The following is a 56,636-nucleotide window of genomic DNA, read 5'->3' as shown; positions in this document are numbered from 1 at the left end:
AGTTGGTGATTCGTTTCCTATACTCCCCAACATGTCTTTGGGAGTTGATGGCCCGGACCGCCAGCCGGGCGCCGACGACACGCCGGACCCGAAAGCGCGGTTGCGGGCGCTGGCCCATCCCCTCCGGATGCGGATCCTGTCGCTGCTGACCGCGACCGCGATGACCGCCGCCGAGATCGCCCGCGAACTCGACCTCACCCACGCCAACGCCAGCTACCACCTGCGGCACCTACTCGCTGCCGGCCTGATCGACGTGGCCGGTGAGGAGCGCATCCGGGGCGGGGTCGCCAAGCGTTACCGGCACGACCCGACGCGCGAGGCCGGTTCGCGCCCGCCGGCCGCGGAGGGCACCGGACCCACCCCCGAACACCGGCTGCTCTACGCCGCGCTCGCCGCCGAACTGCGCCGCCGGTCCGCCGAGCTACGGCCCGGCCCCGGCAACTTCCTCACCGACGCCGAATTCTGGGTCGACCCCGAAATGTGGGCCGAGATCCGGGGCGCGGTCGCCGAGGCGTCGGCCCGGCTGCACCAGGCCGCCCGCCCACCGCGCACCCCCGGCACCCAGCGGGTGAGCGTGACCGTCGCCCTGTTCCAGATGGAGGACTGACCATGGGATCCCGCGACGCAGTCCTCGCGCCGCTGCGGCACCAGCCCTTCCGTTATCTGGCGCTCGGCCGGGCCGCCACCATGCTCGGTAACTCGGTCGCACCGATCGCGCTCGCGTTCGCCGTACTCGATCTCACCGGCTCGGTGCGCGACCTCGGCCTGGTGGTCGGCGCACGGTCGCTGACCAACGTGCTGTTCCTGCTCTTCGGCGGCGTGCTGGCCGACCGGCTGCCCCGGCACGCCGTGATGGTGGTGTCCTGCACGCTCGCGGCGGCCACCCAGGGCGCGGTCGCGGCGCTCGTGCTCACCGGCACCGCGACGATCCCGGCGCTGATCGCGCTCAGCGCCGTCAACGGGGTGGTGACCGCCTTCGCCTGGCCAGCCGCCGCCGCGCTGGTGCCGCAGACCGTACCGGCCGAGCTGCTGCAATCGGCGAACGCGCTCAACCGGCTCGGCGTCAACGCGGCCATGATCGGCGGTGCCTCGCTCGGCGGCGTCCTGGTCGCCGGCGTGGGACCGGGCTGGGGCCTGCTCGTGGACGCCGCCACCTTCGCGCTGGCCGCGCTGGCCTTCGCCCGGGTACGGGTGACCCCGGTCGCCAACCGCGACACCAGCCGGCCCAACCCGTTCCGGGAACTGCGCGAGGGCTGGACCGAGTTCGTCGCCCGCTCCTGGGTCTGGGTGGTGGTCCTCGGCTTCCTCCTGATCAATTTCGCGTACGCCAGCTCGATCAACGTCCTCGGCCCGGCCGTCGCGGACGAGACGATCGGACGCCGGGCCTGGGGCCTGGTGCTCGCCGCCCAGACCGCCGGAATGGTGGCCGGGGCGTTGTTCGCGCTGCGCGTCCGGGTACGCCGGCTGCTCCTGCTCGGCGTGCTCTGCATGCTCGCCGACGTGCTGCTGCTGGTCGGGCTGGCCTGGACTCCCGGATTCGCCCTCCTGCTGGTCACCGGGTTCATCGCCGGTGCGGCGGTGGAGCAGTTCTCGATCGCCTGGGAAACGTCGATGCAGCAGAACATCCCGGCCGACAAGCTCGCCCGGGTCTACTCGTACGACGCGCTCGGTTCGTTCCTGGCGATCCCGCTCGGCCAGATCGCGATCGGGCCGGTGGCGTTGGCCCTCGGAACCGGACCGACCCTGTTGGTCGCCGCCGGGATAGTGCTGCTCGCGGTGCTCGGCATGCTGCTCGACCCCGGGGTACGCCGATTGTCGGCCCACCTGCCGACGCCCGACGCCGCTCCGACTCCGGATCTCCCGGCGGCCAGCGGGCTGACGGCGGCGGGTGCCGCCGGATCCACCGAACCGGCCGGCCCGGCCGGGAAGCTCTGAACTGGTCAGGTGTGGAGGCGTCCAACTTCCGGCGCTTCCCGACCCGGCACCTGCGTAGGCGCGGGAGGCAATCGTCGTACGGCCTGGCTAACCTGCGGCACATGGATGAGCTTGACTTCTACCGGCGTCACAGTCGACTGACCGACCCGGGCGCCAACGCGCACCTGCTCAGCGGTCTGTCGGCCGACGCCGCCGCGATGGCCAGGGTGATCGGCGGTGTGCTGATCCATCGTGACTGGACCTGGCGATTCGGCTTCACCCTTCCGGAGCAGCGTCGCGAGGAGGCGAACACCCGGTACGTCGAGGCGATCCTCGGCCACCTCGGCACGCTGGACGAGCGCCGGCCCGAGGATCGCTTCGCCGGCACCTGCCGGGATTTCACCGTCCTGCTCTGCGCGATGCTGCGCCAGGCCGGCGTACCGGCCCGAGCGCGAGCCGGGTTCGCCGGTTACTTCACCGACGGCTTCTTCGACGACCACTGGGTGGTGGAGGCCTGGGACGACGACCACGGTTGGCGTCTGGTCGACGCACAGGTCGCCAGCGCACCCGGGGGCACCTACACCGACGCCGATGTCGACCCGCTGGACGTGCCCCGTGACGGGTTCCTCGTCGGTGGCCAGGCGTGGCGGGAATGCCGGTCCGGTCGCCGGGACTCCGATCGGATCGGCGTCGCCGTCGCCGGCCTGACCGGCATGTGGGAGATCCAGGGCAACGTGGTGCGGGACCTGGCCAGCCTCAACCGCGTCGAGACACTCCCCTGGGACAACTGGGGCCTCATCCCCGTCCACTACGACGAATTGGAACCTACGGACCTCGACCTGCTCGACCGGGTCGCCGCGGTCAGCGCGGCCGGCGGCCCCCTTCGGCAGGCAACCGACGCCTACCGCGGCGACCCGCGCCTCCCCGTACCGGCCTCCCTCACCGGCGGCGGCCACCCCGAGCAGTAGCCCTCGACCCCGTTACCGGCCCCCCAGAGGCCGCCGATGCCCGAACCGGACCCGACGGAATCGGAACCACGGAAAAGGCCGATGTGGAGCGGCCTTAGGTACGGTCACTGTGGCCATTGAGTCGAGCGGCGGGACACACGCGATGAGTTTTCCAGGGCAACCGCCAGGGACCGGGACGATTCCACCCGTAGGGCACCATCCCGCACGACCCGCCGGGTCCGGCTCGGGGGGACGGGTGCTGCTCGGGCTCGCGCTGCTGCTGCCGGCGCTGATCGCGCTGATCTGGTCGTACGTCGTGCCGACCCTGTCCACGATGCTGATGAGTTTTCAGCACGACAGCCTCCTGAGCGGAGAGTCGGAGCCGGCCGGCGGCGAGAACTATCAGACGATCTTCGAGAATGGGCTGGTCGGACAGCTCGGCTTCACACTCCTGCTCGGCCTGTTGCCGCTGGCGTTCGCGCTGCTGGCCGCGCCGCTGCTCGCGTTCGTCGCCAACCAGGCGGGCCGGGTGCCCCGGCTGGTGACCCGGGGTGTGCTGGCCCTGCCGGTCGCCGGGTACGCCCCGGTCGCCGTGTTCCTCGGCTGGCGGGTACGGCTGGCCGAGTCGGACAAGCTGGCGGACGGCGCGCGGCTCGAGCTGGTCTGGGTGCTCGCGGCGACGTCGTTCGGGCTGGTCGTCGCGATCGCCGCGACGGCGTTCCTGAGCGCGCTGCGGCAGCGGGAACCGGGTCGCCGGCCCACGCCCGCCCTGCTGACCGTCGGCGGGTTCGTCGGCTTGGCCGTGCTCGCCCTGACGCTCCAGATCTTCACCGCGCCGGCGCTGCTCACCGGGGGCGGGCCGGAACGATCCACCATGACCGCGGTACTCGGCGTGACGCAGGTTAGCTTCTCCACCATGCGGCTGGGGGTGGGCGCCGCCGGCTCCGTGCTGCTGCTGCTCCTGCTCGGTCTGTTCGGGCTCGCCGCGACCGGGTTGCTGCTGGCCAGCCGTACCCGGATCGAGTTCGACGGCTGGCGCGACCGGCCCTCGGGGCCGCCGGGCACCACCGCGCCCGCCGCCGCTGTTCCCGCCGCTCCCGCCGCCGCTGTTCCCGCCGCGCCCGCTGCTCCCGACAGCCCGGCAGTGGCTGCCGGACCGGGGCGCGGCGTCTACCTCGGGGTGGTCATCGCCGCGCTGGTCGTCCTCCTCGGCATCTTCGGCTGGGCGTCCTCGCCCTGGCTCCAGCACGCCTTCGGCGGTACCGAACTTCCCCGCGAGATCAGCACCTCGGACGTACTCGTCAACACCTGGCTGCCGCCGTTCATCTCGGCGCTGGTCTCGGTCGGGCTGGCGGCGGTCGCCGGCTTCGGCATCGGCGCGCTGCGACCGCTCGGCCGGTGGAGCGAACTGCTCCTGGTCCCCTTCGCACCCTGGCTCTTCGTCGGCGTCGGCCCGCTGGCGGTCGTCGGCTTCAAGCGAGCGGCCGAGGGCGATCAGGTAAACACCTTCCTCGGCCTGATCCCGCCGATCTGGCTCTCCGTACCGGCGCTGTTCGTCTTCACCCTGCTGTTCCGGGGGCAGCATCCGAAGTGGCGGAGTGGCAGCGACATCGGCCGTGCCCTGCTGCTGCCCGCACTGCCGATGCTGGCCGCCGCGTTCCTGCTGACCTGGCTGTTCAATGCCCAGCAGCCGTTCTGGTCGCGGTTGATCGCGTCGGACGTCGACAACATGCCGGCGCCGGTCATCGCCGAGATGTCGATGGCCCAGCGATTCGACGTGGACGGCGGCATCCTGAGCCTGGTCCTGCCGTTGCCGCTGCTCATTGTCTTCCTGCTGGCGTTCGCCGCGCTCCAGATCGGTTACCTGGACCGCCTGGCCATCCGGGTCGGCGGCGGGGCGGTGGAGCCGGCCTCACAACCGTCCCCGCCGAACACCGGTTTCGGTGTCGCGGTACCCCCGCAGCCGTACGGCCCGCCACCCCAGGCGTACGGGCCGTCACCCTATGGTGCTCCGCCACACGCGTACGGCGCCCAACAGCCCTACGGTGCCCAGCCGTACGGTGCTCCGCCGCCGCAGGGATGGGTCGGCGCCGGCCCGGTGCCGCCGCAGCCTGGCCCGCACGGTGCATCTTCTGCACCAGCGGCACCAGCGGCACCACCACCGCCACCGACCGAGGTGCCGCCGTCACCGGCCGAACCGTCGCCGATCGAGAAGGCCGAGTAACCCTGGGGTTGGCTCGACAACTTCCTACGCCGGTCAGCAGTCGGAGGTCTGCCAATCGCCCGTGGCAAGATCTGCCAGGTGCAGATCGGGATACTTGGACCATTCGAGGCTCGCACGGACGACGGCGTCCTGGCCGACGTGCCGGGCGCCCGGTTGCGCGCGCTGTTGATCGCCCTCGCGCTCGAACCGGGTCGCGTGGTCCCGAAGGCGACGCTCGTCGACTGGATCTGGGGTGAGCGCCCGCCCTCCGATGCGACGAATGCCCTGCAACGCCTGGTTTCCCGGCTACGGAAGGCGCTGCCGGAAGGGTTGGTCGAGGGGCAGACGGACGGCTACCGGTTGACGGTGGAACCCGACGCTGTCGACGCCGTGCGGTTCGAACGCCTCATCACGGCGGGCCAGGTCCGGCATGACGATGATCCACGGCGGGTACGGCTGCTGCGCGAGGCCCTCGCGCTGTGGCGCGGTGCGGCCATGCAGGACGTGGGTTTGTCCGACAGTGCGGCGTTTGACGCGGCGATAACCCGGCTGGATGGATTGCGCCTGACTGCTCTGGAGGACCGGTTCGATGCGGAGGTCAGCCTCGGCCACGGTGTGGAGCTGGTCACGGAGCTGACCGATCTGGTGGCCGCCTATCCGGTGCGGGAACGGCTTGTCGCTGCGCTGATGCGTGCCCTCGTCGTGGCCGGTCGCGGCAGCGAGGCGCTGCTGGTGTACCAGCGCACGAGAGAAGCCCTGGCGGACGCGCTGGGCGTCGACCCCTCACCGGAGCTGTCCGGGCTGCACGTCGCGCTGCTGCGGGGCGAGTTGGGACGGGGGGAGGAAGACCGGAAGACCAACCTGCGTGCCGAGCTGACCAGCTTCGTCGGCAAGGACGCTGATGTCGCCGCGGTCGGCGAACTCGTCGCCGAACATCGGCTCGCCACTCTGATCGGGCCGGGCGGCTCGGGGAAGACCAGGCTGGCCACGGAGACCGCGCGTACGCTGCTCGGCGACCTGCCGGACGGGGCCTGGCTGGTGCAACTCGCGGACATCGGCGCGGACGGTGACGTGGCGCAGGCGACGCTCGCCGGGCTCGGCCTGCGGGATGCTCTGCTCGGCGAGGCACCGAACGCGGAGCCCACGGACCGGCTGATCGCCGCGATCCGCGACCGGGAAGCGCTGCTGATTCTGGACAACTGTGAGCACGTGATCGAGTCGGCGGCGGCGTTCGCCCATCGCGTGCTCGGGGAGTGCCGGCGGCTGCGGATCCTGGCGACGAGCAGGGAACCGCTCGGCATCACCGGTGAGGCGCTGTGGCTGGTCGAGCCGCTGGCGTTGCCGGAGGGAGACGCCGGCCCCGGGGAGATCGAGTCCTCGCCGGCCGTCCGGTTGCTGCGGGACCGGGCGGGCGCGGTGCGCAAGGATCTCGGGGTCGACGCCCGTACGTTGTCGACGATGGTGCGCATCTGCCGGGCGTTGGACGGGATGCCGCTGGCGATCGAACTGGCCGCGGCCAGGTTGCGCACCATGTCCCTCGATCAGCTCGCCCACCGGCTCGACGACCGGTTCCGTCTGCTGACCGGCGGTAGCCGTACCGCGTTGCCGCGACACAGGACACTGCGCGCGGTGGTCGACTGGAGCTGGGAGCTACTGACCGACGCCGAACGGATGGTCCTGCGCAGGCTCTCGGTGTTCTCGGGCGGGGCGAGTCTGGAAGCGGCCGAGCGGGTCTGCGTCGGCGACGCGGTCGAGCAGGAGCAGGTGCTCGAGTTGCTCACCGCGCTGGCCGAGAAATCGCTGCTTGTCGCCGAGGGCGACATCGCACCGCGCTACCGGATGCTCGGCACGATCAAGGAGTACGCCGGGCAGCGACTCGCGGAGGCGGGGGAGTCGGACCTGGCACGGCACGCGCATCTCGCCTACTTCACCGAACTCACCGAGACCGCGGAGCCGCGCCTTCGCCGCGCCGAGCAGTTGGAATGGCTCGCCACGCTCGGGGTCGAGCACGAGAACATCAGTTCTGCGATGCGTGGTGCGCTCGCTGCCGGTGAGGCGTACGCGGCGATGCGACTCGCGGCCGGCGCCGGCTGGTACTGGTGGCTCGCCGGGCACAAGGCCGAAGGCTTCGAGCTGATCACCGCGGCCACCGAGACGCCCGGTGAGGTGACCGACGAGATCCGGGCCACGGTGTACGGGCTTGTCGTGCAGTTCGTGAGTTCCGGGCGGAGCGACGAACACCAGGCGGCAGAGTGGATCCACAAGGCGCACCGGTTCGGCCGGCGCAGTCACAGCCGACACCCGGTGATCAGCTTCGCCGCCGCGCTGGAACGCATGCTCCAGGAGCCGGGCGCGTTCCTGCCCGCGTTCGAACAACTGTTGGACCACGAGGACCCCTGGGTACGCGCACTGGCCCGGCTACATCTCGGCAAGATGCGGATCATCCTCGGTCACCAGGGGCGGGATGCGGAGGCGTATCTCGAGATGGCGCTCGCCGAGTTCCGGGCACTCGGCGAACGGTTCGGGATCTGGTTCGCCCTCAGCGAGCTGGCGGACCGGATCGCCGTACGGGGTGAGTTCGCCAGTGCGTGCGAGTACTACGAACAGGCGGTCGTGGTCGTCACCGAACTCGGTGCCGTCGAGGATGTCATCCGGATGCGGTCCCGACAGGCGCGGCTTTACTGGCTGCTGGGGGATGAGGAGTCCAGTGCGGCGGCGATCGCCGAGGCCGGGCGGTGCGCGGAACGGGTCACCTGGCCGGATGCGCTGGCCGAGCTGGCGCTCTCGAAGGCGGAACTCGCTCGTTGGCGCGGCAACGCCGAGGAGGCGTACCAGCAGCTCCGCATCGCGACGACCGTGCTGGGCGACGAGGCGGAGGAGCTGAACATCCGCGCGGCAACACACGACCTGCTCGGCTACCTTGCCGACGATCTCGGCGAGGCCCGTACGCACCATGCGGCGGCCTTCCAGGCGGCCTCCGAGGCGGGGCACGCGCCCCTGATCGCGCAGGTACTCGTCGGCACCGCGGACCTGGCACTACGCGGCGACCAGTACGAGCAGGCCGCGCGGCTGCTCGCGGCGAGCGCCGGCGTGCGCGGCCTGCCGGATCGTTCCCACCCGGACGTGGCCCGGATCGAGCAGGCCGCGCGGCGCGGCCTCGGCGACACACGGTTCGCCGAGGCGGCTCGGGAAGGCACGCAGACGAACTGGCGTGAACTGGTCGCGGTCACACTCGCCGCCTGAACGTGTCAGCGTCCTGCGCGGTGGATGGTGATGTCGCCGTGCCGCGTGCGGGCGTGGACCGTGACCCTGCTGTCGGACGTGTCGGAGTTTTCCTGGGACGGTACGGAGTTGCGCACCGACCCCCGCTTGCTGTCGGCGTCCACCCTGGCGGCGGCGCCCTCGGCGATGCCGACCTCGATGTTTCCTGAGTTGTTCGACAGCTCCGCCTGGCCGCGTGTCAGCCGGCCGATCCGAATGGCGCCGTCGCCCGTTCTGGCGATGACGCCGCCGTCGGCGCGGTCGATGTCGAAACCGCCGCTGCCACTGCTGAGGTCGAGGTCGGCCGATGCGTGGCCGATCCAGATCTGTCCGCCCGAGCTCGACAGCTTGACGGTGTCCTTGACCTCGCTGATCCGCATTGCGAAGGCCGCACCGTCGATGTCGGCGCACTCGGCGATGTGGTCGATGGTGACCTCACCGGCCGCGATGTTCGCCTGTAGCGCGTTGATGCGATCGAGCTGGACGCGACCCGATGCCATGTGCAGCTCGCACTCGCCGAACGAGCCGTCAGCCTGGACATCCGAGTGCGCCAGGTACGAAACCAGGCTGGAGTCGGCGGGCAGGTCGATCGTGATGGCGACCGAACCGCTCTTGTCCCCGGGGGCGGTCGTCTTGACCGACAGATGACCACCGGCGAAGTCGACCTTGGTTTCGTTGGCCACCTTGACGTCCGACCGGCTCGCCTTGTCGATGGGTTCGACCAGCACCACGCTGTCGGCCCGGTCGCTCGCGGTGACCCGCACCCGAGCGCCGGCGACGACAACGGTGGCGACGATGGGCCCTGGCGTGGCGAATGTAGGCATGACAACTCTCCTCTTGTCTCATGCTTGATTCGTTGGTGGGGGGCTCGGCCGACCCAGCCTGTGCGGCATCTGTCCGCACGCCTGCGGCGCGCGCTCGTCGCTGGCTGGCGCGCGCCGCATCAACTCTTCGCTCGCGGCTTCGGGGTCGGCCCGATCACGGCTCTCGGAAGGCCGTCGTCCGGGAGGTCACGCCCGCTTCTTGAATGTGGACGATGCCCAGAGGTATCCGACGAGGGCGATGCCGAGGCACCAGGCGGTGGCGGTGATCGCGGTGCCGGTGTCGGGTGCGCCGTTGAGGAGTCCGCGTAGGGTTTCGATGATCGGGGTGAAGGGCTGGTACTCGGCGAACTGCCGCAGGCCCGGTCCCATCTTCTCCGCCGGTACGATCGCGCTGCTGAAGAACGGCAGCATGACCAGTGGTACGGCGGCCAGGCCGGCCGTTTCCGGTGATTTGGCCGCGAGTCCCAGGGCGACGGTGAGCCAGCCGGCCGCGACGCTGAGCAGGACGACGATGCCGGCCGCGCCGAGCCAGTCGACGGGGCTCGCCGAGGGGTTGAATCCCAGCAGGAACGCCACGCCGATGAGGGCTCCGATGGCGATGAGGTTGGTCAGGACGCTGGCGATGACGTGTCCGGTCAACACGGCGGCGCGGGAGACGTCCATGACCTTGAACCGGTTGATGATGCCCTTGGTCATGTCGGAGTTCACCGATGTTGCGGTGGCTCCGAGTCCGTAGCAGACGGCCAGCAGGATCAGTCCCGGTGTCGCGTAGTCGATGTAGTCGACACCGACGTTGAAGGCGTCTCCGAACATGTACACGAACATCAACATGATCACGATCGGCATCAGGACCGCGTTGAACACCGAGGTCGGGTTCCGGGTGATGTGTTTGATGTTGCGGCGCAGCATGACGGTCGAGTGGGATCTGGTGCTCATTTCGCGTCCACCTTCGTGGTGTGGCCGGTCAGGGCGAGGAAAACGTCGTCGAGGTCGGGCGTGTGGACGGAGAACTCCTCGGCGCTGAGTGAGTGGGTGTCGAGCCTGTCCAGCAGGGCGCGCAGCGATGTCGTGCCGCCGTCGCTGGGGACCCGGAGGGTGAGTGCCTCGTCGTCGCGGGTGGAGTCGGTGAACAGACCCGCGGCGGTGTCGAGTTCGGGGCCGGTGGTGAACCGGAGCCGGACGTGGGTGCCGGGGATCTGGCGTTTGAGGTCGTCGGGGGTGCCCTGGGCGACCAGGCGGCCCTGGTCGAGTACCGCGATCCGGTCGGCGAGCTGGTCGGCTTCCTCGAGGTACTGGGTGGTGAGGAAGATGGTCACGCCGTCGGCCACCAGCTCGCGGACGATTCCCCACATCGTGCGGCGGCTGCGGGGGTCCAGTCCCGTCGTCGGCTCGTCCAGGAAGATGATTCGTGGGCTGCCGACGAGCGTCATCGCGAGGTCGAGCTTGCGGCGCATCCCGCCGGAGTAGGTCGACACCAGCTTCTGCGCCGACTCCGCCAGCTCGAACCGTTCCAGCAGCTCCGTGACGATCCGCCTGCCCTCGCCGGAGCGCATCCGGTGGAGGTCCACCATCAGTTGCAGGTTCTCCTGCCCTGACAGCAGTTCGTCGACCGCCGCGAACTGACCGGTGACCCCGATCGCCGCGCGCACCGCCTTGGTCTCGGTCGCAATGTCGTGCCCGGCCACCCGTGCCGTCCCACCGTCGGCCTTCATCAACGTGGTCAGCACGTTCACCGTCGTCGTCTTGCCCGCCCCGTTCGGACCGAGCAGGGAGAAGACCGTACCCGCACGAACATCCAGATCGATGCCGTCGAGCACGACTTTGTCCCCGTATGCCTTCCGTAGCCCTGTTACCGCAATCGCCGAACTTGTCATGCGACCACTGTCGGCACCCGGCCTGACACGCCCCTGACACGGCTCTGACACGCCCTCTGACACGCCCACCGACACGGCGGGGCTGCGTCGCAGCTGCCAAGGGAACACAATGCGTACATGTCCTATCACGGTAAGCAGGTGCCTGATTACCTGCTAATCAAGATCGAGCAGCGGAACGACCCCGTGTCCGCGGTCTCCGAGGACGACGCCCGACACCGCTCGATCGCCTATCCGACGCTCATGTGGGGCGCCCCGATCTTCGGCTCGGCCGAGGAGGTGGACGGCCGGTGGCGGATCCTCCGGCTCGACGCCGATGCGCCGCAACATGCCCGGGACGGCCTCGCCTCCCACTTCCGAAGGCTGTTCAGCGAGACACCGCAGACCGCCGAGCACACGGCCGAGCGGGCGGAGTGCGAGGCGGCGTACGAGCTGCTCGACTGGGAGGCCGTCGACGAACTCACCGTCAACGGTCGCCGCTACCGGATCATCCGGGCCCAACCGTTCATCCGGATGGGCCCGGACGGACCCGAGCCGCCCCGGCCCACCGACCCGGACCCGTACCCGCCGGGGCAGGCCGATCGGACCACGTCGCAGATGGACGGGTTCGTCATCGACCCGACCGCGAGTACCGGGCTCACCGAAGGACTCGTCCGGATGGAGATGATCTCGGCGTCCTACCGGACGGATACCGTGCCCGAGGACGTACACGCCGACTCCCGCCGGGCGGTGACCACCCACCCGAACGTGGTGCTGCTCCCGGTCGGCTACACCATCGGGGCGTACGTCGACGGCGGCTGGCGGCCCCGGTCCGTTGCCACGTATCCGACGCCGCAAGCCGCCCGGGACGCGGGATCCTTCTCCATCGCCGACATCCTGCCGGACGAGAACACCCCGATCGAGGAGTTCATGGCGGCGTACGACCGCGCCCGCGCGGCGCACCGGCCTCCGCGTACCGACAACTTCGAGGTGCGCGGGGTGCCGTGCCGGGTGACCCGAGTCGAGACCTTCGTGCGGGTCGGCCCGGACGGCCCGGAGGGGCCGCGCCCCTCGGACCGGGATCCGGACCCACCGCCGGCCCGGCACGTTCAACAACTCCGCGCGCAGGGCCTGATGCCCGATCCGGACTGAACCGACCCGGGTGGGCGTACGCCGGACCACGCCGTGCGCCCACCTGTACGAAAACCACCTGTACGAAGACCGCTGTGCTCGAAGACCGCTGGGCCCGGTGCCCGACAGGTCGGCTCGGGGCGGGATGGTCAAGAATGGCGGGGTGAGCAGCATTCCCAACGTCCTCGCCAACCGCTACGCCTCGGCCGAACTCGCCGTGCTCTGGTCCCCGGAGGAGAAGATCCGGCTGGAACGGCGGCTGTGGCTGGCCGTACTCCGGGCACAGCGTGATCTTGGCGTGTCGGTGCCGGACGGGGTGGTCGAGGCGTACGAGCGGGTGGTCGACCAGGTCGACCTGGCCTCGATCGCGGCCCGGGAGCGGGTCACCCGGCACGACGTCAAGGCGCGGATCGAGGAGTTCAGCGCGCTGGCCGGGTACGAGCACGTGCACAAGGGGATGACCTCCCGGGACCTGACCGAGAACGTCGAGCAGTTGCAGATCCGCGCCTCGCTGGAGCTGATCCGGGACCGGGTGGTCGCGACCCTGGCCCGGTTGGCCCGGCTCGCGGTGGAGCACGCCGACCTGGTGATGACCGGACGTTCGCACAACGTCGCCGCCCAGGCGACCACGCTCGGCAAGCGGTTCGCCTCGGCCGCCGAGGAACTGCTGATCGGGTACGAGCGGCTGACCGACCTGATCGAGCGCTATCCGCTGCGTGGCATCAAGGGGCCGGTCGGCACCGCCGCCGACCAGCTCGACCTGCTCGACGGTGACGCCGAGCGGCTGGCCGAGCTGGAGCGCCGGGTCGCCGAGCATCTCGGCTTCCGGCGGGTGCTGGACAGCGTCGGCCAGGTCTACCCGCGCTCGCTGGACTTCGACGTCCTCTCGGCGCTCGCCCAGACGGCGGCGGCGCCGTCCTCGCTGGCCACCACGATCCGGCTGATGGTCGGCCAGGAACTGGCCACCGAGGGGTTCAAGCCGGGCCAGGTCGGCTCCAGCGCCATGCCGCACAAGATGAACACCCGGTCCAGCGAGCGGGTCAACGGGTTCGCGGTGATCATCCGGGGCTACCTGTCGATGGTCGGCGAGCTGGCCGGCGACCAGTGGAACGAGGGCGACGTCTCCTGCTCGGTGGTCCGCCGGGTCGCGCTGCCGGACGCCTTCTTCGCCGCCGACGGGCTGTTCCAGACCTTCCTCACCGTGCTCGACGAGTTCGGCGCGTACCCGGCGGTGATCGCCCGGGAGCTGGACCGCTACCTGCCGTTCCTGGCCACCACCAAGATCCTGGTCGCGGCGGTACGGCGCGGGGTCGGCCGGGAGACCGCACACGAGGTGATCAAGGAACATTCCGTCGCCGTGGCGCTGGGCATGCGGGAGAAGGGCGCCCCCGACAACGACCTCTTCGACCGGCTGGCCGCCGACGGCCGGCTCGGGCTGACCCGGGCCGAGATCGACGAGCTGGTCGCCGACCGGGCCGGCTTCACCGGGGCGGCGTCCGCGCAGGTCCGGGCCGTCGCCGAGCGGGTGGCCGAGGTGGTCGCCGCACACCCCGAGGCCGCCGCGTACGAGCCGGCGCCGATCCTCTGACCCTGCCTCCGACCCCCGGTCCCGTCCGACCTCGTCCGCCGCTGAGGTCCGCCTCTGAGGTCCGCCTCTGAGGTCCGTCGTGTGCTGGCGCGTCGGCGCCACACTGTGGCAGTGCAGGACGACGACGTGGAAGCGGTGGTGTCCCGGCTGAACCAGGCCCTCGCGCCGATCGCCGAGACTCCGGTGGACATCGACGATCCGAACTGGGTGGAGAAGATGCGTCAGGCGCCGTCGGCCCTCGTGCGGGCCGGTGTCGCGGACGAGGCGGAAACGGCCCTCGGCACCCTGCTCAGCCGGTACGGCGAAGGTGACGAGTCGACCCGTACGGCGATCCGGGAACTGTTCGCCCGTTACCGGTCGTTCCGGTGGGCGGTCGGCCCGTCGTACCCGGCGGACACTCCGGACCGGTTCCGGGGCTGGTTGCTGCTGCTCTCCGCCCGCGACCAGGGCGCCGACACCCGGGACGAGTTGTTGACTCTCTCGGACGTCTGCCGGGAGGCGACCGCGGCCGGCGTGGAGATCGGACCGATCCTGCACGAGGTCGCGGCACTCTCCAGCGACGTCGACCGGTACGGCATGGGCTCGATGCGCAACATCCTGCTCAGGTGCGTCCCCCGCTGATTGAGGGTGTTAAGAAGGGGCCCTTCTTCTACAGAAAGCGATAAGAAGGGGCCCTTCCTTACATGTCAGTTGCGGGGGGTGGGGGTGCCGGCGGCGCTGCCGAGGTCCGGCGCGCTGGGCGCCTCCGCGATCGCGCCGGAGTCGAGAGGTTCCGCCAGGTGCGCGGTTTCGGCGGCGACCTTCGGCTGGTCGGTGGGCGGATTCTCCACGGGCTGCCGGACGGCCACCACGGCCGTACCGTAGGCGCAGAGTTCCATCCACATCTCGCCGACCTCGCGGTGGTCGAACCGCATCCCGATCACGGCGTTGGCGCCGAGCCGGGTGGCCTCCTCGCCCAACTTCTGCACGGCGTCGGTACGCCAGCGGGTCAGGTTTTCGGGCGCCTTGGGGTCATAGGCACCACCTCGGAGAGCCTTGACGCCTTCCCGGTACGGGTTCCGGGTTCGGGCCTGGGAAGATACGACTTCGCCGAGTACTGCGCGGATCTCGTACCCCGGTAGGTGATCCGTCGTCACGACCAGCACACGTTGATGCTGGCAGAGACGGGGCTGGCCAAATTGCGAGGCCTGTTCACATCGCCTCATTCTGCAAAACGGCGCGGCCGTCGTGAAACGCCGTCTGCGGCTCGAAGAAGGCGCCGACCTCGTGAACGGGCACGGCGGTCGTGAAACGGCGCGGCGCGGACGCCCCAACCCATCTGGAGCGTCCGCGCCGTACCCCTGAGGAGGGTTTCAGTAGGGCCTAGACCCCGGCCACCGAGGTGATCCAGGAGCGGTTGTAGGCGACGCTGCCGTAGTTCTGGATGTTCGCGCCGTCCGCGGTCGAGGCGACACCCACCTGGGCGCCGTTGTAGAACTCCGGACCGCCGGAGTCACCCCGCCAGGCGTTGCCGTCGATCCGGGTGCTCCGGATCGCCCGACCTCCGTACGCGTCGGTGACGTTGGTGCTGGTCACCCGCACGTTGGCGGTCTTGAGCTGGGTCGATGCCGAGCAGCCGCTGTAGCAGGTCATGCCCCAGCCGTAGATCGAGTTGGTCGAGTTGACCGGCGGGTAACTGCTGGACAGCGTGACGTACGAGGTGTTGATCGCGGTGGACAGTTGGAGCAGCGCCAGGTCGTACCGGCTGGCCGAGGACGTCACCCCGCTGGTGACGCCGCCGGAGGTCCGGTTGACGCTGCCGACCCGTACCGACATCGTGCCGCTGACGCAGTGCCGGGCGGTGAGCACCCAACGTGCCGCGATGATGGTGCCGGAGCAGGTGAACGAACCGTTGCTGAAGACCGCAGCGGCCCACGGGGCCGACGAGACGGTTCCGCCGCCGATGATGAACGGCGTGACCGGTTCGGCGGAGGCGGCGGCGGGCGCGACGAGCGCGCCGACGAGGGTGGTGGCGAGCATCACCAGGGTTCGGCGAAGACGCATGGACAGGGCTCCTTCCGGGGGGTTTACCCGGGGTCACCGGGTCGGGGTGAGCCGCCGTAGGCGGGGGGATGTCCGCCGTACGGATCTGGACAGTCAACGTTCGGTGTGGAGAACCGGACGTTTGACGCCACACGCTAAGCCGTTCGTCACCTATTCACAAGGGTGAACCTCCTCGGCCGGTTTCGGACCCCGGTCGGCGGGTGACCGGGTCCGTGGAAGGTCCGGCTGGCCGTCGGGTGTCCACAGGGTTGCCCGCAGGGCCGGCCCGTGCGTCAACTCGCTGGTCCGCCGGGTACGCTGGCTCCGCTCGCCCCTTTCGTGGGCCGGCACCCAACTGCGTACACAGTCAGGAGTGCCCAGTGCCTCGCGTCGTCGTCGACGTCATGCTCAAGCCGGAGATTCTCGATCCTCAGGGCCAGGCCGTCGCGAATGCGCTGCCGAGGCTCGGAGTCACAGACGTGTCCTCCGTGCGGATCGGCCGGCGGATCGAGATCGAGTTCGCCGGCCAGCCGGACCTGGACCGGGCTCGGGAAATCGCCGACAAACTGCTGGCCAACCCCGTGATCGAGGATTTCTCGATCACCGTGGTGGACGCCGCGGATGCCCAGGAGAGCCATCCATGACCGCCAGGATCGGCGTGGTGACGTTCCCCGGCTCGCTCGACGACCGCGACGCGGCCCGGGCGGTCCGGATCGCCGGTGCCGAAGCGGTCCCGCTCTGGCACGACGACGCGGACCTGCACGGTGTCGACGCCGTGGTGCTGCCCGGGGGCTTCTCCTACGGCGACTACCTGCGCTGCGGCGCCATCGCCCGGTTCGCGCCGGTGATGGAGACGATCGCCGCCGGAGCCCGGGACGGCCTGCCCGTCCTCGGCATCTGCAACGGGTTCCAGATCCTCTGCGAGGCGCACCTGCTGCCCGGCGCGCTGACCCGCAACCAGCACCTGCACTTCCGCAACCGCGACCAGTGGCTGCGGGTGGAGTCGGCCGGCACCGCCTGGACCAACGCGTTCCAGGCCGGGCAGGAGGTGCTCGTTCCGGTCAAGAACGGTGAGGGCTGCTACGTCGCCGACGAGCGCACGCTCGACGAACTGGAGGCGACCGGCCGGGTCGTGGCGCGTTACCTGCACGGCAACCCGAACGGGTCGCAGCGCGACATCGCGGGCATCACCAACGAGGCCGGCAACGTGGTCGGCCTGATGCCGCATCCGGAGCACGCCGTGGAGGCGCTGACCGGTCCGTCCCTCGACGGGCTCGGCTTCTTCACGTCGATCCTCAAGCACCTGGCGGGAGCGCCGGCATGATCGAACGGAGTGAGGTCATGGGCCAGCCCGAGCCCACCCTCGCCGACCACCCCTCGGCAACCGGCCCGGCCGTCGACCCGGCGGGCCACGCGGCACGGCCGGAGTCGCCCGTACCCGGTCAGTCCGGGCCCGGACACACCACGTCGGACGCCGCCCGCACGGGATCGGCGAGCGGCGCGGCGGAACTGCCGGTGAACGGCTACCCCAACGGCGTGGACACCGTCGCGCACGCGGCGGCGACCGCGGGCGACCTTCAGCCGTACGCCGAGTTGGGGCTCCGCGACGACGAGTACGACCGGATCCGTCAGATCCTCGGCCGACGTCCCACCCAGTCCGAACTGGCGATGTACTCGATCATGTGGAGCGAGCACTGCTCCTACAAGTCGAGCAAGGTCCACCTGCGACAGTTCAGCGAGAAGGCGCCGCCGAGCGACCGGATGCTGGCCGGGATCGGCGAGAACGCCGGCGTGATCCAGGTCTCCGACCGGCTCGCCGTGACCTTCAAGGTGGAGTCGCACAACCACCCGAGCTTCGTCGAGCCGCACCAGGGCGCGGCGACCGGCGTCGGCGGGATCGTCCGGGACATCCTCGCGATGGGCGCCCGACCGGTCGCGGTGATGGACCCGCTGCGCTTCGGCGCCGCCGACCACCCCGACACGGCCCGGGTGCTTCCCGGCGTGGTCGCCGGAATCGGCACCTACGGCAACTCGCTCGGCCTGCCCAACATCGGCGGCGAGGTCGTGTTCGACCCGTGCTACCAGGGCAATCCGCTGGTCAACGCGCTCTGCCTCGGCGTACTGCCGGTGGACCGGCTACAGAACAAGGCCGCCGCCGGGCCCGGCAACATCGTCGTACTGATGGGTGCCAAAACCGGACGGGACGGCATCGGCGGGGTCTCCGTACTCGCCAGCGCCACCTTCGACGACGGCAGCGAGCAGCGCCGCCCGTCGGTGCAGGTCGGTGACCCGTTCATGGAGAAGCTGCTGATCGAGGCGTGCCTGGAGCTGTACGACGCCCAACTCGTCGTCGGCATCCAGGACCTCGGTGGCGCCGGGCTCACCTGCGCGCTCACCGAGACCGCCGCCGCGGCGGGCACCGGCATGCGGGTCTGGCTGGAGCGGGTGGTGCTGCGCGAGGCGTCGATGCAGCCGCACGAGATCCTGGCCAGCGAGTCCCAGGAGCGGATGCTGCTGATCGTCGCCCCGGAGAAGCTCGACGCGGTTCTGAAGATCGCCGAGAAGTGGGGCGTACCGGCCAGCGCGATCGGCGAGGTGACCGGGGCTGCCCAGCCTGCCGCCGACGGTTCGACCGGTACCGAGCCGGGTCGACTGCTCGTCACCTGGCAGGGGCACACCGTGGTCGACGTGCCGCCGGGGTCGCTTGTGGACGACGGCCCGGTCTACGCCCGACCGATGCGTGAGCCCGCCGACCTCATCCTGTTGCAGGCCGACCGGGCCGAGACGCTGCCCCGACCGTCGACTCCGGAGGCACTCCGCGAGACGCTGCTGCGGATGATCGGCTCGCCGAACCTCTGCGACAAGAGCTGGGTCACCGAGCAGTACGACCGCTACGTGCTCGGCAACACCGTGCTCGCCCAGCCCGAGGACGCCGGGATCATCCGGATCGACGAGCAGTCCGGCCTGGGTGTGGCGATCTCGGTCGACGGCAACGGCCGGTACGCGCGACTCGACCCGTACAACGGGGCCAAGCTCGCCCTCGCCGAGGCGTACCGGAACGTGGCCGTTACCGGCGCCAAGCCGGTGGCGGTGACGGACTGCCTGAACTTCGGCTCGCCGGAGGACCCGGGCGTGATGTGGCAGTTCGCCGAGGCCGTACGCGGGCTCGCCGACGGTTGCGCCGAACTGGGCATCCCGGTGACCGGCGGCAACGTCAGCTTCTACAACCAGACGGGCGCGGCGGCGATCCACCCCACCCCGGTCGTCGGCGTGCTGGGCGTGCTCGACGACGTCGCGCAGCGGGTGCCGATGGGCTTCGCCCGGACCACCGGCGCCGACCACGACCTGATCTTCGTGCTCGGTGAGACCCGGTTGGAGCTGTCCGGATCCGAGTGGGCGTGGGTCACCCACGAGCACCTTGGCGGCGTGCCGCCGCGGGTCGACCTCGCGGGCGAGCGCACCCTCGCCGAACTGGTCGCCGAGGCGGCCCGGGTGGGACACCTCCGGTCCGCACACGACCTGTCGGACGGCGGCCTGGCCCAGGCGCTGGTCGAGTCGACCCTGCGGCACGGCGTCGGCGCCCGGATCGCGGTGCCGGAGGAGTTCGCCGCCGGCTCGATGCCGTTCGTCTTCCTGTTCAGCGAGTCCGCCGGCCGGGCGATGGTGGCCGTTCCGCGCGGGCACGAGAAGGCGTTCACCGCCCTCTGCGCCGAGCGTGGCGTGCCGTGGACCCTGGTCGGTGTCACCGACACCAACGGCGGCGAGCTCGAGGTCCGGGACCACTTCACGATCGGCCTGGAGGAACTGCGGGCGGCGTTCACGTCGACCCTGCCGAGCCTCTTCGGTGACAACGCCGCCCCGATCGGTACCGCGACCGAGGCAGGCCCGGCCGCTGCCGGCGAGACGACCGACGCCGGTACGACGGCGGCTCCGGTCGAGACCGCTCCGGTAACCGCGACCTCGGTCGACACCGTTCCGGCCACGGCTCCGGTCGACACCCCTTCGGCCACGGCTCCGGTCGACGCGGGGTCGTCCGCGACCCCGGGGCCGGCCAGCTCCGGCGTGCCGGCGCGCCCGGTCGACGCCGACGCGGCCGACGCTCCGGGCGATGCGGCCCCGGCCGCCGAGGCCGGGCCGACCGGTTCGGCGCCGACCGCGACGGGACCGGACGCCGGGAGTCGCCCAGCGGGCTGAGTCGACCGCCGGACGGGCGGTCGAGCGGTGGGCGGTCGAACACGGACAACGGGGGCCGCAACGTGACGGGACGGATCGAGCCGACGACCGAATCGGTCTACGCACAACCCGGTAGCGGGGTCCGATTGGACTGGGGCCTGGCCGGCGCGGCCGAGTTGAGCCGGGTCTGCGCCGTGCTGGTGGTGATCGACGTGCTCTCCTTCACCACCTCGGTGGAGGTCGCGGTCGCCCGGGGGATGCGGGTGCATCCGTTCCCCTGGGGTGCCCAGGCCGGCGAGTACGCGACCCGGGTCGGTGCGGTCGCTGCGGTCGGCCGACGTGCGATCTCTCCGGACCATCCCTGGTCGCTGTCGCCGGCCGCGCTGTCCGCCGCACCGGTGGTGCCGGACCTGGTACTTCCGTCCCCGAACGGTTCCGCCATCAGCGCCGCCGCGAGCGCGACCGGGCTGCCGGTGGTGGCGGCCTGTCTGCGTAACGCGGGCGCCGTCGGGCGCTGGCTCCTCGCCCAGGGGTACGGCTCGACGCAGGCGCCGATCGGCGTGATCGCCGCCGGTGAGCGCTGGCCGGACGACACCCTGCGACCCAGTGTCGAGGACCAGCTCGGCGCGGCGGCGGTCCTGGACGTGCTGTCCACGGTGTCCGGTGGCCTCTCCGTGGAGGCGGCACTGGCGCTGGCGACGCTGAACAGCCTCCACGACATCCCGGCCGCGGTCCGGGGCTGCGTGTCGGGCCGGGAACTAACGACCAGAGGTTTCGGGCAGGACGTCGAGATCGCGGTCCAGGTCGGCGTCTCCGACGTCGTTCCGGTGCTCCGCAACGGCATCTTCTCGGCAGCCTGACACCCCTCACGACCGTAGGGCCGATGCGAAGGGGCCCGGCTCGCGATCGCGAACCGGGCCCCTTCAGCGCATTCCTGCGTCGACTTCCTCAGTCGTCCAGCCAGTCGAGCGACCGGCGCTCCGATCGGCCCGGCTGCTGCGGAGCGCCGGACCGACTGTGGCCACCGCCAGCCCGGGGCGAATCGTCGTAGTACCCGCCACCACCCTGCTGCTGGTCGTACTCGCGCTCGTCGTAACCGCCCGCCGCGTCGTAGCCACCACGCTGCTGGTCGTAGCCGCCGCCGGTCGCCGGCTGGTCGTACCCGCCGCGATCGGCCTCGTACCCGGGCTGGCCGTAGGCGTCGGCACGGGTCTCGTAGGCGTCGTTGCCGGCGCCGTACCCGTCGTCACCCCGGTCGTATCCGGCACCGGTCCTCGGCTCGTCGTAGCCGCGTCCACCGCCGTACGCCCCGCCGTCGTACCCGTTCTCCTGGCCGTACGGCTGCTCGGGCTCGTAGCCGCCGGCTGCGGCACCCGAGGACGGCCGGTAGGAACCGGTCTCGTACGGGTCGGCGGCCGGACCGTAGTCCTCGCCACCCCGACCGGTGTACCGCCCCGTCGGCTCGTCGAACTGCTCGTCGTAGCCGCCCGCCGGGTCCCGGTAGCCCGGTGCCGCGCCGGAGACGGGAGCGCCGTAACCGGCACCCGAGCCGGGGGCGTTGCCGTAGCCGCCGGCACCTGAGCCCGGTGCGTTGCCGTAACCGGCACCCGAGCCCGGTGCGTTGCCGTAGCCGCCCGCACCCGAACCGGGCCGGTCGTCGTAGCCGTTCGCGCCCCAGCCCTGCTGCCCGCCGCCGTACCCGGGCGACTGCGGCCCGGGCAGCGGTGCGCCGTACGGGTCCGGGAACTCCTCGACCAGCGGAGTGTTGTGCATCATCGTCGGCGCGTCCGCCAGCGACTGCCGATTCACCATGGTCGGGTCGGCTCCGCCTCGGGTCGCGACCCGGGTCGCGTCGTCACCGCCCCGGTAGCCACCGCCACGGCCGGTCGGCCCTCCGCCGCGGGGTCCGTCCGCTCCGTCCTCGTCGTCATCGTCGTCGTCGCTCTCCTTGCGCCGCATCACCAGCAGCACGATGGCGCCGACACCGAGCGCGACCAGCAGGCCGCCGGCGAGGATCAGGAGCCAGGGGCCCGAACCGGAGTCCTCGTTGGCCGCGTTGTTCTGGTCGGGCGCACCGCTCTCGGCGGGCGCTTCGCTCTCTTCCTCTTCGAGGGGAGCTTCCTCGACGGCTTCCTCGGTGCTCTCCGGAGTGGCACTCGGGGACGCGGTGATGGCGAGTTCGATGCCCTGGTTGTTCAGCCGCTGGCCGGCGCTCGCGCTCACCCGCCGGGTGTCCGTTATGCCGCCCTTGGTGGCCCGGATCTCAAGCTGTCCGGGCGCGATCGGCGAACTCTCCGAGCCGGTGAACCGGTAGCTGCCGCTGCTGTTCGTGTTGGTGGTGCGATCCCGTCCCTGCCCGTCCTTGAGCCGGACGCTGGCGCCCGAGACCGGGTCGCCGGTGGTTTCGTTGGTGACCCGCCCCGACACCTCGGCGACGGTCTGCACCGCTGGCGGCGCGGGCTTGCCGACCAGGGTGACCGTGGCCGTCTCCCGATCCGTCTTGGTGCCGCCGAGGAGGATCTCCTCGGTCGCCTCTACGGTGATCGTCACCCGCTGATCCGAGTCAACGGTCGCCGACGTCCGTTTGAACACCGCGGTGTAGGTGCCGGGCTCGGCATTCTGAACGCCACAGCCCTCGTCGCAGCGCAGCCGGGAACTGTTGGAGGAACTCACCGTGATGTCTGCGTCGTCGCCGCCGTCGACGAAGCCGAGCGTGAACCTCACCGTGACGGTGCCGTTGACGTCGACCGAACTCGGGGAGGCGGAGACGTTGCGGAGCACTGGGTCTGCGAGGGCTGGTGTGGCGGGGAGAGCGAATAGTGCGCTGGCTGCCAGCGCTACTACCACACCGGCCCGGGAGATCCAGGCTCGTCGGTGTGCTGTCACGTCCACCGCCTTCCGGTTCACCACCGCCGACCCGTTGCCGGCCGAGGATCAACCCATACGAGTACACCGTCGGCAACTATGCCTTGTCTGACCGGATGAGCGCGACCCAGGGGCGCCGAGAAATGCCATAAAGCTAGGTCGTATCGTCCCGACGTGTCCTCTCCGCACAATAAGTCCTCACCGATCGTGGCCGTCCTGGCAGAGCTCGACGCTGGGCGTACGCCCGATCGAGTGACTTTGCGGGACGCGGTTCGTACCCTTTTGAGCGACCTGGCCGGACGGGCGCCCGGCCGGGCGGTCGAGGTCCGTGTCCCACCATATGGTGCGGTCCAGTGCTGCGCCGGGCCGCGACACACCCGTGGTACGCCGCCCAACGTGGTCGAGATGGCCCCGGTCACCTGGATCCGGCTCGCCACCGGGCGAATGCCGTGGTCGGAGGCCATGGAACAGGGCCTCGTGCAGACCAGTGGCAATCGTTCGGATATCTCCGCTTATCTGCCTATTTCGCCCTACTAATCAATCACCATCTGTCACTTACGGGGGTCATAACGTGGCTCTCTGTATCGGCTGCGGTTCGCGTACACTCTGAGTCGACGGAACTCCGTATCACCCGGGCGACAGGCGAGTCCGAGCAGATCAGCAAAGGGAGCGGCAGGTGCCCCGAGGCGACGGCCGGTTGAGCCATGACCTCGACCCCCAACGACCCGGTCCACAGGACGCGTGTGGCGTGTTCGGGGTCTGGGCCCCGGGCGAAGAGGTGGCGAAGCTCACCTACTTCGGTCTCTACGCCCTCCAGCACCGAGGCCAGGAGGCTGCCGGCATCGCCGTCAGCGACGGTTCGGGTGTGGTCGTGTACAAGGATCTCGGCCTGGTCGCTCAGGTCTTCGACGAGCCGACGCTGGCGAGCCTGCGTGGTCACCTGGCGATCGGGCACACCCGGTATTCCACGACCGGCGGATCGACCTGGGAAAACGCCCAGCCGACCATTCGGGCCACCTCGGCGGGCACCACGATCGCCCTGGCGCACAACGGCAACCTGGTGAACACCGCCGAACTCGCCCGCGACGCGGTCGAGCGCGGGATGGACTCCGACGGCTCGACCTCGGACACCGCCCTGGTGACCACGCTGCTGGCCAGCCGGCCCGACCTGTCGGTCGAGGCGGCGGCGCTCGAGGTGCTCCCCACCCTGCGCGGCGCGTTCAGCTTCGTCTTCATGGACGAGACCACCCTCTACGCCGCCCGGGACGCACACGGCGTCCGGCCACTGGTGCTCGGCCGGCTGGAGCGCGGCTGGGTGGTGGCCAGTGAGACCGCCGCCCTGGACATCGTCGGGGCGAGCGTGGTCCGGGAGGTCGAGCCCGGTGAGCTGATCGCCATCGACGAGCACGGGCTCCGTTCGGCCCGGTTCGCCGCGCCGGAGCCGAAGGGCTGCCTCTTCGAGTACGTCTACATAGCCCGGCCGGACACCACGATCGCGGGCCGCAACGTCTACGCCGCCCGGGTCGGCATCGGACGGCAGCTCGCCCGTGAGCACCCGGTCGAGGCCGACCTGGTGATCCCGGTTCCGGAATCCGGCACTCCCGCCGCGATCGGCTACGCGGAGGAGTCCGGCATCACCTACGGCGCCGGCCTGATGAAGAACCCGTACGTCGGGCGCACCTTCATCCAGCCGTCGCAGACCCTCCGTCAGCTCGGTATCCGACTCAAGCTCAACCCGCTCCGGGAGAACGTCCGGGGCAAGCGGGTGGTCGTGGTCGACGACTCCATCGTGCGGGGCAACACGCAGCGGGCGATCGTCCGGATGCTGCGTGAGGCCGGCGCGCTGGAGGTGCACGTACGCATCTCCTCGCCGCCGGTCAACTGGCCCTGTTTCTACGGCATCGACTTCGCCACCCGGGCGGAACTGCTCGCCAACGGGTTGGACAACGAGGGCATCCGGCGCTCGATCGGGGCCGACAGCCTCGGGTACGTCTCCCTGGCCGGCCTCATCGCGGCCACCGAGCAGCCGAAGACCCGACTCTGCCGGGCCTGTTTCGACGGGGAGTACCCGATCGACCTGCCTGCCGGGAACCTGATCGGCAAGCACGTACTCGAAGGAGTGGACCGTCGGGTTGCCGCCGCCGGCCCGGGGGAGGTGGATCGCGACCGTGGGGCCGCGTCCGTGTCCCGCGGTCCGGGTGGTCAACCGTTCGTGAGCAGTTCGAGCGGCGGTGAGGTGCCGTCGCACGCGTAGGCACCAGGCCGGGCGCGGCTTACGAGTTTCGGCCGGCGACCAGGACCGGCCTGGCTGGGAAAATCCGGCCAGGCAGTACGACAGTCGAGTGATCCTCGACCGCTACCGACGCGGCCAGCCGCGAGAACCACTAAGGGGAGAACCGTGACGCACGTGACCGAGCGCAGTGGTGCAGGAAGCGGCCCGGGTGGGACCCATCAGCCCTGGACGGCGGGGATGGGCCGGTCCGGCCGCAAACGCACCGTGTCGTACGCGGATGCCGGCGTCTCGATCCACGCCGGTGACCGCGCGGTCGAACTGCTCCGCCCCAAGGTCAAGAGCACCCGGCGTCCCGAGGTGATGGGCGACATCGGCGGGTTCGCCGGCCTGTTCCGGCTCGACGTGCAGAAGTACAAGAACCCGATCCTGGCCTCGTCCACCGACGGGGTGGGTACGAAGCTGGTCATCGCGCAGCAGATGGACATCCACGACACGGTCGGGATCGACCTGGTCGCGATGGTCGTCGACGACCTGGTCGCCTGTGGCGCGGAGCCGCTGTTCCTGCTCGACTACATCGCCTGCGGCGAGGTCGTCCCGGACAAGGTGGCCGAGATCGGCGCCGGCATCGCCGACGGCTGCCGGTACGCCGGCTGCGCGCTGCTCGGCGGCGAGACGGCCGAGCACCCGGGCGTGCTGCGTCCGGACGAGTACGACGTCTCGGCGACCGGTGTCGGTGTGGTGGAGGAGAGCGAGATCCTCCGGCCGGAGCGGGTCGAGATCGGCGACGTGGTGATCGCCATGGGCTCGTCCGGTCTGCACTCGAACGGCTACTCCCTGGTCCGGCACGTGCTGCTCGGGGCGGGCCGGATGCGGCTGGACACCGTGATCGAGGACTTCGGCCGGCAGCGGACCCTCGGCGAGGAGCTGCTCACCCCGACCAAGATCTACGCGCAGGACTGCCTCAAGCTGATCGCCGAGGCCGACGTGCGGGCCCTGGCGCACATCACCGGCGGCGGCATTCCCGGCAACCTGGTCCGGGTGCTGCCCGACAACGTCGACGCGGTGGTCAACCGGGCGAGCTGGAAGCCTCAGCCGATCTTCGATCTGGTGCAGTCGAAGGGCCGGATCGAGGACCCGGACATGGAGTCCACCTTCAACATGGGTGTCGGGATGTTCGCCATCGTGTCCGCCGAGGACGCCGATCGGGCCCTGGCCTGCCTGACCGGGCGCGGTGTCGAGGCCTGGCAGGCCGGCGAGATCATCGAGGGCACCGGCGAGGTGCACATGATCGGGCAGCACACCCGGGGCTGAACCGGCGAGTGATCAAGGTTGGCCGGGGAGCGATTTCGGGCCGACCACAACAAGAATGCCAAAACCCGCATCCGCGATCTATGCCCGTGATTCACGGCATACCTGGTCAGGACTTCACCAGAGTGGCCACCGCCACCTAGCCTGAGGGGCACCTCAGACGCGGGGAGGAGGGGCCGATGGCTGTCCGGCGACAGGAGTTCTCCGGAATGCGGGGGATCGCTTCGGTCCCCAGCTACGTGGTCATGCAGCCGACGACGCTGTGCAACCTCGACTGCGCGTACTGCTATCTCCCGCTACGGTCGGCGGACCGCCGGATGCCGGTGCCGGTGGCGGCCGCCGTGGCCGACCCGGTGAACGACTGGGCCCGGCACGGGCGGTTCTCGGTGGTCTGGCACGGCGGTGAGCCGCTGGCGGCCGGACGGGAGCACCTGGCGGCCCTGCTGGCGCCGTTCGACGACCGCGTCGAGCACCACGTGCAGACCAACGCGACCTTGATCGACGACGCCTGGTGCGAGTTCTTCGCCGAGCACCGGATCCGGGTCAGCGTCAGCGTCGACGGGCCCCGGGAACGCAACGGGGAGCGGGTGACCAGGGGCGGTCGGCCGTCGTACGACCGGATCATGGCCGGTGTCGAGGCGCTTCGCCGCAACGACGTCACCTTCTCCGCGCTGTGCGTGGTGAGCCGACCGGAGCCGGGGCTCGCCACCGAGCTCTACGACTACTTTCTCGATCTCGGGTGCGACGTGCTGGGCATCAACATCGAGGAGACGGAGGGGGTCAACACCCGACTCAACGCCCACCCCGCCGCGGTGGTGAGCGGCTTCTGGGCGGAGCTGGTCGCCGCCTGGCGTCGGGACCCCCGGATCCACCTGCGCGAGGTCGAGTGGTCGCTGCGGTACGCCGCGGCCGTGCTGGACGGTGCCGAGGACGACGTACTGCCCCGGCACCTCGATCCCATCCCGACCATCGGGTACGACGGCTCGGTGGTCCTGCTCTCTCCGGAACTGGCCGGCTTCTCCGATTCGGAATACGGCGACTTCACCAGCGGTAACGTCCTTCAGACCCCGCTGGCGGACATCCTCGCCACCGCGGCCGTGGACACGCCGTGGGTGGCCGAGTTCCTGGCCGGGGTGGAGGCCTGCCGGTCCCGTTGCCCGTACTTCGGGTTCTGCGGGGGTGGGCACGCCGCCAACCGCTACTTCGAGCACGGGCGGTTCGACGGTACGGAGACCAACCACTGCCGCAACAGCAAGATCCGTCTACTAGAGGGAGTGTTGGACCATGCCCGAGATCACGAGCCAACGCCCGCCTGAGCACGTCGAGGCGGGTCCGGACGACCTGGTGGCCGTACGGGTCCAGGGTGCTCGGGCTGGTCTCACCACGCTGCTCCAGGAGGCGGCGGAGGCCCGACGCCTCCGGGCCGAGGTGGCCGGCGCGGAGGACGGCACGAGCGCCGTGTGCGCCTGGAACCACTTCGAGAACATCCCGACCTTCTACAACTGGAACAACCGCCCTCGCTGAGGTCGGCGTCCCCGATCAGGTCTGGCGTCCCGCGGCGTCCCGATCGACCGGTCGGCGGTAAAGGACCTGCCACTGGCACCGGAGTCGAGCTCCGAGGCGTGGCAGGTCCTTACCAGTACGTTCGATCGGCGGTACGGCTTCCGCACTCACTCGGACACGCGTGAGCACGCGGTGTTACCGCGTGCTCAGATGTGACCAGAGGTCAGCGGGTCGGCGCCCAGTTGCCCGGGTCGTCGTCCGCGTCGTGATCCTCGTCATCGTCGTCGACAAACTCTTTGTAGTCGTCGTCTACGACGTGATCCGACTTCCGGCCGCCGCCGAGTTCTCGCTGCAAGGCGGCGAGGTCGGTGTTCGGGGAGTGGTACTTCAACTCCCGGGCCACCTTTGTCTGCTTGGCCTTAGCACGGCCGCGCCCCATGGCTCGACCCCCTCGCACAGAATTCGGGGCAGCCCGAAGGCGGGCCCCGATGACGTCAGGCATCTCTCGTGGCTCTTACGGTACATGGGGATGCCCAGGTTCGGCACCTCGGGTTACCACCGTCCGTGCCCGCGCGTCGCGCGGACATCGGCCAGAGGTCCCATACTACTCAGTAAGGAGCGCTCACCCAGCCTGGCCGTGACGTCTACTGGGACGAGCGGTTAAGAAGGGCCCCTTCCTCTACAAAAAGCGATAAGAGGGGGCCCTTCCTTACACGTCAGCGGAGGTGGATGGTGCGGAGGCGCCCGACCTCGGCCATCCGGCGCTCGGCCAGGCGGTCGGCGGCGACGGCCGGTGGGACCCCCTCGGCGTCGGCCAGCCGGAGGATCTGCCGCGTGGTGTCGTAGATCCGGGTCGCCCGCAGCTTGGCCCGCTCGAAGTTGAAGCCCTCGATCTCGTCGGCGACCTGGATCACACCGCCCGCGTTCACCACGTAGTCGGGTGCGTAGAGGATGCCCCGGTCGGCCAGCACCTTCTCGATGCCGGGATGGGCGAGCTGGTTGTTCGCCGCGCCGACGACGACCGAGGCGCGCAGCGCGGGCACCGTGGTGTCGTCCAGGGCGCCGCCCAGGGCGCAGGGCGCGTACACGTCGATGTCGGAGCTGATCAGGGCGGTGGTGTCGGAGACCACGTCGACCTGCGGGTAGGCCTGCCGGACCCAGGCCAGGGCGGCCTCGTTCACGTCGGTCGCGACCACCGAGGCGCCGTCGTCGACCAGGTGGCCGATCAGGTGCTTGCCGACCTTGCCCAGCCCGGCGACACCGACCCGCCGGCCGGCCAGCGTCGGGGAGCCCCAGGCGTGCTCGGCGGCGGCCCGCATGCCCTGGAAGACGCCCCAGGCGGTCAGCACGGACGAGTCCCCGGCACCGCCGTGCTCGACGCTGCGCCCGGTCACGTAGCGGGTCTCCCGGGCGACGACGTCCATGTCGGCGACGTAGGTGCCGACGTCGCAGGCGGTGTAGTAGCGGCCGCCCAGCGACTCGACGAAGCGGCCGTAGGCCCGCAGCAGGGGCTCGGTCTTGATCTGCTCCGGGTCGCCCCAGATGACAGCCTTGCCGCCGCCGAGGTCGAGGCCGGCCAGCGCGTTCTTGTACGCCATCCCGCGCGACAGGTCGAGCACGTCGTGCAGCGCCTCCGCCTCGGTGGCGTACGGGTAGAACCGGGTGCCGCCGAGGCCGGGGCCGAGCGCGGTCGAGTAGATGGCGATGATCGCCTTGAGCCCGGTCTGCTTGTCCTGGCAGAACACGACCTGCTCGTGGCCGTCGGATTCCGGGCCTTCGGTGCTGGCGAATACGTCCATGGTCGCTCCCGATGAAGGTGGACATCCTCGTGGGATGTGTGGGGAGGGGGGCCTCCCGGTGCCGGCGGGGGATGTTGCCGGCCTGCTGCGAGCCTAATCGTGATCGCAACCGGAGTGGATCGGGCCCGGCGCGCGGAAGTCCGATTGCAGATGCGCGGGGCGACGGAGTTCCGTTTCGTGGGAGGATCGCGCCGTGCCGTCGCTCTTCGCTTCCTACCTGCGCGTGTACGAGCCGTTGACCGCCTTCGACCGTGATCGGCAGATCTTCTGGCGCCGGTACGTCAAGGAAGGCCGGGCAGTGGCCCCGTTGGAGGGGCCGGTACGCCAGCGAACGGCGGTGATCGAGGCGCTGGGCGCGGGCTGGACCAGGCTGCCGGACCTGCCCGAGGAGGCGTACGTCCTGGAGGCCGACGACACGTTGTTGGTCTGCCCCTGGAACCTTCGGGTCCGGGTCGCGGAGGCGGCGCTGAGCGCCCGGGACGGCGTACCTCCGGTGCTGGCCGACGCGTTCGTGCCGCCGGTCCTCGCCGGACAGGCGAAGGCCGTGGTGGAGGACTGGCGCAGCGGTGCCCGGGTGTTGGAGCACGGCGTGCCCCGGCTGCACGAGCAGATCGCCACCTGGGGTGTGCCGCTGCGCTGGTTCGTCTTCGTCGACCCGGAGGAGCGCGACCTGACCACCCGGCCGGACCGGCGGGTGCTCCGCTACCGCACCGAGATCTCCAAGGCCCGGCGGCGAGCGTCCCGGGGCCTGTCGGTGTTGCGCAAGTCGGTGGGGGACGCGCCGATCACCGAGGCCGTCGAGGAGGGGGCCCGGTGGTTGGAGGAGTTCCATCCGCGCTCGGTGGTGGAACTCGACTACGGCGGGCTGGTCCACCTGCTCTCGGACGACGCGCTGACCGCGGACGACTCGCCGGAACTGGTCGCCGCGGGGCTCGCCGGGTTGTCCCGGGGCGACACGGAGGCCGCGACCGAGGCCTACGAGAAGCTCGTTGCGCGCTGGCGTGCGGTTCAGTTACTGGAGCGTTGCAATTAGCGAACAATGCGGCTCAAAGCCCATTGGGAGCGCGAACAGGTGAGTGCCGCTCGTAATATCAGCGTCACGAGGGGCAATCGGCCGTCCGGTTAAGTCTTTTTCTGGCATAAAAAAGGGCCATATATCGGTCATTGTTCATCCGTCCATCCAAGGACCTTCGGCCGTTCGGCCCATGTCGGACATCGGGGACTAGCCGGACCATGGGAGACGCGTCGGCCGGCGGGACCCCGGCCGATGTCTATAGGCACCTGTGGAGGAGTGACCGATGGCATCGCGTACGCATGAACCTGAGCCGCTACTCACGCCGGCAGAGGTCGCGTCGATGTTCCGTGTCGACCCGAAGACCGTGACCCGGTGGGCGAAGGCGGGGAAGCTCAGCGCTATTCGGACGTTGGGCGGGCACCGCCGTTACCGCGAGTCGGAGGTTCGCGCCCTGCTGCAGGGGCAGATACCCCAGCAGCGCCAGGGCGACTGAGACGCGACTCGCAACTCGAACGTCGACCCAGGGGTGGGTTTCGTACGATCGTACGAAACCCACCCCTGAGTCATGTAACGACTAACGGCCCCGTCCGGAATGGGTGCCGGCCGGCCGGCCGGTCAGCCCAGCGCGGCCGTCAACGCCGTCCCGTCCTGTCCCGCCCCGTCCACCAACCGGCCGTCCCGCAGGGTCAGTACCCGGTCGGCCAGGTCGATCAGGGTCGGGTCATGGGTGGCGACCAGCGCCGTCATGCCCCGGGCGTGCACCAGGGCACGGAGCAGGTCCATGATCGAACGCCCGGTCTCCGAGTCCAGCTGCCCCGTCGGCTCGTCGGCGATGAGCAGCGCCGGATCGTTGGCCAGGGCTCGGGCCACCGCGACCCGCTGCTGCTGGCCACCGGACAACTCGTACGGCCGCTGAGCCGTCTGGGCGCCCAGACCGACAAGTTCCAGCAGCATGGTCACCCGCTCCTCCCGCTCGGCCCGGGGCCGCTTGGCGAGCCGCAGCGGCACGCCCACGTTCTCGGCCGCCGAGAGGATCGGGATCAGTCCAAAGGACTGGAAGACGAACCCGATGGTGGACCGGCGAAGCTCCAGCAGCTCCCGGGCACCGGCGGCGGTGACCTCGTGACCCGCCACGTGGATCCGTCCGCTGGTGGGCCGGTCCAGCCCGCCGATCAGGTTCAGCAGGGTGGTCTTGCCGGCCCCGGACCGGCCCCGGACCGCGACCAGTTCGCCCCGGCGGGCGGTGAAGGAGACATCCCGGACCGCGTGCACCACCCGGTCCCCGGCGCGGTAGTCCCGGCCGACCCCCTCGACCCGGAGCAGCTCCTCGCCGACCGGTCGCCCCCCGTTGGTCGACGACCACCCCTGCGCGCCCACCGGACGTTCCTCCTCGGCCATGTTCCGTCCTTCCCCGTTCGGCAGGGAGCCCTGCCGGCGTCGTCCCCGTTCGCCGGTCACTTGCCCGGCTCCGTACCGGCGCCGGGGCGGACCTCGACGTGATCGGGTTCCAGGTTGAGCTTCACCCGGTCGCGCAGGCTCAGCGCGTCCACGAAGGCGGCCGGGAGCTGCATCCGGCCCGACCGGTCGAGCAGGGCGTACTCCTCGGTGACCAGTTCCTCGACCCCGTCCGCGCCGAGCCGGGTGGAGCGGCGTACCTCCGAGGAGGTCCGGCCGTCGCGGATCGCGACCGTCCGGCGGACCTGTGATGCCACGGCGTGGTCGTGGGTCACCACCACGATGGTGACGCCCAGTTCGGCGTTGATGGTGCGCAACGCACCGAAGACGTCGGCGGCGGTCGCCTCGTCCAGCTCACCGGTCGGCTCGTCGGCGAAGAGCACCTCGGGGTCGTTGGCCACCGCGACCGCCACCGCGCAGCGCTGCTGCTCGCCGCCGCTCATCTGGTCCGGGCGACGGTCGGCGCAGTAGCCGACGCCCACCATCTCCAGCAGTTCCGTGGCTCGGCGCGCGGCCGCCCGGCCGCGCGGGCCGCGCGCCAGCCGCATCGGCAGCTCCACGTTCTCCCGGGCGGTCAGGTACGGCAGCAGGTTGCGGGCGGTCTGCTGCCAGACGAAGCCGACGGTGCGCCGGCGGTACTGGAGCCGGCGCTTCGGGGACATCGTGAGCAGGTCGAAGTCGGCGACCCGGGCGATGCCGGCGGTCGGCACGTCCAGCCCGGAGAGGATGTTGAGCACGGTGGACTTGCCGGATCCGGAGGCGCCGACGATGGCGAGCAACTCACCCCGGTCGACCACCAGGTCGAGTCCCTGTAGGGCGACCACCTCGACGCCCTCGGTCTTGAAGATCCGGACCAGGCCGTCGCAGACGATGTGTCCACGGAGCCGGTCCTCGCCGCCGGCCCGGGCCGCCGCGCGCTCCGCGGCCCGCCGCTGGAGTACGGCGAGGTCCGGTACGCCGGCGCTGGTTGTCGGGCTGGCCATCAGCTCTCCTCTCCGAGTCGGAGTACCTCGCCGAGGCGCATCCGACGGTTGATCACGTTTTCGATGCCCAGGGCGGCGGCCAGGGCGGCTAGTACGAGCAGTGGTACGCCGAGGATCAGGTACGGATCGAGATGGGTCTGCGCGGGAATCCCGCCGGTGAAGCCGGACAGCCCGAGGGCGGGCCCGAGCAGTCGCGGCAGCGCGACCCCGACGAGTCCACCGGCGATCACGGCGACCCCGAGCAGTGGCACCAGCTCGTAGACCAGCAGCCCACGACCCTGTCGTCCGGACAGGCCCATGGTGCGCAGCCGGGAGAGCATCCGGCCCCGCCCCGGCGCCTCGGCGAGTACGGCGAACCCGACCGCGAGCAGCGCCAGGATGGTCGCCCCGGCGACTCCGGCGGAGAAGGTGAAGCTGAGCAGCCGGTTGACCCCGCTCTGTTCGAGGGTCTGCCGATGTGCCTGCCAGGTGGTCACCACGGCCGGCGACACCGGCCGTACCGAATCGGCCGGTGTCCCCAGGATCTTCGCCAGGTAGTCCTTGGCACCGGCGGCGGCGGTGTCCCGCAGCGCGTCGGTGGGCAGGTCCTTCCCGGCGACGAGGAACTGGTTGGGGGCGATCGGCTGGAAGTCCGGGATCGGCAGCGACTGCCAGGGCAGTACCACGAACCGGCGGGCGTCGACGTCCAGCCCCGGGAAGCGGGACGCGACCGTGCCCACGGTGAACTGGTACCGGCGACCCTGTACCTCGGTCACGGCGTCGGTACCGACGGCGGCGGCGACGTCCGGCGACACGATCGCCGGGACCGGGCCGTCGATCCGGCCCGACCGGGTCAGCTCGGGCGGAAGGGTGTACTCGACACCGCTCTGGGCGAGCACCCGGGCGAACGTCGGACCGTCGACGACGATGATCTGGGCCTGGCCGAGATCCCGGCCCCCGATACCGGTCGGGGTACGGGAGAGCAGCGGTTGACCGACGCCGACCGCGAGCGGGCTGACCGCGGTGACCCCGGGGAGCCCGGCCAACCGTTGCGCGGTCGCCGCCGTGGTGTACGACGCGGTCACCCGGGCGTCGGCGGCGACCTCCTGGTCGCTGACCAGGTCCCGGGTCTCGCTGATGGTGCTGGTCACGACGCTGGTGAAGACACCGGTCGCGATCGCGATGACGAGTACGGCGAGCGGACCGACGGAGACCGGTGCACCGCGCCCGGCGCGGGCCAGGCCGATGAACGGCACGGCGGCCCGGGCCCGGGCGGCGAGACGCCCGACCTGACGCAGTGGCCAGGGAACGAGCCGCAGGGCGATCAGCGCGGCGGTGACGGCCAGCAGCACCGGCACGGAGACCAGGTACGGGTCGACCCCACTGGCCTGACTCAGCCCACGCCGTTGCAGCAGTACGACGCCGAGCACCGCGAGGAGCAGGAGCAGCAGCTCTGCGGTGAGCCGCCGGATCGACGAACGATGCCGCACCAGGTCCCGACGTCGGCTGATGAAGGTCGTCCGGCGCTGTCGGGCCATCGCCAGCAGGGGGATCGCCAGCGTGGTGCCGGCGACCACCAGCGCCACGCCCAGCGGCTCGGCCCCGGCCGGGCGGCCGGGTACCAGCATGCCGAGCAGCCAACCGCCCAGGACGGCGGCCGGCAGGACGACGACCGTCTCGCGCAGGGTCCGGGCGCCGATCTCCGAGATGGTGGCGCCGCGCGCCCGGAGCAGGGTGAACTCCTCCCGGCGGCGCTCGACGGCGAGCCCGGCGGCGAGCGTCACCAACCCGAGCAGGGTGGCCAGGATGCCGGCCTGCACCACGGCCAGCAGCGCCCGGACCGCGCGGAGCTGCGTGTCGAACCGGGCCAGCGAGCTGTCCAACCCGGTGGTCAGGACCAGCCCGGTCTCCGGAGGCGTACGGCGGGTGGACGCGATCGCGGTCATCAACGGAGGGATGGTCGACGTCGTCAACTGCTCGGTGGCGACCCGGTAGCGCCACTCGAAGGTCAACGCCCCTACCTGCGCACCGGCGGCGTTCAGCCCGGCGACGTCGGTCAGCAGCGGGATCTTGTCGGTGTTGCCGTCCATGGGGTTCTGGCACACCGTCTCCGCGAGCCGGATCGCGTCCCAGGTCGGCGCGGTCGGGTCGAGCGGCTCGTACACCCCGACGATCTTGACCGTGATCCATCCTCTGCCGGTGGCGACGCCGGTGCTGCCGGCCATCCTGAAGACGGTGCCGACCGGCAGTCCGATCACGGAAGACGCCTCCGAGGAGACCACCGCCTCGACCGTGTCGCTGCCCTTGGAGGCGGGCCACCGCCCCTGCACCATTCTGACCTCGCGCTCGGCGCCGGGCTGCGTCCGCAGCGACAGGACCGGACGGCAGCTGCCGTTGAACGGCGGCTTGTCGCCCGAGAGGCTCACCCCCTCCGGGCCGACCTGGGCGGCGAACCACTGCTGGTCGATCAGCGTCGGTAGCGGCGCGGGCAACCGTTCCCGGTACCGGTCGAGCGCTGCCGCCCCGTTACCGGCGTCGGGCGCCTGCATCATGCGCGGACGTATCACGTAGGTGAGGTCGCGCACCTGGTACGGCAGCGCGGCGACGTCGTTCCGCAGCCCCTCGTCGGCGAACTCGTTGGCCAACCGTGGTGCGCCGGTGACCAGCAGCGCCGCGACCAGACCGAGCAGGCCCAGCAGGCCGAGGTACCCGGCGAATATGCGGGCCCGGCGCAGTGGCCCGGGCAGCCGTGCCGAGAACCCGCCGCCCCGTTCCGTCACCGGTCCACCCTTCCCGTTCCCCGGGCTCATCTGGTCTGGCCTTTCGTTCGCGACTGGGCTCACCGGTCCTCCCCGATTCGGAGTTGGGCCGCCGTCAGCCGGTGCCGCATGGTGGCGGCGGTCAGGCCGCTCAGCCCGAGGGCGACCAGGAGCAGCAGTACGGCGGTCCCGCCGATCGGCAGCCAGGTGATGTCCAGCAGCGGTACCGGAACCGGCCGCTCCGCCGACGGGGTGAGGATGACCAGCGGTGCCATGGTGGCCGCGACGGCGATGCCCACGCCCAGGCCTACGAGCACACCGATGCTGGCGAGGAATCCCTGCTCGACGATCAGGGACCGGGCCAGCAGCCGGGGGCCGGCGCCGAGAGTGTGCAGCACGGCCAGTTCGTTGACCCGACGCCGGGCGGTGGCCCGGACATCCACCGTGATGCCGACCGCGGCGAGCAGGAGCGCGCCGAGTGCCGCCGCGAACAGGGCGGCCCGGGCACCGACCCCGTACGGGTCGCTGCCGGATCGGCCGGCGATCGCCTCCCGGTCGGCGACCTGTAGACCACCGAGTGCCGCCGCAGCCTCGGCCGTCGCCTCGTGCCCGCCGGGGCTGGTGTTCAGCCACCATTCCTGCGTGGCCGGGACGATGCCGTACTGGTGGAACAGTTGGGTGCTGAGCGAGGGAAGGTCGACCAGCAGCGCCGCCGCCTCCGGAACGCCGGGAACGGCGCCGACGGTGCCGGTGACGGTGACGTCCACGCTGGCACCGGCGAGCACCAGCCGGGTGCCCTGGCCGACCTCCAGGCGGAGCGCCGACAACGCCTCGGGGGTGGCCACGATCGGCACCTTGCCGTTCGCCGGCACCCGGGCGACGGCGAACTGGATCGGGGAGTTGCTCGCGAAGAACCGGCCGTTCCCCAAGGGGAACTCGTAGCGGACCGCCAGGGCATCGTCGCGCAGCGGTATCGGCGGGCCGGTTCGGGCCCGGTCGACCGCCCGCCACTGTCCGCCGTCGCCGAGGGATACGGCCGTACCGGCGCCCTGGGCGGGCGCGGCACGCAGGTCGGCCAGGCGCCAGTCGACGCCGTGTCCGGGTGGTCCGAGGGTGTCCACCAGGAAGCCGGACAGCCGGGCCGGGGCGGTTACTCCGGTCAGCTCCACGTCGAACCGCAGCGCCTTACCGTCGCTGGTGGCGCCGAGGGCGACCCGGCGGTGGCCGCCGCCCGGTTCGACGAAGACCGCGCTGGTGCGTACCGCGGATGGTGCGTACTCCCCGAAGTTGGTGGTGGTGATCCGACCGGTCAGCCGCCGGGTCCCGGCCGGCAGTTCGGTCAACGGCGCGGTGATCCGGTCCGCCGTCATGTCGTCGAAGAGCGCGGTCGGGTTGCCGTCGACCAGATCGTCGCGGAGCTGGACGACCTGGCTGGCCTGGGCGGCGTCGAGGGCGATCATCGAGCCCGGAACCCCCTCCACGCCGAGCCGAGGGCTGTCCCGCCAGGCCGGCAGCACCTGAGGCGTCCCCGGCAGCCCGGCGAGCTGCCCCGCCCGGGCCGGTGGTGCCTCGCGACTCGCCTCGACCAGCCGCAGGTCGGCGCCGACCTGGTGGTTGGCCTGGTCGGTCAGGGACCGTTCCGAGGTGGCGGCCAGGCACCAGGCGAGGGTGCTCACCGCCACCGCCAGGGCGAGCAGGAGTACCGGGCCGGCGTGCGGCCGGCGACCGGCCTGCCACATGCCGAGCATGGTGCCGGTCCAGGACCTGCGGTCGACGTACCGCTCGGCCAGCCGGGCCATCGGCGGCAGCCCGCGCAGCGCGAGGACCGCGCCGGCGAGTACGCCGACCGTCGGGGTCGCCGCCAGCAGCGGGTCGATGCCGAGGGTGTTGGTGCCGGCACCGGCGAGTGGTGAGGAGTACTGCCGCAGTTGCAGCCAGCCCAGAACCGCCAGGACGATCAGCGCCAGGTCGACACCGGCCCGCTGGGCGACCGTCCGACGGCTCGGGCGGGACCGGCTGGCCATCTCGCTGACGTAGCTGTCACCCTGCCGTAGCGCCGGGCCGAGCATCGCCAGCGCGCAGCCCACCGCCGCCACCGCGGCGACCAGCCAGCTCAGCGTGTCGACCTGGGGGCGGAGGTGCAGCGCGGCAGCGGCCAGCATCGGCGTACGGTCGGCGAGCCGGACCACCTCGGTGGCGAGCACCGGCGAGATCACCGCGGCCGGCAGGACGACGAGCAGTGCCTCCCGGGCGGCCAGCCCGGCGACCTGTCCACGCCCGGCGCCCCGGGCCCGGAGCAGTGCCGTCTCCCCACGGCGCTGCTCGGTGAGCAGCAGTGCCACCAGCAGCAGCGCGTACCCGCCGAGCACCACGACGAGCAGCATCGGGGTGACCAGGGCCGACCGGCCGACCAGATCGGCGCGTTCGAGCCGCTGCACCAACTCGTCGAGCTGGGTGGTGACCAGGCCGGATCTGCCGAGGCCGGTCTCCGCCGGCAGGGTGGCGCTGGCCTCGCTGGCCGCCTCGCCCAACCGGGTCAGCGCGGTCATGGACGCCCCGGTCAGGTCGGGCTCCACCAGCCAGGCGGCGGACGAGTTGGCGACGAAACCGCTCAGGAAGTCGGCCCGGTCGAGGACCAGCGGACCGTAGGTAGCGGACCCCGCCCCGACCCCCGTCAGCACGTCGGGAACGAGCCGCCAGTACGCGTCCCGCACGTCGCGGGGCTTCCAGACGCCCGCCACCGTCACCTCGGCGACCCGGTCGGTGACCCGGTCGGTGATCGGGATCCGGTCGCCGACCCGTACGCCGAGGATCTTCGCGACCGGCTCGGCGAGTGCGGTCTGCATCGGCCGGCCACCCGGACGCGGCCATTCGCCGGAGGTGAGCTGGGCGTGTTCGTCGAGTTCGTCGAGGAACACGACCGAGGCGAAGACCACGCCCTGGGCGTCCGGAACAGCGTCGCCGGTCCGGCCGGAGAGCTGCCGGCCGGCGGCGTACCCGGCTCCGACGACGGTGGCGGGAACTCCGTCGAAGCCGTCGGCGAACCGGGTCCGTACCGCCTCGTCCCGCTTCGTCAGCTCGTCCCGTGATCCGCCGGCGGTGCCGCGTACCAGGATCGACCGCTCCTCCTGGGAGGCGGAGGCGACCGCGCTCTGCGCGCCGGAGTCGACCACCTCTCGGCTGTAGCCCGCGAGCCCGGTGAGCAGGGCGGTGGCGATCAGGGTCGCCCCGGTTGCCGCGAGGAGCAGGCTCTTCGCCCCTCGGGCGCGCCGCAACACCAGCCTCATCGTTCTGTGTCTCCCCCATGGCGATGAGGGCGGCGTCGGTCGTCGCCCCTTCTGGCTGGCGAAGCGCCCGAGGGTGAGCGAAAGGTTGGCGTGCCGGGCTGTGATTCGTCGGACAGGCGACTTCGTGATCCGTTGCAGACGCAATCGAGATCAATTTGTTATGGGATGGCATTGCGGGTCGGGAAACTGGGCCCATTCCGCCTCCGCAGGGCGGGGCGCACCCGCCCGGACCAGCGACAACGCTCTTCCGACCGGGCCACCACGACGGCGGCGGCTCTCCGGGGTCGCACCCGAAAAGCCGCCGTCACGTCGTTCGACCGGTCCGCCAGGATGACCGCCGAGCACCTCAGGGTCGACTCGGCGGCGCGGGTCAGGTGAGGGGCGGGTGCCCGCCGTCGCCGTCCACGACCTCGTCCGGCGTGCCATCCTCGTTGGAGTCGACCATCGTGATGTCCACCTTGCCGTCACCGTCGGTGTCGAACTGGAAGAGGTCGGCCTTGCCGTCACCGTCGGTGTCCACCACCCAGACATCGGTCTTGCCGTCCTGGTTGGTATCCGCCCGGAGCAGTTCGATCCGTTCGTCACCGCGCGTGTCGACGGTCTCCTGCGACTCGCTCATCTGTTGCCCTTCCGTCAGCTGAAGTACTGGCCACGCCGGAACACTCGATCTCCGTGCCGCCCCGACGCCCACGGGAGCTTCCCGGACACGAATACCTGACTGTGCCATCCCCCACTACCCCGGCGCGGCCCCGAACATGCCGGGGCCGGGGTCGGACGGATCGAACCACGCCGTCGATGGGGAGGAATGTCGGATCAGTGGCGTATTCGGCGGACGGGCAAAGCCGGGCCCGGAGGCCCGGCAATCAGTTCGTGGCGTGCGGACCGGCAATCAGTTCGTGGCGTGCGGACCGGCAATCAGTTCGTGACGTACGGGTTGGTGTCCCGGTCGTGGTAGTTGGCCTGGTCCACCGTTCCGTCGTGGTCGGTGTCCACCAGAAGCTGGTCCGCCTTGCCGTCCTCGTCGAGGTCCGTCCTGATCTGGTCCGGGTGCCCGTCGTGGTCGTCGTCGGTCAGCCAGGTGTCCGTCCGGCCGTCGAAGTCGGCGTCGGCGACCACCTGGTCCACGGTGCCGTCGCGGTTCGTGTCGGTGACGATCGAGTCGATCCGGCCGTCCGAGTTCGCGTCCTCCATCACCTGGTCGACCCGACCGTCCAGGTTGGAGTCCCGCTCGACGGTGTCCAGCCGGCCGTCCCAGTCGGTGTCCTGGTAGGTGACGTCGGCCACCCGGTCGCCGTTCACGTCGAACTGCAACATGTCGGCGTAGCCGTCGCCGTCGATGTCGCTGGCCACCTCGGTCGTGCCGTCGGCGTAGGTCGTGACGACGGACGTGACCGGAGGCGGCTCGTACAGCTCGAGCTGCTCGGGCGAGAGTGGATCCGTACCGATGTCCAACGCCGGCCCGAAGTCCTGCTGCTCGTCGACCCCGGGTAGCTCCTGCTCCGGAAGATCGTCACCCAGCAGACTGGGATCACCGTCGTAACTCATGTCGTACCTCCCCGGGTGTCGCTGTGGTCCGGCGAACCCGCCGGCATGACAGCAACGCTAGGGGTACGGCACCGTCGGCGACTCCCGGAAGTGTGCCACTTCGCCCCGGGCCGGGGCCGGGTGTCACTCCTGCAGGCTGACCCCGGCGGCGGCGAGCGCCTCGATGACCTTCGCCGACTCGCCGAAACCGATGATCAGGACCGCATCCGCGCCGAACTGCTTGATCTCCTGGGCGCCGGAGGTGAAGTTGACCGGCGGCGAGTCGGGGTCGGGCGGCGGGTCGTAGCTGAACAGGCGGACCTGTTCCGAGCCGTGTCCGGCGCGTTCCAACTCGGCCCGGACGTTGCCCTGCAGGCCCTCGCCGTAGGAGTCCTTCCGGGCGACCAGCGCGATCCGGCGCGGCCCGTCCCGGAGGATCATGTCGGCGAGTGCCCGGCCCTGGAGGATGTCCGACGGGGCGGTACGGAAGTACAACCCCTTGTCGTCGACGGTGCTGAGCCCGGCGTCGGTGTTGCTCGGGGAGAAGAGCACCAGACCGGCGGCCACCACGTCGGGGAGCACCGCCCGGGAGACGCCGGACGCCCCCGCGCCGATGATGACGTGCACACCCGCGTCGACGTGCGCCGCCACGGTCGCCTTCGCGGTGTTCGGGTTCGTCCCGTCGTCACCGTCGACCCAGACCACGTCCTCGCCGAGTACGCCACCGGCACTGTTGAGCTCGCCGATCGCCAGTGCGACGCCCGCGGCCATCGGCGGATAGGCCAGCGCCAGGTCACCGGTACGGGGCAGCAGGCCGCCGAGCTTCAGCGGCGCACCGCTGCTCTCCTCGACGGCCCTGGTCTGCTTCTTGCCGGCGGGCGGCCGCTTCACGCTGGCGGACGACTCGTCGCCGGCACCGAGGAACTCGGTCTTGCCGTCGTCGAGCTGCTCGTCGCTACCGAAGTGCAGGGTCGCGTAGCTCGCGGTCGACGGCTCGCCGATGTCGGTGAACCCGCCCCGGCTGAGCGAGACCCCCCGGTAGGCGATGTCCGTGCCATCGCGGGCCAGTTCCAGGCAGGCCGCGATCGAGTCGCACCGCTCCCCGCCCGTGGTGACCCCGATGATCTGCTTCGCGATCTCGGCGGGTTCGGTCGAGCCGGCGAGCTGGGCGGCGAGCGCGCTGATCGCGACCGCGTCGTACGACTCGGCGGAGTAGAGGAAGTCGGAGAGCTTCGGGTTCAGCCTCCGTAGCCGGTCCTTGAAGTCCTCGGACAGCGGGGTGAGCGGCGTCGTGCCCTTCATCCCCTTGAGCAGCCCGGTCTTCTGGTCGAACTCTGCGGCGAAGGAGTTCTGCATGTTGCCGTCTGTGCCGTAGAGGCGTACCTGGGTCGGCGGAGGCTGCGCGGCCTCGCCCTCGCCATCCGAACCGCAGCCGGCAAGCAGCAGCGCGGCACAGGCGGCGGCGGTCAGAGCGGCGCGGCGTGGGCCGCGTGATACGAGCATTGGGTCGTCCTTCCTCCCCGGAGATCCGCTGCGCACATTAGCGTGCCTGGCTCCGGAACCGTGCCTGCGGGCGAATGCCAACCTGTCGAGGGAGGTCATTATCATCCGAGATAGGTACTGGTCGGGCGGTTTGTCGGACACGGCTTGACCTGGCGGCATACCCTTCCGCACGTGACGGACGTTCCGCAGGAGACGCTCGATGACGCCACCGCGGTGCTGACTTCCGCGTTGGCCGGCGACAGCGACGCCGTGGTCGGCACGTTCGATGCGGTGGTCGACCGGTCCGGCGTCGCCGGGGCGTACGAGGTCGCCTGGTGCCTGGCCGCGACGATGGTCGGTGACGGCGTACCGCAGGGGGCGTGGACGCTCGACTTCCCGGGTATCGAGGAGGCCGGCTACGACGCCCGCTGGGTGGCCCGGTTCGTCAGCGCGTACGCGAACTCCGACGGCGACACCGGCGCCGCGCTGTTCGGTGCCGCGATCGCCGACGGGCAACTGCCGGACTGCCTGCTGACCCTCGCCGGCTCCGCCGTCGCCACCCTCCGGCACCGCGCCGGATAACTCACGGCCGCGGCGCGGCGGCAGGGCGGCTCCGGTCTCCTTGCTCATCGATGACCATCTTTGCATGTCCCTCATCCGGTTTGTCCAGGGGGCATCCGTCACTTCCTTGTGGTAGCTGTGGTGCATGTCCGACGCGATGCTCAGCAAGATCCGAAAGCTGCTGGCCAAGGCGGAGGATCATGCCTGCACGGCGGCCGAGGCCGAGGCGTTCACCGCCAAGGCGACCGAGCTGATCGCCCGGTACGGCGTGGACCGTGCGCTGTTGGCCGCCCGCGATCCGGGCACCGATCCGGTGGGCGACCGGATCGTCGACGTGCCCTCGCCGTACGCCCTGGACAAGGCGGGTCTGCTGGCCGGGGTCGCGGACGCGCTGCGCTGCCGGTCGGTGCGCCGACGCGGGGACGACGGGTTCGTCATGCACCTGTTCGGTTTCAGCAGTGACCTGGAGCGGGTGGACGTGTTGTTCACCTCCCTGCTGGTCCAGGCCGCGTACGGGCTGTCGGCCGCGCGCGTGCCGCTCGGCGAGCATCCGGCGGCGTTCCGTCGCTCCTGGCTGGCGGGCTTCTCCGGAGCGGTCGCCGGCCGGCTGCGCCAGGCGGAGGAGGCGGCCACCTCGACCCCGCCCTCCGGGTCGGCGCCTTCCCTGGCCCTGGTGTTGGCCGATCGCTCGGCCCGGGTCGAGCAGCGGCTCGCCGAGACCTATCCCCGGCTGCGTACGGCGGCACGGCGGCGGCTGCTCGGTGGCGGCCTGGACCAGGGGGCGGCGGCGGGCCGCCGGGCCGATCTCGGCGGCACCGGCCTGCGTTCGGCCCGGTCCGCGCCGCTCGCTCCGCCGAGCTGACGGCCTAATTGAATTTCTACCCGGCCCCGGCCAGCGAAATCATCAGGCATGGTAAATGTTGCGAATTCGGGGATGAATTTCCTAGCCTGCCTCGCATGGATCTGGATTTCTATGCTTCCCCCAGCCGATTCACCACTGTGGCGCGGCACGCGAAACTGCTGACCGGGCTGCCCGCCGACCCCCGTGACCTGCGGGCGATCACCGCCGAGCTGATCATGCACATCGGGTGGAGCGGGTCGTACGACGCCACACCTCCCGTTCCGGCCGGGGTGGAACGGGAGGCCGAACTGAACACCCGGCCGGCCGACGGAATCCTCGACATCGTCCTGAGCCGGTCTGCGGATATCGTCGGGGAACGCCGGCCCGAGCAGCGGATGACAGGGGTCTGCCGACATTTCGCCGTGCTCTATTGTGCCCTGCTCCGAGCGCGGCACATTCCCGCCCGGGTACGGTGTGGATTCGCCGCCTACTTCCGGGGCTCGACCCCGGACAACGGCTTCTGGGACGATCACTGGATCACCGAGTACCGGTCCGGTCGACGCTGGGTCCGTACCGACGCCCAACTCGACCGGGTGCAGCTCGGCCAGGTGGCGATCGATCCGGACGACGTACCGGAGGCGGACTTCTGGACCGCTGCCCAGGCCTGGCGGGCGTATCGCGCCGGCCGGGTCGATCCGGCCCGGTTCGGTATCGACGGGGCTTCCGGAGTCTGGTTCATCGCGGCCAGCGTGGTGCGGGACCTCGCCGCACTCAACAAGGTCGAGATGCTGCCCTGGGACTTCTGGGCGGCGATGCGCGACTGGCGCCTCAGGGACGAGGCGGTCGACCTCGACCTCGTCGACCGGCTGGCCTCGATCGCGTACGCCGACCCGGTGGCCGTCCGTGCGGCCTGGGCGGCGCTGCCGCAGCTGTGGCTGCCCGCCGATCTCAGCCTGGTGCACTCCGTCCGCGAGCCGTAGTACTGAGCCGGCCCAGGCGTGCCGCGTAACGCTGCCGTACTGATCTCCGTTGGCTCGTTCAGAGGCCAATCTCGGTGTGGAGCGGCGGAGGGCACCCATGACCAGGATTGGGTTCGTGAACGGGCTGCGTCGGCGGGACCCGGGATATCGGGTTCTCCGCAGTGGCGTCCGGCTGTCGCTGGTCGCCGCCGCCGGACTCTTCGGCGGCAGGTACGTCCTCGACAACCCCCTGCTGGGGCTCTACACGCTGTTCGGCGCGATCGCCACCGGCTTCATCTCGCACCTACCCGGCAGCCCGGTCCAGAAGGCTCGAACGCTGCTCATGGTGCTACCCGTGGCCTGGGTCCTGGTCACCGCCGGTTCGTTCCTGGCCATCGACACCTGGCCGGCGGTGGCCGGGATGCTCCTCGTCGGGTTCGTCGTTCCGTTCGCCGGAGTCGCCGGTCCACGGGCGCTCGGCCTCGCCACCGGGCTCCAACTGTTCTACATCGCGTCCTCCTTTCCGCCGTACGCGCCGGGGACGCTGCCGTCCCGACTCGCCGGTGTGACGCTGGGCGTCGGCCTGCTCGTCGTGGCGGAACTGGTGCTGTGGCCGGATCCGGCGCCGCCCAGCTACCGGGAGCGGCTGGCCGGGGCGGCCGCCGTCATGGCCCGGTTCCTGGACCTGGCGGCCAAACTGCCGGGAGGTGGTCCGGTGGACCGGGCCGAGCTGGCCAGCCGGCGGACGGACGCGATCCGGGCATTGGACGGGATCTGGTTGCCGAACCTGCCGCCGGAACAGCGGCCGGCGTCGGCCGCCGCGCGGGACCGGGCGCTGCGGCACGCTGACATGCTGCTTCGGCAGGTGCTGGACCAGGCGAACCGGGTAGGTGGCGTCGCCGGAGATCTCCAGGACGATGAGCTGGCCCGCCTGCTGTGCCAGGTGACCGACGTCGTCCGGGACGCCGGCCGGACGCTGCACGGCGGTGCGGCACCGATCCGGCTGGAGCAGCTGGCGGGACTGGAGACCCGGATCAGGGAGATCTACGAGCGACCGACGGTGGCACCGGCCGGGCAGGACGGCACGGTGATTCCCCGGCTGCGGCTGGACGCCGTGATCCTGCACGTCGCCGACACCGCTGTGGCGTTCGGCATCGCCGCCCGGGTCGCCGTCGGACTGCCACCGCCGGGACGGTCGCCGAAGGTGCCGGACCGGGACGAGTTCTGGTACGCCCGGCGGTCCCCGTTGTCGCTCTACTGGTGGCAGTTCAGGTACCACCTGACGACCCGCTCGGTCTACCTACAGGGAGCGGTACGGGTTGCCCTGGCCCTCGGCGCCGCCCGGGTGATCGCCGGGTTCCTGCACCTCAACCACGGGTTCTGGGTACTGCTCGCGATCCTCACCCTGATGCGGACCTCGGCAGTCGACACCCGGACCGCTCTGCGCCCCGTACTGCTGGGCACGTTGCTGGGCGCCGCCGTCGGCAGCCTGCTGCTGGCGGCGGCCCGGACCCCACAGGTCCTGCTGGTGGCCCTGCCGGTGTTCATGGTGCTGACGTTCGCGGTCAGTCCGCTCCTCAAGCCGCTCTGGGGGCAGTTCCTCTTCACCGTGCTGTTCATCCTGGTGTTCGCCCAGGCTGGCCCGGCCAACCTGCAGATCGCCGGGGCCCGGCTGCTGGACGTCACGATCGGGGCCGTCGTCGGGGTGCTCGCCGGGCTGCTGCTCTGGCCCAAGGGCGGCAGTGGCGAGCTGCGCCGGGCCATAGCCAGATACCTGGAGGTGAGCGCCGCCGCGGCGCAGGAGGCGACCCGGCTGCTGACCGGCCGCGAGTCCCGCCAGGACGCCCTGACCGAGGCGCGTCAGGCGTCGGCGCTCGCGGACGCCTCGTTCTTCCAGTATCAGATGGAGCGGCACGACCCGAAACTGCCGCCGGTGAACTGGCAGGCCGCGCTGACCGCCGGGAATCGGATGTACCTCGGTGCCGAGTCCCGGCTGCACCGTGGCGCGCGGGCCCGACTGCCCCGGGTCGCGGACGCCGCCGGCCCGCTCGAGGAGTTCGCCGGACGACTACGGCGCCAGTACGGCGAACTCGCCCGCCAGTTGCAGGTCGGCCGACTCGACAAACGAGCGGCGCCACCACCGCCCCCGGACGACTTCCCCGACCGGCTGAAGGCGGCCCTGGAGGCGGGCGAGTCCCGCGAGGCGGCGCTGAACCTGGTCGACGTGGAGGTGTGGCTGACCAGTGCCGGGGACAACCTGGACCTGATCCAGCCGAACCGGCCGACCGGCTGACCTGACCGGCGGGGTCGGTCAGTCCTCGTCGTCGCCGCTCTCGACCGCCGCCGCGTACCGGGAGAGCAGTTCGTGCCAGCCGGCGGTGAGCGCCTCGCGGTAGCCCTCGGCGGCCTCGCCGTGCCGGTCGAAGTCGCGGTGTTCCACCTCGACCAGGGTGGTTCCGTCGGCCTGCGGCGCGAATCGGGCCTCGACGACGCTGCTCTGCGCCGGGTCCGGCACCGGGGCGCGGTCCGGGCCGATCTGCCAGTTGAAGACCAACCGTCGGGGCGGCTGCCAGTCCAGTACCCGTCCCCAGTCGGCGCGGAAGCCGTGCGGCCCGATCTCGTACGCCATGCCGCCGACGCCGGGCTCGAACCCGATCTTCGCCAGCTTCTGCGGGCCCGACCAGGTGTACTCCTTCACCCACCAGTCCGCGAGGCGGTCCGTGAACACGGCGAAGGCCCGGTCGACCGGGCCCGGGACGCGCAGGGTGCTGCGCACGGAGTACCTGGTCGAGTCCTGCCGGACATCGGAGGCGTTCGTGGTCTCCTGTCCCATAGGCCCGGACGATACCGGCTGCTACTGGGCTGTGCATCTTTGCATCGACGGGCGGTCGATCCCTGCGCCGAGCGGTAGATCATCGATGGATCGTCGACACCGGCTCCGGCTCCGTACGCTGCTCCGGTGCTGTCCGCAGCAGCCTGGCCAGCGGTGCCGGCAGCCACCAGTTCGCCCGGTCGAGCAGCGTCACCAGGGCCGGAGCCAGCACGCCCCGGACCACCACCGCATCGATCGCGATCCCGAGCGCCAGCGCGGTGGCGAGGATCCGGACCTCGACCGTCGGCACCGTGGAGAGCGCGACGAACGCCAGGAAGAGGATCAGGCTCGCGGAGGTGACCAGCCGACCCGTGTACGAGATGCCGTCGACGACGGCCCGGGTCGTGGACCGGTGCCGGTCGTACTCCTCACGCATCCGGGCCAGGATGAACAGCTCGTAGTCCATCGACAGTCCAAAAAGGAAGGCGAAGACCGCGATCGGCACCCAGGCGGTGATCGCGCCACTGGGCTCGGTACCGAACAGGACCTGGGTCAGCCAACCGTGCTGCCAGATCAGCACGGTGACCCCGTAGGCCGCGCCGATCGACACCACGTTGAGCAGTAACGCCTTGATCGGCAGTACCACCGATCGCAGGGCCCGGGCCAGCAGGAGCAGGGTCAGGACGACGATCACCGACAACACGATCGGGGCGCTGTCGTACAGGGCGGAGACGAGGTCGATGTCCTCGGCCGCGCTGCCGCCGACCCGGGTGCCCGGGATGTCGGCCACCGCCGAACGGATCCGGTCGACGGTGGCCACGCCGGCGCTGCTCGCCGGGTCCGCGGCCGTCCAGGCCTGCACGAGCGTGCTGTCCGCCACCTGCCAGTCGGCGCCGGTCGGTGCCAACACCGCCGCCACGCCGGGCAGGTCACTCAGCCGCTGGACCACCGCGTCGGGATCGGTGCTCAGCACCTCGACGGGGCGCAGCGCGCCCGGCGGCACCCCGGCGTCGGCCAGGGTCGCGTTGGCCCGCCCGGCCGCGTCACCCGTCGGGTACGAGCCGACGGCGGGGGAGCCGAGCCGGAGCGTCAGCACCGGCGCCGCCAGCGCGAGCAACAGGATCGTGGCGGCGGTGGCGGCCAGCACCGGCCGACGGGTGACGGCGGTGGCGATCCGGGCCCAGCGAGCACTGCGCGGGTCACGTGGCGCGCGTCGCGGCCATTCCAGCCGGGGACCGAGCCGGGCCAGGAGCACCGGCAGCAGGGTGGTGGCCACGGCGACGCTGAGCAACGGAATGAGCAGGCCGCCGTAGCCGATGCCCCGCATGAACGGCACCGGCACCACGATCAGCGCGGCCAGCGATACCGCGACGGTGACCCCGCTGAACACCACCGACCTGCCGGCCGTGAGCATCGCGGCGCGTACCGCGTCGACGTTCTCGGCCCCGTGCACGCGCTCCTCCCGCCACCGCATCACGATCAGCAACGCGTAGTCGATCGCCACGCCCAGCCCGATCAGGGCGACCAGGTACTGCACGACGAACGACACCTCGGTGACGGTGGTGAGGCCGAGCAGGCAGAGGAAGGAGGTCAGGATCGACACCGTCGCGACCAGCAGCGGTACGCCGGCCAGCAGCGACGCGAAGACCAGTGCCAGGACGACGAGCGCGCCGCCGGCCCCGAGCAGCACCTCGACGAGTACGCCCCGGTCGCTCCCGTCGGTCGCGGTCGTGAGCGCCTCGATCCCGGTCACCTGGGCCGGCGCACCCGCCACGGTGGCGCCACCGGTCACCGACTCCAGGACGGACAGTGCCCGGGCGTACGGGTCGGGTCCCGGAACCGGCCTCGGATAGACCAGCGCGAAGGTGGTCCGCCCCCCGTCGGCCAGCAGCGCCGGATCGTCGGTGCCGGGGTACGCCAGCACCCGGGCACCGGGCAGCGCCGCCCTGGCCCGCTCGACCACTGCCGAAAACTCCTGCTGAGTCTGCGGTTCCCGCAACGACCGGTCGGGTGGCACCGTCACGGTGAGCACCAGCGGGTCGTACGGGCCGCCGGTGCCGAACCGCTGGAGGATCTCCCGGTTGGCCTCGTAGCCGGGCTGCCCCGGCAGCGCGAACTCGAAGCCGAGCGCGTCGACGGTACGACCGGCCAGAGCTCCGCCGAGTGCGGTCAGGACGAGCCAGAACAGCACCACCGTCTTGCGGTACCGGAGCACCCATTCCGTCCACGTACCCATGCCGATCCCTTCATGGCCGCCTCGACCGCGTCGACCGCCGCATCCTCGGGAACTGCCCAGTACCCCACGCGTACGGCGGTCAGACCGGCAAGGTCGGGACTACCTCGGGACTACCATCGACCAGAGACTCTATCCGCGCGTGCCGGCCCGGCTCGGGGACGACAGCGGTCGAGGAGGAGGTTCGGCATGGTGCGTCTTCCGCCCGACGGTCGCGCCGTCCGGCGTCGGCTGCTCGTGATCGCGGCGTCGTACCTGTCGGCGGTGGTGGTGGCCGGCCTGGTGCTCCGGGCCGGGATCTCGGCGGGACGCACCGGCGGTCATCCGATCGGGCTGCCCTGGGTGGTCGTCGGACTGGGCGGGGTGCTCGGCGGTGTCATCGTCGCGGCAGCCGCCCTGTACGCCCGTCGCCGGTCTCACGCGGGGCGGGCCGATCCGATTCCGCTGGCCCGGGCGGTCATGCTGGCCCGGATCGGCCGGCTCCTGATGCTGGCGGCAGCGGTCGTCGCGGCGGTCCTCGGCGTGCTGCTGGCCCCCGCCGGCGACGAGCGCACCTTCGCCATCGCCACGAGCACCGGACTGGCCGCCCTGCTCGCCGCATTCGCCCTGCTCGCCAACGACCTGACCCGACTCCGGCAGCACGTAAAGTCCGGCCGGCCATAGGCGGCCGGACGTTACGTGATCAGCGGTTGAACTACTCGCAGCCCACGCCGTCGCCGTCGCGGTCCAGGTGGCGGCCGTATCCGGGGTCGCCGACACGGATCGGGTCCTTCCCGGCGGCTCGGACGGCGGCACAGTTCTGATCGGTGCAGGCGCGTCCGGCGTTAGCGATCAAGGTAGGGCGCGGACCCCAATCGGCTGGTAGCGGGGGAACCGACGGAGCAGGTTAGTGTGACGGGCCTGGGCGGCCTGCGCGGCGGCGTCCGGAGTGTGGCCCAGCGCAACGCCAATCGCCTGCCACGAGGCACCCTTGGCGCGGGCCCCCTCGATGGCAATCAGTTCGTCATGGTCGACCTGCCGCCGCGCGCTCTCGGCAAGACACAGCGCAGCCAGACAATCGTCCTGGTCCGCCGGCACCGCGTTGCGGTACTCCTTGCCGCCGAGCTCGGCCTGTACGGCAGCGGACACCGCGCGCAGCGCGTCACCGTCGTTCATCGCGATCTCCAGCTCGCGCTGCATGTCGTCGCCGTACTTGTCGGTCAGCCGGCGCGCGGCCGCACTCGTCAGGTGGTACCCGCTGTGTAGATTCACCCACTCCTCCGGTCAGCGTGTGGCAGGACCCCCCCGGGCATCATTATCGTGTCACCGTCGCAGACAGAGGTGACCGGCCTCGCTGGCGGCCCGCGCCTGCTCCTCGGTCTCGAACAGGTAGCGCGAGGTGAGCCACTCGTCGACGTTGCCGTCCTCGATCGTCTTGAGGATGACGGTTCCCGTCCGAACGTTGGCCCCAGACGCGGGTGATAACGGCCGGGCACTGGTCGGTGGCGTTGTTGCTGAGCGGGTCGACGAGGACCCGAACCATTCGGGCTGTCGGCCAGCGCGACCGCCGCGGCGCCGAGAGCGCGGCCGAGGTCGCCGAGCATCGACCGGGCGGCGTCGGCGCCGTGTGCGGTGTCGTGCTCGTCGGGCCGAAGTGATCGGTCGGTCGCGGCTCCGATGGCCACCATCAGATCTCGCTGGTTGCGGGCGGGGGCTTCGTGACGCTCCCGGTATTGAGGCTGCCTTCCTTGCCGAAAGCGTGGACCTCGTACTGGACGTGGAGCCGGGCGCGGAGTTCATCAACATCGTCGAGGAGAGCCAAGGCGAGCGCGGCACGGCGGGTCCGGGCGTCAACGACCTTGGCTATGGTGGCGGCCCGGGCGCGGGTCCGTTCGAAGTCGAGACCCAGCTCGTCAGCGATCCGCGAGACCCAACGGCCAGACCGATTGATCTCCTTGGCGATGGCGTTCCGGCTGAGGCCATTGGCGTGTAGCTCGCGGACTCGCTTTCGGTCCGCGTCGGTGACTGGTCGGCTGTGTTGGGGCATGGGTCACCTCGTTGGCGGCTCACCTCGCCTGGTAGTGATGTGCGTCAGTCCGATCGGAGGTCCCGGCCAGTCGATCGGAGGTACCGGCCGATTGCGCAGAGTGGCCACGATGGCCGGATGCATCCACGAGCGCCGCACGAGCAAGGCCCGTACACAGCGCCGGTCCCGTACTCGGCTCCGCCGTACTCTCCTGCTCCGCCGCCCTACTACATGCCTGTGCCGGTCAGCGTGCCGACGTCGGGCGCGGCGGTGGTGTCCCTCATCGCCGGCATCTTCAGCATCATCGGAGGCTTCTGCCTGCTCGTGCCGCCGTTCATCGCGATCATCGCGGGGCACATGGCCTACGGATCGACCCGGTCCGGGCAGCGTGGTGGTCACGGCATGGTGATCACTGGGCTGATCCTCGGCTACATGACCGGGATCGGCGTCGCGGGGATCTTCCTGCTCTGGCTGATGGGGATGGTCGCGTCCGTCTGACTTGGTAGCGGCGACAGGATTCGAACCTGTGACCTCCGGGCTATGGGCCCGGCGAGCTGCCATCTGCTCTACGCCGCTGTGGTCCCGGGCGCAGGAACGGGGTACCGCGCCCGGGAGTTCTGTGATCGTGGTGGATTGCTCGCTGCTCGTAGCCTCGATGGCATGGGCATCGATGGCACGCTGTTCTGGGTACTCGGTGCGATCGCCTCCGGGCTGGTGGCGCTCCTCGGCATCCTGCTGCCGCGCCGCCGTCCTCGATTCGCCGCCGGTCCCGCCACGCTCCACCACCCGCGCCCACGTCGCCGGGTTGTCCAGGCCAGAGACGACGACAGCCCGGAGCGAGACGCTCACCCGGGCTGCGGGCACACTCCGCCTACAGGCTTTGACTGAACAAATGATCAGACCAAGGCGGGTGCGCGGTACGGCACAGCGCGGCGACCCACCTGATCGGTACGGGTGCCGACATCCGGATCGTGCAGGACATATTGGGCCACGCCAGGGTGACGACTACGGGTGGTTACGTGGATGTGGCTATGGATATCAAGCGGCAGGCGGTGGAGCGGATGCTCGCCGCGATGTGGACGGCCAACTCGCGGCGCTACGGCAACCATTTGCTGCAACCATTCCGGCTCAACGGTGATCGACTGACCCGATTCGGGCACGAAAATAGAGCCGCCCCCGGTCAGCGTTTCCGCTGCTGGGGGCGGCTCTGATAGCCCGGCGAAAGGCTATGTGGCCAGGGGCGGGGTCGAACCGCCGACCTTCCGATTTTCAGTCGGACGCTCGTACCAACTGAGCTACCTGGCCCGGTTGCTCGGCTCATGTTACCTGCCCGACGCCCCTGGCGCCGACTGGGTAACCTGATCCGAAACGCAGAACGCCGCGCGTACGTACGCGCGGCGGCCGGCGCTGGCGGTCCTGACGGGACTTGAACCCGCGACCTCCGCCTTGACAGGGCGGCGAGCACTCCAACTGCTCCACAGGACCTAGCTCTTACCAACTGCTACCCGGTCGAGACCGGGGTCGTGCCCCCAACGGGATTCGAACCCGTGCTACCGCCTTGAAAGGGCGGCGTCCTGGGCCGCTAGACGATGAGGGCGGCCCCGCCATCATTGCACATGACAACTTCAGCGGCTGTGCTCCCATCCGGCCCCGCCGGAGGCTCCGAAAGCATACGTGATGGTCAGCCGCCCGACCAAACCGGTATCGCCAGCGGGGCAAACTACCTCAAATTACCCCACCCGTAGCCGCACGATGCCGAACTTCTGCCGCAAATAGGTGAGCACCTGGGGGCAGGCGCCGACGGTGCGACTCCGGTCACCGCCCCCGTCGTGCATCAGCACGATCGACCCGGGCCGGGCCTGCTGGGCGATCCGCTTCTTGATCTCCGGCGTGCTGGTGTCGTCCCAGTCCGACGGGTCGACGTCCCAGTGCAGTGGTGTCATGCCCATGTCCCGGACCACCGCGACGATGCCGGGGGTCCACTTGCCGCCAGGCTGGCGGTAGTGCGGGATGCGTACGCCCGGTACCGCGCGTCGGATCTCCCGGTTGGTCCGCAGGAGGTCGGCCCGGATCTGCGCGTACGTCTTCTTCCCGAGCTGGAGATCGTGGTTCCAGCTGTGGTTGCACACGGTGTGGCCCTCGCGGACGATCCGGGCCATGATCGCGGGGTACTTGCGGGCCTTGATCCCCACCACACAGAACGTGGCCCGCACCTTGGCCCGGCGGAGAAGGTCGAGCACCTTCGGGGTCCACTCCGGGTGCGGTCCGTCGTCGAAGGTGAGCGCGACGGCCCGTACCCCGGTCAGCCGCACGGTGTTCAGCGGCCCGACGGTGCCGCGCGCGGCGGGTTTCCTGGCCGGTTTCCCGGTTGCCGGCGGGGTCGGCGTGCTCGACGGGGACGCGGTGGACTCGACCGGGATCGGCGGATAGTCCAGCACTCTCCTGGGCGGCGGCTCGTCGGCCGCGCAACCGCCGGTGAACAGCACGAGCAGGATGAGCCCGGCTGCCAGGGCCGCGCGTCTGGTCATGGGGCGGCTCCCGAGAGGGGTTCGGGTTACGGCTGACCCACGTTAGCGGAGTGCGGGCGGCAGTGGTGTACCGATTGCTCCGCAGTTTCTGCTTAGCGTCCCGAAGACCCGGGTACGTCCCGCAGCAGCGCGACCGCCTCGGCCAGCGTCACCGGGACGAGTACGCCGGCCGGAAGCGCCCCGGCGGACCAGCCCGGCCCGGCGGCGAGCAGCAGCACCGGGCGCCGGGGAGCGGACAGCAGCGTGGCCAACTGGGCCGGGTCTGCGGTGTGCCGGGCGTGTGACCACACGACGACCGCCTCGGGCGCGGTCCGGGCGACGGCATCCACCAGCGCGGTCGCCGGCACCCGGGCGCCGAGCAGCCGGCTGTGCACGCCGACCTCGGCGAGCGCGGCGGCGAGGGCCTCCAACGGAAGGGTGTGCTGCTCCTCGTCGGCGCAGGAGAGCAGGATCCGGGTCGGCGTGTGTGGGTGGGGTGGCCTTGGCACCGTGGCCAGCACCTCCGACACGCACCGGGAGAGCAGGTGCTCCACCTCGATGAACCGGGCGCTGGCGACGTGCCGTTCGCCGACGCCGACCAGGACGGGTCGGACCATGGCATCCCAGGTGGCGACGACGCCACCGGTGTCGACCGCCGCGGCGATGCTCGCGCGCATCGCCACCGCGTCGAGCCGGACGGCCGCGCGGGCCAGCCCCCGGGCGGCCGGACCCGCCCGACCCACCGGTATGACGGCGCCGCCGCCGTCACGCGCCCGGGTCGGCCGTTCCCACCCCGGCTCCCCGTCAGGTACGACCGAGCCCGCCGACCCGCTGGAAGCCCCGGGTACGCCCGCAGTCCCCGGTACGCCCGCAGTCCCCGGTACGCCCGCAGTCCCGCGTGCCCAGCGGGCCGCCTCGGCCGGGGTGACCCCGTCGGTGGTGAGCCGGCGCATGACCTCCAGCCGGGCCAGGTCGTCGGCGGTGTAGCGACGGTGCTGCCCCGGCACGTGCCGGCTCGGGCCCAACCCGTACCGCTGGTGCCAGCTCCGTAGGGTCGTGACGGCCACGCCCAGCCGCCGCGCGACGGCTCCGGCGCTCAGCCCGTCATCGGCCACCCGACCGCTCCGCCGGGTTGTCCTCCTCCGAACCGGTGGCGCTCCGGATGTGCCACCGTCCGTCGTTCCCGGACCTCCGGGACGGCGCGGCGGACGGCCCGGCATCCGACGACGCGGCGGCGGGCGGCGTGGCAGACGGTGTGGCGGCGGATGGTGCGGCCGATGGTGGCGCCGCCTCGGGGGCCGGTGGGACCGCCTCGGACTCACTGAGCCGGCTGAGTACGCCGCCGAGCCAGGGTGCGTACGCGGCCGGATCGGCGTCCAGGTGGGCGCGCAGTTCGTCCGGGTGCATCCAGCGCAGGTCGGCGACCTCGTCCGGGTCGGGCAGCACCGACCGGTCGGGAGCGAAGTCGCCGCGCAGTACGTGGTCGTACTCGTATTCGACCCGGCCGGTCTCGGGATCCTCCGCGCGGTAGAGGTACACCCCGATCTCGGTCAGCGGAACCCCGCTGACGCCGAGTTCCTCGTGCAGCCGCCGGCCCGCGGCGTTGTCGAGCGACTGGCCGGGAGCCGGGTGCCCGCAGCAACTGTTGGCCCAGCGCAGCGGGAAGCGTGTCTTGGTGGCGGCCCGCTGCTGGAGCAGTACCCGTCCCGCCGGGTCGACCAGGAACACGGAGAACGCCCGGTGCAGCAGACCGGGGAGCCGGTGCGCCTCGTCGACCGTCCGGGCGCCGGTCGGATTCCCGGCCTCGTCGACCAGTTCGACCAGATGCGCCTCGCGACCCGGGGTCTCCTGTTTCGCGGCATCGCGATCCGACGTCATCGGCCACCTCCAGTCACCCGGGCGGCGGCGAGCTTTCCGGAGATCAACACCATCGGTACCCCCACCCCCGGCTGCGTACCAGAGCCGACGAAAACCACATTGGACCACGTGCGATGCAGGTTTCCGGGCCGGAACGGGCCGGTCTGGGTCAGGTTGTGCGCGGCGGCAAAAGGCGTACCGGCGGCCAGCCCGGCGTCGGCCCAGTCCGCCGGGGTGACGATCCGGGCGACCTCCACGCTGTCGGCCAGGCCGAGGTAGCCGCGCCGTTCCAGGGTGTCGAGCAGCTCGTCCGCGTACCGCTTCGCCAGCCCGCCCCGCCAGTCGAGCCCGGCGCCACGGTCCAGATTGGGCACCGGGGCGAGGACGTAGTAGCTGTGCCGGCCGTCCGGTGCGACCGACGGGTCGGTACGGCTGGGATTGGTGACCAGCAGCGACGGATCCGACATCAGCCGGCCCTGCCGGATCACCTCGTCGAACGTGCCCCGCCAGGCCCGCCCGAAGTGGATGTTGTGGTGGGCGATCCGCCGGTATTCCTGCCGGGAGCCGAGGTGCAGCACCACGCAGGACGGCGAGTAACGGAGTCGACGCGGACGCTGGGCGGGTGGCAGCAGGTCGCGGTAGGCGACCGGCAGGTCGGGATTGAGCACCACCACGTCGGCCGGCACCCGCGTCCCGTCTGCGGTGTGCACTCCGGTGGCTCGGCCGCCGGAGGTCTCCACCCGGGTCACCGTGGTG

The 56,636-nt window shown here is 71.0% G+C and carries 50 protein-coding genes, 4 tRNA genes and 2 pseudogenes (1 of these 56 only partly in view); 28 read left to right on the top strand and 28 right to left on the bottom strand.

What is annotated here, in order from left to right; translation table 11 throughout:
* The first annotated feature begins 31 nt into the window (after positions 1-31).
* The 5 genes from ACFP2T_RS22235 to ACFP2T_RS22215 all read left to right on the top strand — a co-directional run bounded on the left by ACFP2T_RS22235 (position 32) and on the right by ACFP2T_RS22215 (position 8,307).
* Positions 32-607, top strand: a complete 576-nt coding sequence (locus ACFP2T_RS22235; RefSeq protein WP_377424674.1) for an ArsR/SmtB family transcription factor — start codon at positions 32-34, stop codon at positions 605-607.
* A gap of 2 nt (positions 608-609) precedes the next feature.
* Positions 610-1,935, top strand: coding sequence for an MFS transporter (locus ACFP2T_RS22230; RefSeq protein WP_377424673.1), 1,326 nt, complete (start codon positions 610-612; stop codon positions 1,933-1,935).
* 101 nt (positions 1,936-2,036) lie between these two features.
* Positions 2,037-2,882: a transglutaminase-like domain-containing protein gene (locus ACFP2T_RS22225; protein ID WP_377424672.1), complete on the top strand. Its 846-nt coding sequence runs from the start codon at positions 2,037-2,039 to the stop codon at positions 2,880-2,882.
* 235 nt (positions 2,883-3,117) lie between these two features.
* A complete protein-coding gene (locus ACFP2T_RS22220) occupies positions 3,118-5,085 on the top strand; it encodes a sugar ABC transporter permease (protein ID WP_377424671.1) in 1,968 nt (655 codons plus the stop codon).
* Positions 5,086-5,163: 78 nt separating this feature from the next.
* Positions 5,164-8,307 (top strand): BTAD domain-containing putative transcriptional regulator, encoded by a 3,144-nt coding sequence (locus ACFP2T_RS22215; protein ID WP_377424669.1) that lies wholly within the window; start codon positions 5,164-5,166, stop codon positions 8,305-8,307.
* Between the two features lie 5 nt (positions 8,308-8,312).
* Here ACFP2T_RS22215 and ACFP2T_RS22210 read toward each other — a convergent pair whose 3' ends face one another.
* The 3 genes from ACFP2T_RS22210 to ACFP2T_RS22200 all read right to left on the bottom strand — a co-directional run bounded on the left by ACFP2T_RS22210 (position 8,313) and on the right by ACFP2T_RS22200 (position 11,023).
* Positions 8,313-9,149: a DUF4097 family beta strand repeat-containing protein gene (locus ACFP2T_RS22210; RefSeq protein WP_377424667.1), complete on the bottom strand. Its 837-nt coding sequence runs from the start codon at positions 9,147-9,149 to the stop codon at positions 8,313-8,315.
* A 186-nt stretch (positions 9,150-9,335) separates the two neighbouring features.
* Complete coding sequence (locus ACFP2T_RS22205; protein ID WP_377424665.1) at positions 9,336-10,085, bottom strand: ABC transporter permease; 750 nt, start codon at positions 10,083-10,085, stop codon at positions 9,336-9,338.
* Positions 10,082-11,023: an ATP-binding cassette domain-containing protein gene (locus ACFP2T_RS22200; protein WP_377424664.1), complete on the bottom strand. Its 942-nt coding sequence runs from the start codon at positions 11,021-11,023 to the stop codon at positions 10,082-10,084. Before ACFP2T_RS22200 ends, ACFP2T_RS22205 begins: the two co-directional genes overlap by 4 nt.
* 117 nt (positions 11,024-11,140) lie before the next feature.
* Between ACFP2T_RS22200 and ACFP2T_RS22195 the strand changes: the two genes are divergently transcribed.
* From ACFP2T_RS22195 to ACFP2T_RS22185, 3 genes are all read left to right on the top strand, one after another.
* The gene (locus ACFP2T_RS22195; protein WP_377424662.1) at positions 11,141-12,151 is read left to right on the top strand and encodes a DUF5954 family protein; all 1,011 of its coding nucleotides are present in this window, start codon (positions 11,141-11,143) and stop codon (positions 12,149-12,151) included.
* 142 nt (positions 12,152-12,293) lie between these two features.
* On the top strand, positions 12,294-13,718 hold the full coding sequence (purB, locus tag ACFP2T_RS22190; RefSeq protein WP_377424661.1) for an adenylosuccinate lyase: 1,425 nt from the start codon (positions 12,294-12,296) through the stop codon (positions 13,716-13,718).
* Between the two features lie 111 nt (positions 13,719-13,829).
* Complete coding sequence (locus tag ACFP2T_RS22185; RefSeq protein ID WP_377424660.1) at positions 13,830-14,339, top strand: hypothetical protein; 510 nt, start codon at positions 13,830-13,832, stop codon at positions 14,337-14,339.
* A 65-nt stretch (positions 14,340-14,404) separates the two neighbouring features.
* Here the strand turns inward: ACFP2T_RS22185 and ACFP2T_RS22180 are convergent, their stop codons facing one another.
* Together ACFP2T_RS22180 and ACFP2T_RS22175 are read right to left on the bottom strand one after the other, a co-directional pair.
* Positions 14,405-14,923: a YbjQ family protein gene (locus ACFP2T_RS22180; protein WP_377424659.1), complete on the bottom strand. Its 519-nt coding sequence runs from the start codon at positions 14,921-14,923 to the stop codon at positions 14,405-14,407.
* A 157-nt stretch (positions 14,924-15,080) separates the two neighbouring features.
* Complete coding sequence (locus ACFP2T_RS22175) at positions 15,081-15,761, bottom strand: S1 family peptidase (RefSeq protein WP_377424657.1); 681 nt, start codon at positions 15,759-15,761, stop codon at positions 15,081-15,083.
* 359 nt (positions 15,762-16,120) lie between these two features.
* Here ACFP2T_RS22175 and purS point away from each other — a divergent pair, with 359 nt between their 5' ends.
* The 4 genes from purS (at position 16,121) to ACFP2T_RS22155 (ending at position 20,773) form a co-directional block, all read left to right on the top strand.
* Complete coding sequence (gene purS / locus ACFP2T_RS22170; RefSeq protein ID WP_192766014.1) at positions 16,121-16,384, top strand: phosphoribosylformylglycinamidine synthase subunit PurS; 264 nt, start codon at positions 16,121-16,123, stop codon at positions 16,382-16,384.
* Complete coding sequence (gene purQ / locus ACFP2T_RS22165; protein WP_377424655.1) at positions 16,381-17,064, top strand: phosphoribosylformylglycinamidine synthase subunit PurQ; 684 nt, start codon at positions 16,381-16,383, stop codon at positions 17,062-17,064. The genes purS and purQ overlap by 4 nt, the downstream gene beginning before the upstream one ends.
* On the top strand, positions 17,061-19,934 hold the full coding sequence (purL, locus tag ACFP2T_RS22160) for a phosphoribosylformylglycinamidine synthase subunit PurL (protein ID WP_377424654.1): 2,874 nt from the start codon (positions 17,061-17,063) through the stop codon (positions 19,932-19,934). Before purQ ends, purL begins: the two co-directional genes overlap by 4 nt.
* Before the next feature lie 62 nt (positions 19,935-19,996).
* Positions 19,997-20,773, top strand: coding sequence for a 2-phosphosulfolactate phosphatase (locus tag ACFP2T_RS22155; RefSeq protein ID WP_377424652.1), 777 nt, complete (start codon positions 19,997-19,999; stop codon positions 20,771-20,773).
* 88 nt (positions 20,774-20,861) lie between these two features.
* Here ACFP2T_RS22155 and ACFP2T_RS22150 read toward each other — a convergent pair whose 3' ends face one another.
* Positions 20,862-22,799, bottom strand: a complete 1,938-nt coding sequence (locus ACFP2T_RS22150; RefSeq protein ID WP_377424651.1) for a carboxypeptidase regulatory-like domain-containing protein — start codon at positions 22,797-22,799, stop codon at positions 20,862-20,864.
* 153 nt (positions 22,800-22,952) lie between these two features.
* Between ACFP2T_RS22150 and ACFP2T_RS22145 the strand changes: the two genes are divergently transcribed.
* The 5 genes from ACFP2T_RS22145 (at position 22,953) to amcA (ending at position 27,843) form a co-directional block, all read left to right on the top strand.
* Complete coding sequence (locus ACFP2T_RS22145) at positions 22,953-23,315, top strand: sterol carrier family protein (protein WP_377424649.1); 363 nt, start codon at positions 22,953-22,955, stop codon at positions 23,313-23,315.
* 139 nt (positions 23,316-23,454) lie between these two features.
* On the top strand, positions 23,455-25,032 hold the full coding sequence (purF, locus tag ACFP2T_RS22140) for an amidophosphoribosyltransferase (protein ID WP_377424648.1): 1,578 nt from the start codon (positions 23,455-23,457) through the stop codon (positions 25,030-25,032).
* Positions 25,033-25,176: 144 nt separating this feature from the next.
* Entirely contained in the window at positions 25,177-26,322 is a 1,146-nt protein-coding gene (gene purM, locus ACFP2T_RS22135; RefSeq protein WP_377424646.1) for a phosphoribosylformylglycinamidine cyclo-ligase, read from the top strand.
* Between the two features lie 206 nt (positions 26,323-26,528).
* The gene (gene amcB, locus ACFP2T_RS22130) at positions 26,529-27,635 is read left to right on the top strand and encodes a cyclophane-forming radical SAM peptide maturase AmcB (protein WP_377425182.1); all 1,107 of its coding nucleotides are present in this window, start codon (positions 26,529-26,531) and stop codon (positions 27,633-27,635) included.
* Positions 27,604-27,843 carry a multiple cyclophane-containing RiPP AmcA gene (gene amcA, locus ACFP2T_RS22125; protein WP_377424645.1) on the top strand — a complete coding sequence of 80 codons (240 nt, stop codon included), beginning with the start codon at positions 27,604-27,606 and terminating at the stop codon, positions 27,841-27,843. The genes amcB and amcA overlap by 32 nt, the downstream gene beginning before the upstream one ends.
* A gap of 202 nt (positions 27,844-28,045) precedes the next feature.
* On the opposite strand, the gene ACFP2T_RS22120 is transcribed toward amcA, so the two are convergent.
* Both ACFP2T_RS22120 and ACFP2T_RS22115 read right to left on the bottom strand, forming a co-directional pair.
* Entirely contained in the window at positions 28,046-28,261 is a 216-nt protein-coding gene (locus tag ACFP2T_RS22120) for a DUF3073 domain-containing protein (protein ID WP_377424643.1), read from the bottom strand.
* Positions 28,262-28,538: 277 nt separating this feature from the next.
* Entirely contained in the window at positions 28,539-29,621 is a 1,083-nt protein-coding gene (locus tag ACFP2T_RS22115; RefSeq protein WP_377424641.1) for a Glu/Leu/Phe/Val family dehydrogenase, read from the bottom strand.
* Positions 29,622-29,814: 193 nt separating this feature from the next.
* Here ACFP2T_RS22115 and ACFP2T_RS22110 point away from each other — a divergent pair, with 193 nt between their 5' ends.
* Complete coding sequence (locus ACFP2T_RS22110; RefSeq protein WP_377424640.1) at positions 29,815-30,654, top strand: DUF8083 family protein; 840 nt, start codon at positions 29,815-29,817, stop codon at positions 30,652-30,654.
* 265 nt (positions 30,655-30,919) lie between these two features.
* Entirely contained in the window at positions 30,920-31,129 is a 210-nt protein-coding gene (locus tag ACFP2T_RS22105; protein ID WP_007073996.1) for a BldC family transcriptional regulator, read from the top strand.
* A 122-nt stretch (positions 31,130-31,251) separates the two neighbouring features.
* On the opposite strand, the gene ACFP2T_RS22100 is transcribed toward ACFP2T_RS22105, so the two are convergent.
* The 7 genes from ACFP2T_RS22100 to ACFP2T_RS22070 form a co-directional block, all read right to left on the bottom strand.
* Positions 31,252-32,034: an ABC transporter ATP-binding protein gene (locus tag ACFP2T_RS22100; RefSeq protein ID WP_377424639.1), complete on the bottom strand. Its 783-nt coding sequence runs from the start codon at positions 32,032-32,034 to the stop codon at positions 31,252-31,254.
* 56 nt (positions 32,035-32,090) lie between these two features.
* Entirely contained in the window at positions 32,091-33,074 is a 984-nt protein-coding gene (locus ACFP2T_RS22095; RefSeq protein WP_377424638.1) for an ATP-binding cassette domain-containing protein, read from the bottom strand.
* The gene (locus ACFP2T_RS22090; RefSeq protein ID WP_377424636.1) at positions 33,074-35,833 is read right to left on the bottom strand and encodes an FtsX-like permease family protein; all 2,760 of its coding nucleotides are present in this window, start codon (positions 35,831-35,833) and stop codon (positions 33,074-33,076) included. Before ACFP2T_RS22090 ends, ACFP2T_RS22095 begins: the two co-directional genes overlap by 1 nt.
* A gap of 59 nt (positions 35,834-35,892) precedes the next feature.
* The gene (locus tag ACFP2T_RS22085; protein WP_377424635.1) at positions 35,893-39,099 is read right to left on the bottom strand and encodes an FtsX-like permease family protein; all 3,207 of its coding nucleotides are present in this window, start codon (positions 39,097-39,099) and stop codon (positions 35,893-35,895) included.
* Positions 39,100-39,469: 370 nt separating this feature from the next.
* Positions 39,470-39,718: a hypothetical protein gene (locus tag ACFP2T_RS22080; protein WP_377424633.1), complete on the bottom strand. Its 249-nt coding sequence runs from the start codon at positions 39,716-39,718 to the stop codon at positions 39,470-39,472.
* Between the two features lie 296 nt (positions 39,719-40,014).
* Entirely contained in the window at positions 40,015-40,644 is a 630-nt protein-coding gene (locus ACFP2T_RS22075) for a hypothetical protein (RefSeq protein ID WP_377424631.1), read from the bottom strand.
* 123 nt (positions 40,645-40,767) lie between these two features.
* Positions 40,768-42,126: an ABC transporter substrate-binding protein gene (locus ACFP2T_RS22070; RefSeq protein WP_377424630.1), complete on the bottom strand. Its 1,359-nt coding sequence runs from the start codon at positions 42,124-42,126 to the stop codon at positions 40,768-40,770.
* Positions 42,127-42,297: 171 nt separating this feature from the next.
* On the opposite strand from ACFP2T_RS22070, the gene ACFP2T_RS22065 reads away from it, so the two are divergent.
* The 4 genes from ACFP2T_RS22065 (at position 42,298) to ACFP2T_RS22050 (ending at position 46,759) form a co-directional block, all read left to right on the top strand.
* On the top strand, positions 42,298-42,687 hold the full coding sequence (locus ACFP2T_RS22065; RefSeq protein ID WP_377424629.1) for a hypothetical protein: 390 nt from the start codon (positions 42,298-42,300) through the stop codon (positions 42,685-42,687).
* A gap of 124 nt (positions 42,688-42,811) precedes the next feature.
* Complete coding sequence (locus ACFP2T_RS22060) at positions 42,812-43,528, top strand: DUF2786 domain-containing protein (protein ID WP_377424628.1); 717 nt, start codon at positions 42,812-42,814, stop codon at positions 43,526-43,528.
* A 95-nt stretch (positions 43,529-43,623) separates the two neighbouring features.
* Entirely contained in the window at positions 43,624-44,487 is an 864-nt protein-coding gene (locus tag ACFP2T_RS22055) for a transglutaminase domain-containing protein (protein WP_377424627.1), read from the top strand.
* 97 nt (positions 44,488-44,584) lie between these two features.
* Positions 44,585-46,759, top strand: a complete 2,175-nt coding sequence (locus ACFP2T_RS22050; RefSeq protein WP_377424625.1) for an FUSC family protein — start codon at positions 44,585-44,587, stop codon at positions 46,757-46,759.
* A gap of 18 nt (positions 46,760-46,777) precedes the next feature.
* On the opposite strand, the gene ACFP2T_RS22045 is transcribed toward ACFP2T_RS22050, so the two are convergent.
* Positions 46,778-47,299, bottom strand: coding sequence for an SRPBCC family protein (locus ACFP2T_RS22045; RefSeq protein WP_377424623.1), 522 nt, complete (start codon positions 47,297-47,299; stop codon positions 46,778-46,780).
* Between the two features lie 79 nt (positions 47,300-47,378).
* Complete coding sequence (locus ACFP2T_RS22040) at positions 47,379-49,514, bottom strand: MMPL family transporter (RefSeq protein ID WP_377424622.1); 2,136 nt, start codon at positions 49,512-49,514, stop codon at positions 47,379-47,381.
* A 186-nt stretch (positions 49,515-49,700) separates the two neighbouring features.
* Here ACFP2T_RS22040 and ACFP2T_RS22035 point away from each other — a divergent pair, with 186 nt between their 5' ends.
* Positions 49,701-50,174, top strand: coding sequence for a hypothetical protein (locus ACFP2T_RS22035; protein ID WP_377424621.1), 474 nt, complete (start codon positions 49,701-49,703; stop codon positions 50,172-50,174).
* A gap of 31 nt (positions 50,175-50,205) precedes the next feature.
* Here the strand turns inward: ACFP2T_RS22035 and ACFP2T_RS22030 are convergent, their stop codons facing one another.
* The 3 genes from ACFP2T_RS22030 to ACFP2T_RS22020 form a co-directional block, all read right to left on the bottom strand.
* Positions 50,206-50,346 (bottom strand): excalibur calcium-binding domain-containing protein, encoded by a 141-nt coding sequence (locus ACFP2T_RS22030; RefSeq protein WP_377424619.1) that lies wholly within the window; start codon positions 50,344-50,346, stop codon positions 50,206-50,208.
* On the bottom strand, positions 50,343-50,762 hold the full coding sequence (locus tag ACFP2T_RS22025; protein WP_377424618.1) for a hypothetical protein: 420 nt from the start codon (positions 50,760-50,762) through the stop codon (positions 50,343-50,345). Before ACFP2T_RS22025 ends, ACFP2T_RS22030 begins: the two co-directional genes overlap by 4 nt.
* A 415-nt stretch (positions 50,763-51,177) precedes the next feature.
* The gene (locus tag ACFP2T_RS22020) at positions 51,178-51,537 is read right to left on the bottom strand and encodes a hypothetical protein (RefSeq protein ID WP_377424617.1); all 360 of its coding nucleotides are present in this window, start codon (positions 51,535-51,537) and stop codon (positions 51,178-51,180) included.
* 117 nt (positions 51,538-51,654) lie between these two features.
* On the opposite strand from ACFP2T_RS22020, the gene ACFP2T_RS22015 reads away from it, so the two are divergent.
* Complete coding sequence (locus ACFP2T_RS22015) at positions 51,655-52,014, top strand: DUF4190 domain-containing protein (RefSeq protein ID WP_377424615.1); 360 nt, start codon at positions 51,655-51,657, stop codon at positions 52,012-52,014.
* Positions 52,015-52,016: 2 nt separating this feature from the next.
* On the opposite strand, the gene ACFP2T_RS22010 is transcribed toward ACFP2T_RS22015, so the two are convergent.
* Positions 52,017-52,092: transfer RNA gene (locus tag ACFP2T_RS22010), tRNA-Met, on the bottom strand.
* Between the two features lie 84 nt (positions 52,093-52,176).
* Between ACFP2T_RS22010 and ACFP2T_RS22005 the strand changes: the two genes are divergently transcribed.
* From ACFP2T_RS22005 to ACFP2T_RS21995, 3 genes and pseudogenes are all read left to right on the top strand, one after another.
* On the top strand, positions 52,177-52,404 hold the full coding sequence (locus ACFP2T_RS22005) for a hypothetical protein (RefSeq protein ID WP_377424614.1): 228 nt from the start codon (positions 52,177-52,179) through the stop codon (positions 52,402-52,404).
* Between the two features lie 41 nt (positions 52,405-52,445).
* Positions 52,446-52,538 (top strand): annotated as a pseudogene (locus tag ACFP2T_RS22000) (tyrosine-type recombinase/integrase); the annotation flags it as partial.
* 9 nt (positions 52,539-52,547) lie between these two features.
* On the top strand, positions 52,548-52,727 hold the full coding sequence (locus tag ACFP2T_RS21995; protein ID WP_377424613.1) for a hypothetical protein: 180 nt from the start codon (positions 52,548-52,550) through the stop codon (positions 52,725-52,727).
* A gap of 20 nt (positions 52,728-52,747) precedes the next feature.
* Here the strand turns inward: ACFP2T_RS21995 and ACFP2T_RS21990 are convergent.
* The 7 genes and pseudogenes from ACFP2T_RS21990 to crtI form a co-directional block, all read right to left on the bottom strand.
* A tRNA-Phe gene (locus tag ACFP2T_RS21990) sits at positions 52,748-52,821 on the bottom strand.
* A 103-nt stretch (positions 52,822-52,924) separates the two neighbouring features.
* Positions 52,925-53,001: transfer RNA gene (locus ACFP2T_RS21985), tRNA-Asp, on the bottom strand.
* 39 nt (positions 53,002-53,040) lie between these two features.
* Positions 53,041-53,113: transfer RNA gene (locus ACFP2T_RS21980), tRNA-Glu, on the bottom strand.
* Between the two features lie 133 nt (positions 53,114-53,246).
* Positions 53,247-54,044, bottom strand: a complete 798-nt coding sequence (locus tag ACFP2T_RS21975) for a polysaccharide deacetylase family protein (RefSeq protein ID WP_377424612.1) — start codon at positions 54,042-54,044, stop codon at positions 53,247-53,249.
* 92 nt (positions 54,045-54,136) lie between these two features.
* The gene (locus ACFP2T_RS21970) at positions 54,137-55,138 is read right to left on the bottom strand and encodes a MerR family transcriptional regulator (protein ID WP_377424611.1); all 1,002 of its coding nucleotides are present in this window, start codon (positions 55,136-55,138) and stop codon (positions 54,137-54,139) included.
* Between the two features lie 207 nt (positions 55,139-55,345).
* Positions 55,346-55,901: pseudogene (idi, locus tag ACFP2T_RS21965) on the bottom strand (isopentenyl-diphosphate Delta-isomerase); the annotation flags it as partial.
* Positions 55,898-56,636, bottom strand: the 3' portion of a protein-coding gene (crtI, locus tag ACFP2T_RS21960; protein ID WP_377424609.1) for a phytoene desaturase family protein. It continues 749 nt past the right edge of the window; the window shows 739 of its 1,488 coding nt (coding positions 750-1,488); the start codon falls outside the window, past its right edge; the stop codon is at positions 55,898-55,900. The pseudogene idi and the gene crtI, both read right to left, overlap by 4 nt.

It is taken from the genome of Plantactinospora solaniradicis (assembly GCF_042658085.1).
Lineage (GTDB): Bacteria > Actinomycetota > Actinomycetes > Mycobacteriales > Micromonosporaceae > Plantactinospora > Plantactinospora solaniradicis.
This window is presented reverse-complemented; position numbering and strand designations above follow the sequence as displayed.

Coding starts and splice junctions, on each gene's coding strand:
- ACFP2T_RS22175 (WP_377424657.1), bottom strand. CDS start 15,761: ATGCGTCTTCGCCGAACCCTGGTGATGCTCGCCACCACCCTCGTCGGC.
- ACFP2T_RS22015 (WP_377424615.1), top strand. CDS start 51,655: ATGCATCCACGAGCGCCGCACGAGCAAGGCCCGTACACAGCGCCGGTC.
- ACFP2T_RS22055 (WP_377424627.1), top strand. CDS start 43,624: ATGGATCTGGATTTCTATGCTTCCCCCAGCCGATTCACCACTGTGGCG.
- ACFP2T_RS22210 (WP_377424667.1), bottom strand. CDS start 9,149: ATGCCTACATTCGCCACGCCAGGGCCCATCGTCGCCACCGTTGTCGTC.
- ACFP2T_RS22020 (WP_377424617.1), bottom strand. CDS start 51,537: ATGCCCCAACACAGCCGACCAGTCACCGACGCGGACCGAAAGCGAGTC.
- ACFP2T_RS22070 (WP_377424630.1), bottom strand. CDS start 42,126: ATGCTCGTATCACGCGGCCCACGCCGCGCCGCTCTGACCGCCGCCGCC.
- ACFP2T_RS22115 (WP_377424641.1), bottom strand. CDS start 29,621: ATGGACGTATTCGCCAGCACCGAAGGCCCGGAATCCGACGGCCACGAG.
- ACFP2T_RS22120 (WP_377424643.1), bottom strand. CDS start 28,261: ATGGGGCGCGGCCGTGCTAAGGCCAAGCAGACAAAGGTGGCCCGGGAG.
- ACFP2T_RS22180 (WP_377424659.1), bottom strand. CDS start 14,923: ATGAGGCGATGTGAACAGGCCTCGCAATTTGGCCAGCCCCGTCTCTGC.
- purQ (WP_377424655.1), top strand. CDS start 16,381: ATGACCGCCAGGATCGGCGTGGTGACGTTCCCCGGCTCGCTCGACGAC.
- ACFP2T_RS22080 (WP_377424633.1), bottom strand. CDS start 39,718: ATGAGCGAGTCGCAGGAGACCGTCGACACGCGCGGTGACGAACGGATC.
- ACFP2T_RS22105 (WP_007073996.1), top strand. CDS start 30,920: ATGGCATCGCGTACGCATGAACCTGAGCCGCTACTCACGCCGGCAGAG.
- ACFP2T_RS22060 (WP_377424628.1), top strand. CDS start 42,812: ATGTCCGACGCGATGCTCAGCAAGATCCGAAAGCTGCTGGCCAAGGCG.
- ACFP2T_RS22075 (WP_377424631.1), bottom strand. CDS start 40,644: ATGAGTTACGACGGTGATCCCAGTCTGCTGGGTGACGATCTTCCGGAG.
- ACFP2T_RS22195 (WP_377424662.1), top strand. CDS start 11,141: ATGTCCTATCACGGTAAGCAGGTGCCTGATTACCTGCTAATCAAGATC.
- ACFP2T_RS22225 (WP_377424672.1), top strand. CDS start 2,037: ATGGATGAGCTTGACTTCTACCGGCGTCACAGTCGACTGACCGACCCG.
- ACFP2T_RS22100 (WP_377424639.1), bottom strand. CDS start 32,034: ATGGCCGAGGAGGAACGTCCGGTGGGCGCGCAGGGGTGGTCGTCGACC.
- ACFP2T_RS22200 (WP_377424664.1), bottom strand. CDS start 11,023: ATGACAAGTTCGGCGATTGCGGTAACAGGGCTACGGAAGGCATACGGG.
- ACFP2T_RS22205 (WP_377424665.1), bottom strand. CDS start 10,085: ATGAGCACCAGATCCCACTCGACCGTCATGCTGCGCCGCAACATCAAA.
- purL (WP_377424654.1), top strand. CDS start 17,061: ATGATCGAACGGAGTGAGGTCATGGGCCAGCCCGAGCCCACCCTCGCC.
- amcB (WP_377425182.1), top strand. CDS start 26,529: ATGCGGGGGATCGCTTCGGTCCCCAGCTACGTGGTCATGCAGCCGACG.
- ACFP2T_RS21975 (WP_377424612.1), bottom strand. CDS start 54,044: ATGACCAGACGCGCGGCCCTGGCAGCCGGGCTCATCCTGCTCGTGCTG.
- ACFP2T_RS22035 (WP_377424621.1), top strand. CDS start 49,701: ATGGTGCGTCTTCCGCCCGACGGTCGCGCCGTCCGGCGTCGGCTGCTC.
- ACFP2T_RS22230 (WP_377424673.1), top strand. CDS start 610: ATGGGATCCCGCGACGCAGTCCTCGCGCCGCTGCGGCACCAGCCCTTC.
- amcA (WP_377424645.1), top strand. CDS start 27,604: ATGCCCGAGATCACGAGCCAACGCCCGCCTGAGCACGTCGAGGCGGGT.
- ACFP2T_RS21995 (WP_377424613.1), top strand. CDS start 52,548: ATGGATATCAAGCGGCAGGCGGTGGAGCGGATGCTCGCCGCGATGTGG.
- ACFP2T_RS22050 (WP_377424625.1), top strand. CDS start 44,585: ATGACCAGGATTGGGTTCGTGAACGGGCTGCGTCGGCGGGACCCGGGA.
- ACFP2T_RS22095 (WP_377424638.1), bottom strand. CDS start 33,074: ATGGCCAGCCCGACAACCAGCGCCGGCGTACCGGACCTCGCCGTACTC.
- ACFP2T_RS22235 (WP_377424674.1), top strand. CDS start 32: ATGTCTTTGGGAGTTGATGGCCCGGACCGCCAGCCGGGCGCCGACGAC.
- ACFP2T_RS22040 (WP_377424622.1), bottom strand. CDS start 49,514: ATGGGTACGTGGACGGAATGGGTGCTCCGGTACCGCAAGACGGTGGTG.
- ACFP2T_RS22085 (WP_377424635.1), bottom strand. CDS start 39,099: ATGAGGCTGGTGTTGCGGCGCGCCCGAGGGGCGAAGAGCCTGCTCCTC.
- ACFP2T_RS22045 (WP_377424623.1), bottom strand. CDS start 47,299: ATGGGACAGGAGACCACGAACGCCTCCGATGTCCGGCAGGACTCGACC.
- ACFP2T_RS22005 (WP_377424614.1), top strand. CDS start 52,177: ATGGGCATCGATGGCACGCTGTTCTGGGTACTCGGTGCGATCGCCTCC.